Below are 57,671 nucleotides of genomic sequence, written 5' to 3' on the forward strand. Positions count from 1 at the left end.
GCCCATCCGGCCTGCATCGCACACCTGCATTGCCCGCCCCTGCAAATCGCCTTGGCTGCCGAGCTCTTGATCTCGGCCACGAACCAGTCGATGGATTCGTGGGATCAGAGCATGGCCGGCACGCTCGTCGAGGAGCAGGTGATCGCATGGCTGTGCGGCTTGTACGGCTTGGGGCCAAACGCCGACGGCGTGTTCACCAGCGGCGGCACGCTGTCGAACTACATGGGGCTGCTGCTGGCCCGCGACCATTACGCCCGGCGCGTATGGGGCTGGAATGTGCAGCAGGACGGCTTGCCGCCGGCCTATGGCCGGCTGCGCGTGCTGTGCTCGGCGGACGCGCATTTCACCGTGCGTCAGTCGGTGGCCCAGCTCGGGCTTGGCGAAAACGCTGTGGTGCCGGTCGAGGTCGACAGCAGCCACCGGATGCGCCCGGACGCGCTGGAGCGCGAGCTGGTGCGGCTGGAGCAGGAGGGACAACTGCCGTTTGCGCTGGTCGCTACGGCGGGCACGACCGATTGCGGCAGCATCGATCCGCTGCCCGAGCTGGCGGCGATTGCCCGCCGGCATGAGTTGTGGCTGCATACAGACGCCGCATACGGCGGCGCGCTGGCGCTCAGCGACCGGGAAGCGGGCCGGCTGCGCGGGCTGGCCGAGTCGGACTCGGTGACGGTTGATTTTCATAAATGGCTGTTCCAGCCGGTCAGCTGCGGCGCTTTTTTGCTGAACGACAAGCGGCGCTTTGATTATATCCGGCTTACGGCAAGCTATTTGAACCCCGAGGAGGACGAGGATCACGGCGTTCCGAATCTGGTGACCAAGTCGCTGCAAACGACGCGGCGATTTGACGCGCTCAAGCTGTATATGAGCTTGCAGCATATCGGTCGCAAGGAGTTTGGCGCGATGATCGAGGCGGGGATCGATACAGCGCGCGAGACGGCGCAGATGCTCGCCGCCGATCCGGCATTCGAGCTGCTGGCGCCGCCGCAGCTTAGCACGGTGGTCTTTCGATATGCGCCGCAGACCTGTCCCTTCGACGAGGAGCCGCAGGCGTGGGCCGACCGGCTGCAGGCGGGCATCCGTGACCGGCTGCTGACGCAGGGCATGGCGGTCATTGCCAGAACCAAAGTGAACGGCCGGGCTTGTTTGAAAATGACGCTGCTCAATCCGCGCACGACCTCCGTGCACACCACTGCCGTCCTGCAGCAGATCAAGGCGGTCGGGAGCGGGCTGGAGCAGGAATTCCGCGATGCAAAGGAGAGGATCAGATGATGAAGGATGCCAGACAAATTGCCGAGGAAGCGGCGCTGCAGAGCTTTCTGAACTGCTATATCCGCGAAACGGCAGCGGTGGAGTGGCTGCCGGCTGAAGAAGCTGCGGCGGGCGAAGCCGCAGATGGCCCGGCGGCCGGGCATGTGGCTGTGACAGGAGCGGCGGCAGGAACTGCGGCAGCAAATCTGTCGGGAGCCGGAGCAGGAACGGAGCCAGGCACAACGAGCGGCGTGACAGCGGCAGCGGAAGGAGTCGCTGCAGGTTCAGCGCCACGCACAAGCGGCTCGACAGCGGCACAAGCAGCGGGGACAGATGCTGCCGTGGGTGCAGAAGCGGGTGTTTTGGCCGGAATTGCGCCAGATACAGCGGCTAGTGCAATTGCCGGAAGTGCGGCAGGCACAGCGCCAGAGGCATCGGCACCGACAAAAGCCGCCGCCGACGCAGCGGCAAGCGCAGAAGCGGGGCATCGTTTGCACACGATCACGCATGCGGCCGATGCTGCCCGCACCGAAGCGACATGGAGCAATCATCCTGCACACGCAGCGGGCGCAAGTTCTGCTCCCGTTTGGCCGGTATCGAGCCCGGAAGGGGTTTATGCCAGCTGCCATTTGTCACGGCAGGGGATTACGTTGCTGGCCGGGGTCAAGCATCGTTCGGCAGTCGGCCGGCATTTGTTCGAATTTCCGCTGTATTATCGCGCTGCAGACGATCGGCCTTGGGTAGCGGGCGATTACGTCACGGTGACGACGCTGCTTATCAAGGAGCTGGCACTGGCTGCCGGCGGCGACGTGCGCACTGACGAGCTGCTGCTGCGCGTGATCCAGAGCTGCCGCAGCATCGAGGTGTTCGTGGCGGCCCGCAGCGGCGACGCCGACGAGCTGTACGGCCCGGAGAGTGATTTTATCGCCGCTGAGCAGTCGCTGCTGTTCGGTCATTTGATCCATCCGACGCCCAAAAGCCGTCAAGGCATTCCCGACGAGCAGCTTGCCCTGTATTCGCCGGAGCTGAAGGGCAGCTTTGCCCTGCACTATTTCCGGGCTGCCCGCGAGCTCGTCCGCGAGGATTCGACGCTGCCGGAAAGCGCGACGGAGCTGGTCAAACGCGAGCTGCGCGAGGACCCGCTCGCCGATCCCGCGTTTGTGGCCCGTTATTGCGGCGACGACGAATGGTCGCTTATTCCTGTTCATCCGTTGCAAGCCGAGAAGCTGCTGGCCGAGCCGTTCGTCCAGGCATGGATCGCCGAGGGCCGGCTGATCGATTTGGGCCCGTGCGGCAGCCCGTACGCGGCGACTTCTTCTCTGCGCACGGTATACCGCGAAGCTTCGCGGTTTATGTACAAATTTTCGCTGCAAGTCAAGGTAACCAATTCGCTGCGCGTGAACAAATTCAAGGAGCTGGAGCGCGGCGTCGAGGTGGACCGGCTGCTGGCGACGGCTGTGGGCGAGGTGTGCCGGGAGTTCCCGGCGTTTGATATCGTGCGCGATCCGGCCTATTTGACGCTTGCTGCCAAGGGGCGCGAGGAATCGGGCTTTGAGGTTGTGCTGCGGGCCAATCCGTTCCGCGGAGCTGCGGCAGAGGGCGCAACGCTCGTTGCCGGACTCGTGCAGGACGCGCTGCCGGGCAACCCGACGCGGCTTGGCGGATTGATTCGCGGGCTGGCGGCGAAGGAAGGGCGCTCCACCGACGAGGTGAGCCGGGACTGGTTCAGCCGTTATCTCGATATTTCGCTGCGCCCGATGGTGTGGCTGTATATGAAATTCGGTATCGCGCTGGAAGCGCACCAGCAAAACAGCGTCGTGACCGTGGACGCCGACGGGTATCCGCACCGTTTTTATTATCGCGACAATCAGGGCTATTATTTCTGCACCTCGACCCAAAACCTGCTGGAAGCGTTGCTTCCCGGCATCGGGCAAGGCAGCCAGACGGTGTGCGAGGACGCGGTGGCCGACGAGCGGTTCCGCTATTATTTGATCATGAATCATATGTTTGGCGTCATTAACGGCTTTGGAAGCGCCAGATTGGCTGACGAACGGAGCTTGCTCGGACAATTGCGGTCCGCGCTGGCTGATTTTGTGCCGATGAATCGCGAACCGTCGCAGTTTTTGCACACGCTGCTGCACAACCCGACGCTGCCCTGCAAGGCGAATTTGCTCACCCGGCTGCATGACATGGACGAGCTGGTCGGGGCGATGGAGGCGCAATCGGTGTATGTAGAGATCGACAATCCGCTTGTAAAGGAGGCTGACGCCCGTGGCTTTGACCCTCGGCAGCAGCTCGTCGCAGCAGCGCGCGGATGAGCGCTACGTGTTTCAAACAACGCATCCGGCGCTCGGGCAAACGATTGCGTTTCGTCCGGTGTCGCTGGAGGACGATTTTGAGCGTCTGTACGCCTGGCACCAGGAGCCGCACGTCATTCCTTATTGGAAGCTGAACATTTCCCGGGAAAAGTATCGCGAACATCTGGAGGCTTTTCTGGCCGATCAGCATCAGACGTTGTATATCGGTTGTCTCGACGGCGAGCCGATGAGCTATTTTGAGGCGTATTGGGCAAAAGACGATCTGCTCGGCCGTTACTATGAAGCGGATGCGCACGATCAGGGCGTGCATCTGCTGATCGGGCCTCCGGAGTTTCTGGGCCGCGGGCTGGCGCTGCCGTTATTGCAGGCGCTGACGCGTTTTTTGCTGCTGCACGAGCCGACGGCGCGGATTGTGGCCGAGCCCGATGTGCGCAATGCGAAGATGCGCCATATTTTCCGCAAATGCGGCTTTGACTTTGTGCAGGAAGTGGTGCTGCCGGACAAGACGGCGGCGTTGATGATCGGCCAGCGGGGCGATCTGGAAAGGGGCTGGCAGCATGGTTGAGCCGATGGGCATGACGGGCAGCGAATGTGCCGGAGAACACGGCGCAGCGCGCAATGTGGAGCCCCAGGTGGAGCATGAAGTAGAGCATGAAGTGGAGCATGAAGTAGAGCATGAAGTGGAGCACACGGGTGAGCATGATGTAGAACGTCACGTAAAGGCTGAAGTTAAACGTGCCGGACAGACTGCCGAAGCTCGTGGAGCGTTGCGGACAGGCGACAAGGCTTGGCAGCTGGACCAGTCACGTCTGGACGACGAGTGCGTTTACGACGTGCTGGGCGTCGGCATCGGGCCGTTTAATCTCGGGCTGGCTGCGTTGATGAGCCGAACGTCGGAGCTGACGGCGGTGTTTTTTGACCGCAAGCCGCAGTTTGACTGGCACGCCGGGATGCTGCTCGACGGAACGACGCTGCAGGTGCCGTTTTTCGCCGATTTGGCGACGATGGCCGATCCGACGAATCCGTTTACGTTTTTGAATTATTTGCGCGAGATGGGTCGGCTGTATGCGTTTTATTTTTTGGAGCGGTTCCATATTCCGCGCAGCGAATACAATCTTTACTGCCGCTGGGCGGCCGAAAAGCTGGCGTCGTGCCGCTTCGGCTGCGAGGTGGAGGGGGTCGCTTTGGAGGCTGCGGCTGACGGCTCGACGGTGTATGCCGCTGAAATACGCGAGCAGGCGAGCGGCCGGGTGAGCCGCGTGCGGGCCCGCCATCTGGTACTGGGCGTCGGTGGCGTGCCGCGCCTTGACGAGCGATTCGCCGGACTGCCGGCCGAGGATGTGTTTCATTCGGCGGATTTTGCGCCACGGCTGGAGCGCTGCCGCAAGGCCCGTTCGGTGACCGTTGTCGGCTCGGGGCAAAGTGCGGCGGAAATCTTTTACCAGTTGCTGAAGGAGCAGGGCGAGCGCGGGTATCGGCTTGATTGGTTTACGCGGTCGCCGGGCTTTTTTCCGATGGAGTATTCGAAGCTGGGGCTGGAGCATTTTTCCCCCGATTATACGAACTACTTCTATAGCTTGCCGCAGGCCAAAAAGGACGCGATTCGCGCCGGCCAAGACTTGCTCTATAAAGGGATCAGCGCCAAAACGATCGCTGATATTTACGAGGCGCTGTACGAAGCGAGCGTTGGCGGGGTGTCGCCGGACGTGCGGCTGCTCGCTTGCAGCGAGCTGAAGGACATTGCCGCCAAGCCTGAGGGCGGCTACCGCTTGAGCTTGCGTCACCTGGAGACGGGCTGTGCATTTACGCATGACAGCGAGGTCGTCGTGCTGGCGACCGGATATGCGCAGCCGATTCCGGCTTGCGTCCGGCCGCTGGCCCCGCTGCTGGAGCTTGACGATGCCGGCCGCTTCCTGGTGGAAGCCGACTATCGGCTGAAGCTCAAGACGGATGCCGCAGGCAGCGGGACGACTGAGCGCAGCGAGTCTGCCAGCCGTCGCGCGCGCGAAGCGGAAGCGCTGGTATCAGCGGGGACACCTGCTGCGGCTGTTGCCGGCCGTTGGCAGGGAGGGACGGGCCAAGACAGGCGAAGCGCGGCGGCCGTTGGCGAAAGCGCGGCCGGTGAAGGCGTTGCGAGCTTTACGGGCCATAGCCGGGGCGACAACCGGATTTATGTGCAAAACGGCGAGCTGCATACGCACGGCGTCGGCGCTCCCGATCTGGGGCTGGGCGCGTACCGCAACAGCGTGATCATTAACAGCATTGCCGGTAAAACGATATATCCCGTGCTGTCGCGCAACGTATTCCAGCAGTTTGGCGTCGGCGGCGATCAGCTGCCGATGAACTAAGGAGGACAAGTGGGTGCATGTGACAGGGGAGGATTGGCTGATCGGCGAAGCGTTGCGCTCGCCGGTCAGCGGACGCGTGCTGCAGCGCGTGCTGCGACAGCTGATCGAGTCGTTGATCTACGAAGGCGTTATTGCCGTCGAAGCGGCGACAACGGGAGAAGCAGCAGCGGCGTCTGCGACAACGGCGGCTTGCGGGCAAGCGCAGTTGTTTACGCTGCGCGGGCACGACGAGCGGGGAGCGGCGGTCGCGTACAGTTGCCGGGGCAGCCGGCGACTGACGTTCGGCCGCATCCGGCTCGACGACGCGCCCGTGTTGCGCACGGGCGGCGGGCGGACGGAGCCGGCAAACGATCTCGCGCAGTTTGTCCGCGAGGTGCTGGGCGATCTCGACGCCGATCCGGGCAAGCTGCGCGCGTTTACCGAGGAGCTGGAGCAGACGCTGCTCAAGGACACGTTGGTCCAGTTCGAGCGGGAGCTGGCCGGCGGCGAGCTGCGCGGCCGCCCGTATGACGAACTGGAAAGCGCACTGATGGACGGGCATCCCTATCACCCGTGCTATAAATCGCGGATCGGCTTTGATTTTGCCGATCATCTGGCTTACGGGCCGGAATTCGCTCCGGCCGTGCGTCTGGTCTGGCTGGCTGTGCATCGCAGCCGGACGTTGGTCACCGTAGACCCCGATTACGGGGGCTACGACGAGGTGCTGGCGGCGGAGCTCGGCGAGCCGCAGCTGGCCCGCTTTCGCGCCGCCGTGCGCGAAGCGGGAGCCGAGCCGGATGATTACGTATTCGTCCCGGCGCATCCGTGGCAATGGCGCAAAGCGATTGCCACGTCCTTTGTCCAGGATCAGCGTACCAAGCAGGTGCTGCTGGTCGGGCAGGGGCGCGACGATTATCGGCCGCTGCAGTCGATCCGCACGCTGGCCAACCGCTCGCAAGCGCGCAAGGCTAACGTCAAGCTGCCGCTGCAGCTGCTCAATACGTCGAGCCCGCGTCATTTGCTGCCGCATTTCGTTGTGACGGCGCCGCCGATTACCCGTTGGCTCAAGCAATTGGCGGCCAACGACCCGTATTTGAAAAAAGAAGCGCGGCTGATTTTGCTCGGCGAATACGCGGGCGTTTCCTATGCCGCTCCGGACAGCGTCGGCAAGCCGATCAGCTGCGGCGCGGCCAGCGCGGCCGCTGAAGGGGCGCTTGGCTGCATCTGGCGCGAAAGCATCCACGGCTATCTGGAGGATGGCGAAGCGGCCGTGCCGTTTAACGCGCTGTGCGCTCGCGAGCTGGACGGATCGCTGTTCATCGAGCCTTGGCTTGTTGCGATCGGCGTGGAAACGTGGTTGAAACGGCTGTTTAAAACGTGCGTCCTGCCGATCGTGCATTTACTTGCTGCGCACGGCGTGGCGCTGGAGGCGCACGCGCAAAACATGGTGCTCGTCCATCGCAGCGGCATGCCGTTTCGCGTCGCGTTGAAGGATTTTCACGAGGACGTGTTGTTTTATCGGCCGTATTTGGCTGAGCCCGAGCTATGCCCGGATTTTGCTGCCTTGCATCCGATTTACCGGAATGCGGCGCCAAATGCATTTTTCGAAACGGATAGCCCTGAGCCTGTGCGCGGGCTGACGCTCGGCGCGTTGTTCTTCATTAATCTGGGCGAGCTGGCGCTGGCGTTGGCCGACCGGATGAGCTACCCGGAGGAGCAGTTCTGGCAGCTGGCTGCCGAAATGCTGGAGCGCCACCAGAGCCGCTTCCCGGAGCTGGCCGAGCGGTTTGCGCTGTTTGACCTGTTTGTAGCGACGACGCGCGTAGAGCAATTGACCAAACGGCGTTTGTACGCGAAAACGGAGTCGCTGCTGCATGACGTTCCGAATCCGCTGCATGCGGCTCGCGCCCGGCTGTTAGGCGCGGCTGCCGGGCGATAGCGTTACGGCGGCAATTTGGAAACAAGCTCGATTGACGAGCTGATTTTTTGCGGAGGTGAAACCATGATTACCGTGAATAAAGAGCGTCTGGACAAGCTGACGTTCGAGGGGCGGCGGCGTTGGCTGGAGCAGCAGGAGCCTTACGCAAGCGCCCGCGGCGAGCGTTATGCGCTATGCCTGCGCGAGCCGCTGGACGTGGTGACGCTGCTCGGTTTTTTGCGCGGGCGCGACTGCTCCGCCCTGCTGCTGCATGGCGACAATCCGCTGGAGACGGCGCGCAAGCTGGCGTTGGACGCCGGCTGCAGTCGGCTTGTGTACGGCGGCTTCGAGCATAATGAGCCGTTGGCGGGCGAGGAGATGCCGGTTGAGCCGGTGCGCGAGGAGGAAGCGTGCATCTACCAATTCAGCTCGGGCACGACTGGCGCGGCTAAGCTGGTGCGGCGCAGCTGGCGCGATATCGATGCGGAAATCGCCGCTTATAATGAAGCGCTTGGCGACGACGGGAGCTGCTCGCCGATTGTGCTCGCTTCCGTGACGCATTCGTTCGGTTTGATCTGCGGCGTGCTGGCTGCGCTGGCCAGAGGCGTGGAGCCGACCGTCGTCACGCACAAAAATCCCAAGTTTGCGCTCGGCATCATCCGTGATACGCCCGAGCATCTCGTCTACGGCGTGCCGCTGATGCTGCATGTTGTCTCCGGCTTCAGCAGTGAGCTGGTACGCTTTCATCGTCTGCTCAGCTCAGGGGCGGTCATGCCCGGCTCGCTGTTCGAGCGGCTGTCCGCGAAAAGCGGCAAGGTGATGCAGCAGTATGGCTGCTCGGAGACCGGCTGTATCAGCTTGAGCCGTTGCTTGGGCTCGCAGGTCGATCTGGGCCGACCGTTGTCTCATCTGACGGTACGGGCCGGAGAAGCAGCCGAGCGGCCGGAAGAAATCGTCGTCACGCTTCCGGACGGACGCGAGGTGCGGACGGGCGATCTCGGTTTTGCTGCTGTCAATAGCGGTCATTTGCAGTTCATCAGCCGTCTGGACGATGTGATTAACGCCGCCGGATTGAAGGTGTACCCGCTGGAGGTAGAGGAGGAGCTGCTTGCGCTGGCCGGGGTGCGCGAAGCCGTAGTGTATCGCGGACGCCATCCGGTTATGGGCGAAATCGTCAAGGCGCAAATCGTTGCCGAAGGCGCGCTGGAGGCCGCTAAGGTGCGCGAGTGGTGCGCGGCCCGGCTCCCGGCCTATAAGGTTCCCGCCGACATTCGCTTCGTGCCGACCATCCGCAAAACAGCGAACGGGAAAATCAGCCGCCTGCTGCTGGAAACGGAGGAGGGTGTCTGATGAGACGCGAGATGTGGACCGGGCAGCTCTTGACCGTGCTGCAGGAAAAGCTGAAGCTGGCGCATATTGTCCGGCTGGAGGAATCGATGCGGCTGAATCAGGACCTGTATCTGGATTCCGTGATGGTCATGCAGCTGCTCGTATTCATAGAAGAAATGTGGCGCTTGCGCGTGCCGGAGGAGGAGCTCGACCCCAAGTCGCTGGAAACCGTCGGCAGTCTGCTTGATTTCATGGAGCAGTTGGAACCGCTGGAAGCATCTGCAGATGGGACAGGAGCACCGACGCAGCCCGCTGAGTCTGTGGAGTCAGCAGTTCCTGCGTCGACGGCAACATTAGCAACGTCGGCAACACCCGCAGCACCTGCCGCACTGGCAAATCCTGCCCCGGCTTCCGGCGAAACGCCGCTGCCCTTCGGCTGGAAGGAGCCGAAAATCAAAGTGCACTGCATCGTCAGCTGCTTGTGCGAAATCGTCAAGCGGTATAGCGATGTCGACTACCGTCCGTTTTATTTTGGCGTATGGGACATGCCGTTTAGTATCAGCGAGGAGGGCGTGATCCGCTACTATACGGACTCGGCGACGTATGACGGGTATTTGCGAGATTTTGAGACGTTGTTCGGGTTGAAGGCGCACACATGGTACGATCCTCTTGTGGATAAAAAAGGAAATGTGCAGACGCTGCTGGAGCTGCTGGACAACCGTCCCGAGTACCGCCATATCGTCGTGCAAATCGACCTGTCGCTGATGCCGGAGCGCGAAAACAAGTTTCATCAAAAGCCGTTCCCGCATTATGTCATACTTTACCCGACTGAGCGGGCCGATGCCTGGTTCATGTTCGATCCCGATTTTCGCTGGGAAGGGGTCGTGTCACGCGAGCAGGTGCTGGAAGCGATTTACGGCAACGCGTTTGGCGGGGGCTTCTATCTCGATGCGCTCCATGTCAAGGCTCCGTCGTGCGCTGAGGTGGAGCGGTTTTACCGCGCCAGCTTCGACACGGACGCCAATCCGCTCACGGCCTGCCTGCAGCGGCTAGTAACGCGCGTTGCCCAAGCCGAGATGGGCTGGACGCCTGTCCGGCTCAGCGAAGCGCTCAAGCAGCTGAATGTGCTGGCGATACGCAAATACAGCTATGACTACGCGCTGATGTTTTTCAGCGATGCGCTTGGCTACGAGCGGGAGCTGTATGAACAGTGGGCGCAGCAGATCCGCGACCTTGTGCAGTGCTATACGACAACGCAATATACGGCGCTGAAAATGGCCGCGGCCTCTTCCTTTGACGAACAGCTGCTCGGCCAAATGGCCGATACGCTGGCCAAAGCCGACGCTATCGAGTTGGCGCTCAAAAAAGAGCTGAATCGCCAGCTGGAGCTGTGGCTGATCTTGCAACAGGCAGGGGTGAGCATGCGGTGAATGTTTCCTTGTGTACGGTTTCCTTCCGTCACCAGCTCGTTTCCTTTGCCGAGCTGATCGGCTTTGCCCAGCGGCACGGATTTGACGGCATCGAGCTGTGGGGAGCCCACGCCCGTCAGCTTCAAGACGGGAATCGTGAGCAAAACGGCGAACAGCTGGACATACTCCGGCAAAGCGGCCTCGTCATTTCAATGCTCAGCGACTATATCGACATTGGCGTCCGGCCGCTGGAGACGGTGCTGGAGAAGACGGATCGTCTGCTCGACTGCGCCCGGACGCTGGACGTCGCCAAGCTGCGAATTTTCGCTGGAGGCCGGCCAAGCGTTTCGGTGTCCGCTGATGAACGAGCACTTTACATCCGCGGGTTGCGCGCCGTATGCGAGCGGGCCGAAGCCGCAGGCGCGCATATATTAGTAGAAACACATCCGAATACGCTCGCCGACGGGCTCGCTTCCACCCTGCGTCTGCTGGAGGAGGTCGATCACGAGGCGCTGGCCATCAATCTGGATTTCTTGCATGTGTGGGAGGCAGGAGACGATCCGGTCGCTGCTTATCACGAGCTTGAACACAAGGTCCGGCATTTTCATCTGAAAAATATCGCTACAGCGGCCCAATTGGACGTGTTCCAGCCGCACAATGTTTTTTCCGCTTCGGGCAGCCGCGAAGGGATGGTCCGGCTCGCTGACGGAGCGCTCGATTATCGCGCCGTGCTGGCTGCAGCCGGAAGCAGCCGCCATTTCGCTTCGCTGGAATGGTTCGGAGCCGATCCGTTCCGCGTGCTGGCCGATGAAATCGGCTGGCTGCGCAAGACGCTTTCGGCGACGGCGGCAGCAGCGGGGGCAGGGCCGCTTCCGGCTCCGGCAGGTACGCTGTAGCGAATGGTTTGGACGTTCGGCCGGGGTTGCAGGCCGGGCGACGACGGTCGCGTTACTGGCGTCCACCTGCGCTCGGCAACCTCGGCTCGCTGACGGGCGTCCAGATGCGCAACGGAAGCAGCTGCGCTCACAGGGGCGCTGCAGCCCTGTCACGGGCGCTGGTCTCGGACCCGCACACGCCAAGTCCGAGCTGCGCGGATGCGCAAGCGATTGAATTTGCAAATGCCGCTTGCTCGGCGGCTTCTCTACGCCTATCAACGCCGTTTTGTCAGCGGCTTGCTTTTCGCGAACCGGACGTAACGGTCTGTTTGTGAATCGCAGGCCGCCGACGCCGGCGTTTTTTTATTTTTCACGGGTAAAGAAAGTTGACAGGAGGAATCGGGTATCATACGATGTGGATAACACCAAAAGGTGTCGTATTCAGTCGATATCAAGGAGATGGCGACATTGAACGCGAAAGAACCGGTTCGAGATGTGTACGCGGCCGTGGCTGACCCGACTCGGCGCAAGCTGCTCCGGCTGTTGGCCGATGCCGAGGAGCTGCCGCTGTATGAGCTGCTGATGCCTTTTGATATGGGGCGCACGGCGGTGTCGAAGCATTTGGCGATTTTGAAGGAAGCCGGTCTGGTGAATGACCGCAAGGTCGGACGCGAGACGCGCTACCAGCTGAATGCCGCTCCGCTTCAGGAAATTCAGGATTGGGTGGCGTTTTACGAGAAGTTTTGGAAGCAAAAATTTATTCTGCTACAACAGCTGCTGCAGGAGGAAGAAGAATGAGTCAAGCGGTTTCTCTCGATTTTGAATTTGCAAGCCCGGTCGAACGCGTTTGGCGGGCGCTGACCGATTCCGATATGTTGGCGAAATGGGTGATGAGCAACGACTTCAAGCCGGTGGTTGGACATAAATTCCAGTTCCGTACGGAGCCGACCGGATGGTGGAACGGAATTATCGATTGTGAAGTGCTTGTGGTCGATGAGCCGCATACACTCAGCTATACATGGGTCAGCGGCAATGAAAATACGACGGTGACATGGACGCTCAAGAACGAAGGCGCGGTGACACGGCTGTTCATGGAGCAGAGCGGTTTCAGCAGCGCAACTCCGGCGCGCGCAGGAGCGGAGCACGGCTGGAAGCGGATGGTTGGCGAGCTGACCAAGCTGCTGGAGGCTTAGAATCGACGAACATCTTCATTGAAAAAAGACCTGCGCGACAAACGGTCGCGATGCGCTGCGAGCCGGCTGATTGGAAAAAGCAACCGGCGCCCGCGGCGCACTACAGGATGAACCCTGTATCCTTGCTGGCTTGTTGGCAGGATGGCGGGGTTCTTTTTATGCTTATCCACAATGATTCTTTGAGTATATCTGTGGATAACCGGAGCAGGCAATCGAAGGCTCTCCGTTCCTTCGAACAAAGCAGGCCGCGGGCCGGCATTCAAACGGCTTGAGTCTCCCGTTGGCGGGTGTTTTGTCGCGGCCGGCAAGCGAACAAGGGTAATTTTTAACAAGCAGGCATTGACATTCGCCCAAACGGCTGATACGATGTAATTCATAGTTGGTGTGTCGGAATTGATGTGAAAGATCATTTCCGCTGCGCCGCGATAAACCGACCGCGACCGGACGACCGGAGACCGCGCCTTGAGGGCGTAAGGTCTCCTTTTTGCGTTTGGCGACTATTTTGCAGGAGAAGGAAAGAGGTTGAAAGCATGAGTGCACAACGCAAGCTGCATTTAAACGCCTTTTTGATGAATACCGGACATCATGAGGCGTCCTGGAGACACCCCGACACGGAGCCGGAGCATACGACGGATATTGCTTACTATCAGAAGCTTGCGCAAATCGCCGAGCGGGCCAAGCTGGATTCGCTGTTTTTGGCTGACGGTTATGTGCTGCTCGGCAACGTCAAATATCGGGCTTCAGCCGGATTGGAGCCGTTCACGATGCTCTCGGCCCTGGCTGCCGCGACCAGCCGTATCGGCCTGATCGCTACGGTATCGACGACGTACAATGAGCCATTTCATGTGGCGCGAATGTTTGCTTCGCTCGATCATATCAGCAAGGGCCGGGCCGGCTGGAACATTGTCACCTCATCGGGTGACGCGACGGCGCAAAACTTTGGCCTCGACGCGCATCCCGAGCATACAGCGCGTTATGAGCGAGCCCGCGAATTTGTGGAGACGGTAACCGAGCTGTGGGATAGCTGGGAGGACGATGCGCTGGTGATTGATCGACCAGCCGGTATTTTCGCCGATACGGACAAGGTGCGGCCGATTCATCATAAAGGGCCGGCGTTTGCAGTGCGCGGTCCGCTGAACATTCCGCGGCCGCCGCAGGGTTATCCGTTGCTGGTGCAGGCGGGCTCTTCCGAGGACGGCAAAGAGTTTGCGGCGCAGACGGCGGAGGCGATTTTTACGGCACAGCAGACGCTGGCCGAAGCGCAGGCGTTTTATGCCGATGTCAAAGGCCGGCTGGCCCGTTACGGGCGTTCGCCGGAGCAATTGCTCATCTTGCCCGGCATCAGTCCGGTTATTGCCGATACGGAACAGGAAGCGAAGGAAAAAGAAGCGTATCTGCATGAGCTGACCATTCCCGAATATGGACTGGCGCGTTTGTCCGAGCTGCTTCGCGTCGATCTGTTCGACTATCCGCTTGACGGGCCGGTGCCGCTGGAGGCGTTGCCTGATATTTCGGCCATCAACGGCAATAAAAGCCGGTTTCAGCTCGTCGTCGATCTGGCTCGCCGCGACCGGCTGACAATCCGCGAACTGATTCTGCGTACAGCCGGCGGGCGCGGGCATTTGACATTTGCCGGGACGGCTGTGCAGGTTGCCGATTTAATTGAGACCTGGTTCACCAGCGGCGCTGCGGACGGCTTTAATATTATGCCTCCTCATTTGCCGGGCAGCCTGATTGACTTTGCCGACAAAGTGGTGCCGGAGCTGCAACGCCGCGGGCTATTCCGCACGGAGTACGACAGCTCGACGCTGCGGGGTCATCTGGGCCTGGCCCGCCCGGTTAACCGCTTCAGCCGCGCCGCTGTTGCGGAATAAAAGCGCGGTCCGGCGCACAGCTCCGGATTGGCGCTTGCAAGGGGTGAACGCGTCGTCGGGCCGGACTTGACCTTTGGAATAGTCATACGCGATGATAAAGCCAGTAGCTTCTGGCTAGAGCTGATTGGATAATGGAGGGAATGTCCTGATGAGTTTGACAACAGAATGGGTGCGTTACGGCCATGATGGCCGTTATAAAGGATATGCGGCATGGCCGGCGAGCTTTGTTGAGCCGCAGCCGTCTATTCTGATCCTGCAGGAAATTTGGGGCGTAGACCGCCACATTCAGGATGTGGCGCGGCGGTTTGCTTCGGCCGGGTATGTGGCGTTTGCTCCGGATTACTTTTCGGTCGACGGCGAGCGTGAGGAAGCGCTGACGGAGGAGCGCGTCGAAGAAGCGAAATCGTTCCTGAACGAGCTTCCTCCTGCGGTCTGGCGTGACGTCGATGGTCGCGCACGCGCGCTGGCTTCGGGTCATTACGCGCCAGAGCAGCGCGAGCGGATCGAAGCGACGTTGGGTCGCATCTTCGCCACCGGCGCGCGCTTAGGCGAATTTGCGGTGCAAACGCTGGAAACGGCGGGATTTTTGCGCGATACGTTTGAGCCCTCCTGCGGCCGCAAGACGGCGGCGGTCGGCTTCTGCTTTGGCGGCTCGCTGGCGATTGCTCTGGCCGCTCAAGACTCAGCCCTCAGCGGCGCGGTTACGTTCTACGGCGCAGCTCCGCAGGGCATACAACTCGAAGCGATTCAATGCCCGGTTTTTGGTATTTACGGCGAAGCGGACCGGCGCGTCACTGAAACTGTACCCGTTTTGGAAGCAGGGCTGCTGGCAGCGGGCAAATCGTTCCGTTACCATATCTACCCGGATGCGCAGCATGCCTTCTTCAACGATACGCGTCCGACCTACAACGCAGAAGCTGCCCGTGAAGCCTACGCGCGGACGTTGAACTTCCTATGGGCCGCGCTCCATTGACGGAGGCTTCGGCAGCCGCATGCGCATGCGCGACGCCGTGGAAGCGGAACTTGTGGATTTTGTGGGCAGGCTCGCTGCTGTGCAGTGCCAGCTATACGATGTGCGTCCCTTTTTTGCCCTTGTTTCTGTACGATCTGGGTGTACAGGGCGATGCGGTCCACGTCTGGTCGGGCGCGGTATTGTCCGCTGCGTTTCTTGTTGGCGCTGTGATGGGGCCTTTCTGGGGCGTGCTCGCCGACCGCTTCGGCAAACGGCGGATGGTGATCCGCGCCGGCATCGGCTTATCTGTCGTCTATGCGCTGTTTGCCGTTGTGCACGGTCCGTGGCAGCTGCTTGCTGTCCGCTTGCTCCAAGGCTTCGTCGCCGGCTTTATCCCGGCGTCGATGGCGCTGGTCGCCAGTTTCACGCCGGAGAAGCGTATGGGCTGGAGCCTCGGCATGATGCAAGCCGGTACGATGTCGGGCGGCATCCTCGGTCCGCTGCTCGGCGGGCTGCTTGCCGAGGGCTTCGGCATGCGGCTGTCGTTTGCTGCCGCCGCCGTGCTGCTCGTACTGGCGACGACAGCCGTCGCGGCGTTTGTCCGTGAGGCGCCGCCGCGCGCCGAGCCGACAGCGGATGCCCACCGGCCCGCCCGAAGCGCTGAAACTGAAAGCGCCGTTGCATCGCCGCTCAAGCCGCGCTTTGTGTTCAGCCGGGCGATCTTGGCGATGCTGGCGCTGTTGTTTATGTATCAGCTGTGCGTCAACACGCTGCAGCCGATTGTGCCGCTGCATATCGCCGAGATGAAGCATGGCTCAACCGGCGCGGTGCTGACCTCCGGCTTTGTCCTGTCGCTGGTCGGCATCGCCGGGATGATCGCTTCCCCTCTGTGGGGCCGCCTCGGCTCCAGCCTGCCCAGCGGACGTATTTTGCAGCTGTGCCTGCTTGGAGCAGGGCTGATCGTCATGCTTCAGTCGTGGACGGCCGCTGTCTGGCAGTTTACGCTCGTGCAGTTTGTCTACGGCTTTTGCATGGCCGGAATCGCTCCCACGGTAAATACGCTGATGGTCCGTCACACAGATCGCGCGGTCCGCGGCCGCATGTTCGGTCTGACCTCCAGTGCCAATCAGCTTGGCGGCATGGCCGGACCGTTGCTTGGCGGCTCGCTGGGGCTGTGGCTCGGCAACCGCTGGGTGTTCATGGCCGTCGGCTTCGCGCTCCTCGCTGCTGGAGCGGCGACCAGCCTGCTGCTGCAGCGCCAGTTGGCAGAAAAGGCATTGACTTCTGGCCCGGGTTCTAGTACGTTGGAAGCATGAATGCTTCATCCGAAAGGGTTAGGTCAATGACACAGGACGTAGAGCGAGATCAGGCATTGGAGCAATCGCATACGGACCGCATCCGCGAGTTTCTGCTTGCGATGGGTCATTCGCTGCAGCAGTACCAGCACAGCTTCGCATGCAGCGCCGAGCTGCCCCGGCACGAATTCAACGTGCTTTTTGTGCTGCATCAGAAAGGACCGCTCGTCTGCAAGGAAATCGCCCACGAAGTGCCGGCGATCAGCCTCAGCACGCTGACCCGGCTGCTTGACAGTCTTGAGCATAAGGGCCTGATCGAACGGAGCCTCGATCCGAATGACCGGCGCAGCTTCATTATTGCACCGACCGAGGACGCGCGCGAGCTGATGGAGGGATTCCCGCAGCACGTCGATTGCTTCGTGCAACGCGTGGCGCGGGCGCTGACGCCCGCAGAGCAGGAGCTGTTCACCTCGCTGCTGACGAAGATCAAATCGCAGCTTTAGGAGCGCGCCGATCGGCGACAATCACGCTATTTATACGGCATTCGGGCCTTGCGGTCCGGATGCCTTTTTGCTGATCTTTTTTCGACAGACAGGTACAATTTTGCATTAGGAATAGGTTCATTTGCTTATTGTCCTTTGGGAAAAAGGTAGCATATAATAGACTCACTGTCGAAATTATCTTACGCGTGAAAGGCGGATTCATGCACATGACCAAAACTCGTACTCCAAGACGCGCCATGTCGATCCAGTTTAAAATTATTATCCCTATTCTTTTGGTCACGACGCTGCTGATGTCGGCGATTGCTTTTTTCGTGTATAGCTTTGTAGAAGATAGCATGCACCAGAAGGGGCTTGCTACGGTGGAAGCGGCGCGTATTGGACTGGAAAGCGCCATCACGGCCCGCAAGACGGCGGAAGACGTGATGGAACGGGAGATGCTTGCGCAAGCGAAGCTTGTTTCCTATGTGATGGATACGCAGAAGCTGACGTTTCCGCTGATTACCGACCTGGCCAAGCGTTCGGGTATCGATGACATCTGGATTACCGACGGCACCGGCAAGGTAACGCTGACGAATGCCGGCGAGAAGGTCGATTTCAGCTTCGGCGCCGATAAAGCAGGCCAGGCTTACGAATTTATGAAGCTGCTGGACGGCTCGGCCCAAGCGGTCGCGCAGCCGGCGCAACAACGTACGATTGATCCCAAGGTGTATAAATATGTCGGCGTGACGGGCTGGAACAGCAAGCGCATCGTTCAGGTGGGCCGTGACGGCGAGCGTCTGACGCAGCTCGAGGAGCAAATCGGGGCGAAGCAGCTTTTGCAGCAGCTGTATACAAAGCTGGATAGCGAAGTCCTGTATTCGGCTGTTGTGGACAAGGACGGAAAGACGCTGTTTTCGAACGACGACGCGTTTACGTCTGCAGGCTCGCTCAAGGACTTTATCGCTGCGGGCATGCAGCAGGCCGATATTGCTTCTGAAGTCGGCACCTATAATCAGACCAAGGTACGCTATTATGTGACCAAGCTATCCAGCGGTCAAGGGCTCGTGCTGGGCTTGTCGCAAAATCTCTTGTCCAGCATTCTCGAGCTGATGCTGGCGGCTGTTATTGCCGCTGCGGTGCTGCTTGGCGTCATCGTCTTTTTCATTGTGCACATCCAGTTCAAGCGCTTAAAGGAGCTGGAGCGGACGATGGTTACAATCAGTGAAGGGCGCGGCGATCTGACGCGTCGTTTGCCGGTCAAGACGCGCGATGAAATCGGCACGGTGGCCGGAGCGTTCAACAGCTTCATGAACACGGTGCAATCGATTGTAGCCGATGTCAAAACAGCGTCGCAGACGAGCTTCCAGCATACGCTGGACATTCATCAGGCTGCGCTGGCGACAACGGCTGTATCCAACGAAATCAACCACGCGATTCACGAAATTGCCGACGCTTCCTCGAAGCAGGCCTCCGGCGTGGAAGAAGGCATGCGGACGATTCACGGCATGGCCGATTCCATTCGCGAGACGAACGATCAGGCTATCGAGCTGGAGCAGCTCAACCAGACCATCAACAGCCGTCAGCAGAACGGCGCGGAAGCGGTGCAGTCGCTTCAGGAAGGGATGCAGCGGTACAGCGATTTGGCACAAGGCGTCTCCGGCAACCTGAACGAGCTGATCGAAGGCATCGGCGGCATTCTGGAAATGTCCGATCTGATTCAGGGACTGTCGCGGCAAACCGGTTTGCTGGCGTTGAACGCGTCAATTGAAGCGGCGCGGGCCGGCGAGCACGGTCGCGGATTTTCCGTCGTTGCCTCGGAGGTGCGCAAGCTGTCGGAGCAGTCGAATGAGGCGTCCGAGCGCATTCGCGCCATTCTCGGCACGGTCATGACTTCGACCGAAACGACGAAAAGCGTGATGAGCGATGCCCAGGAAGCGCTGGAGCGACAGTTCCACACTGTCGGCCATACATCGCAGGCGTTCAGTGATATTGCCGAGTCATTGTCGACGATGAACAAGCTGATTGCCACCATGCGCGGCATGACGCAAAATCTCGATACGCAAAAGGATCATTTGACCCGTTTCATCGAAGAAGCCTCTGCGCTGACCGAAGAGACGGCGGCGGGCTCGCAGGAAGTGCTCGCGAGCGTGGAGACCCAACTGCAAATGTTCGAGCAGGTTTCGAGCCAAACAACCGAGCTGAAAACACTCATGGACAATTTGAAAAACGGCGTCGACCGTTTTGTCGTCTAGCCGGTTTGCTGCATGCAAGCCGCAGGCGGCCGGCGGCAGCATATAGCAATGTCACAGCGGGCTGTCGGCCCGGCAGGAGCGGCCTGCCGGCGGCAGCTTTTTTTGCTGTAAAGTCGTCCCCTACCCATCTTTGGCCGCTTGCAGCAGCGCTCGCCCTGCCAGCGTCGCGTCAGGGGAACTTGCCCGTTAATGCCGCCGCAGGCAGGGATTTGGCCGCGCGCGACGAAACGGATACATAAGAACGATAGAGATGAGGAATGACGCATGTCGTGGTTTAACCACTTGAAAATTAACAATAAGCTGATCGTGATGATTTTGCTGCCGATGCTGGGCCTGATCTATTTGACGGTCAATTCCGCAGTCGATAAAAGCCAGCATTTGGCGCAAATGGACCGCTTGCAGACGCTCGTGTACTTCACGGTCGATATCAACGGCGTCGTCCATGAGTTTCAAAAGGAGCGCGGACTGGTGTCCAGCTATTTCGGCACGCGCACGGCGTCGCTGCAATCGCGGATGCTGGATCAGCGGGGACTCACCGATACCGCGGTTGCCAGGCTCAAGACAAGCTTGCAGACGTTCCCGGCGGATCAATACGGCGCCAGCTTCGCCAGCGAGCTCGCCGCCACGGTGAAGGAGTTGGGCAAGCTGGAATCGCAGCGCGCGTTGATTGACGGAGGGCAGACCGATACGCCGACGGCGATGGCGTATTACCGTGGCGTCACGACGCAATTTTTTCATCTGATGACGGTGGTGAATCAGCTGAGCGATGACCCGCAGGTTTCGGGAGCGCTTTCGGCGTACATTCATTTTTCGCGCAGCAAATCGGGAGTCAGCCAAGAGCGCGCGCTGCTGGGCGACGTATTCGGCAAAAGCAGCCTTGAATCGGCGGATATCGAGCAGACGAAGGTGCTGGACAGCGAGCAAAAGCTGTATTACAACGTGTTTGCTTCGTATGCGCAGCCGGCGGACATCGAGTTTTATCAAAAAACGGTGCGCGGCGAGTCCGTAACGGAAGCCGACCGGATGCTGCAAACGGTGCTGAGCGGCAAGGACGGACAGAAAATCGAGATCGATCCCGAGGTCTGGTATACGCTCGTGACGGACAAGATCGATTTGCTCAAGCAGGTCGAAGACCACTATTCGCAAAATTTGTTGGCGCAAATTGACGGCATCAAGCATCAAGCGCTTGTATCGCTGATCAGCGTTGTGCTGTTTAATCTGCTGGTGCTGGTGCTGTCGCTAGGCGTCATTTTCTGGACATCGCGGCTGATGCTGCGTCAGCTTCGCCTGCTCAAGCAGTCGACGCAGCTGATTCTGGAAGGGGAGACCCATGCGCAAGCCGATGTCGTCAGCCGCGACGAATTCGGCGATTTGGCCGAGGCATTCAACCAGATGGTGGCCAGCTTCCGCGATGTCATTATTCAAGCCGACCGGATTTCGCAGGGCGAATACGAGCTGACGATTGTGCCGCGCTCCGAGCGCGACCGATTGAGCTTTGCGCTGGCGGGGATGCTAACCTCGCTCAAGGACACGAAGGCGGAGAACGAGCGGCAAAATTGGCTCAAAACGCAGCTTGCCCGTCTAACCGGCCTGTCGCAAGGCGTGGGCAGCGTGCAGCAGCTCGTCTCGATGCTGATCTCGGAAATCTCCGGGCTGCTTGGCGTCGGACAAGGAGCGATTTACGTCAAAGAGGACCGCCGGCTCGTCGAGCAGCGGGATGCGGAATTCGTGCTGCTCGGCACATACGCGTATTCGCGCCGCAAGCATTTGAATAACCGCTTCCAGCTCGGCGAAGGGCTGATCGGCCAATGCGCGCTGGAGAAAAAGCCGATTCAACTGACGAACGCACCGGCTAATTACATTCAGATCACTTCCGGTCTCGGCGAAGGTGAGCCGCTGACGATTGTGGCGTTGCCGATTTTGTTTGAAGATGAAACGCTGGCTGTCATCGAGCTCGCTTCGTTCCAGCCGTTCACGGAGATTCAGATGGATTTGCTCGAGCAGCTGTCGGCGACGATGGGCGTCGTGATTAACAGCGTGCGCGGTCGCCAGCGTACCGAGGAGCTGCTGCGCGAATCGCAGGAGCTGGCCGAAGAGCTGCAAACCCAGCAGGAGGAGCTGCGCACGGCCAACGAGGAGCTGGAGGAGCAGACGAACATGCTGCGGACCTCCGAGGAAAAGCTGACCATCCAAAGTGAAGAGCTGCAAGCGATCAACGAGGAGCTGGAGGAAAAAACAAAATATCTGGAGCTGCAAAAAAGCGATATCGAGCAGCAAAATGGCCAGATTGCCCGTTCGAAGCAGGAGCTGGAGCTTAAAGCGCAGGAGCTGGAGCTGGCCAGCCGCTACAAGTCGGAATTTCTGGCCAATATGTCGCATGAGCTGCGCACGCCGCTGAACAGCCTGCTGATTCTCGCCAAATCGCTCGCCGGCAACGACGAGGGCAATTTGACCGAGGACCAGGTCGAAGCGGCCGGCGTCATCTACAGCGGCGGTCTGGACCTGCTGACGCTGATCAACGATATTCTCGATCTGTCCAAGGTCGAGGCGGGCAAGCTGAGCATTCATCGCGAGCCGGCGCGGCTGGAATCGATTCTGCGCAACCTGCAGATTCAATTTGCTCCTGTGGCCAAGGAACGGAAGCTGCAGCTGAATCTGACCTGCGACCCGGGCGTGCCGGAGACGATTGTGACCGACGCGTTGCGCGTGGAGCAAATTCTCAAAAATTTGCTGTCCAACGCCTTTAAATTCACGCCGAAAGGCTCGGTGTCGGTGCGCTTTTATGTCCCGGGCCGGGACGTGCAGCTGAGCCATCCTGCTTTACATCCGGGTGAGGTTCTTGCCATGGCCGTCACCGATACGGGCATCGGCATTCCGCCGGAGAAGCAGCGCGCGATCTTCGAGGCGTTCCAGCAGGCCGACGGCTCCACCAGCCGCAAGTATGGCGGCACGGGCCTGGGCCTGACGATTTCCCGCGAGCTGGCGAAGCTGCTCGGCGGCGAAATCACCCTCGCCAGCACGCAGGGCGAGGGCAGCACCTTCACGCTCTACTTGTCGAGCGTAGAGGCCGGAGCGGCCGGCGAAGCCGATTTCGCCGCTCCGGCTGCGGCTGCAGCGGCAGCGGCGCGGGAAACCGCCGCCGCCTCTGGCGCAGCCGCAGCCGTGCCGGGGGCGCCGGCGTTGCCGTCGGCGCCCGCTGGGCCGGCTCAGGCGGCTTCAGCCGCCGCGCCGGCCGCGGAAGCGGCGGAGGAAGCGCCGCCGCAGGGGCAGTTGCGGTCGTTCATTCCGGACGACCGCGAGGGACTGTCGCCGCAGGACGGCGACAAGGTCATCCTGATCATCGAGGATGACGCCCGCTTCGCGAAGGTGCTGATGGATCTGTCGCGCAAGAAGGGCTTCAAGTGCCTGGCGGCCGGCGACGGCTTTACGGCGCTGCAATTGGCCAAGCGCTACGTGCCGGGCGCGATTCTGCTTGATCTCGGGCTGCCGGACATGAGCGGGCTCAAGGTGCTCGATCATTTGAAATTCGACGGCGAAACCCGCCACATTCCGGTGCATATTATTTCCGGGCGCGACGACGGCGCGGCTTCCTCGCTCAAGAAGGGCGCGGTTGGCTTCCTGCCCAAGCCGGTGACCGAAGACGAGCTGGAAGTCGTCTATACGCGGATCGAGCACGTGCTGAACGAGCGGATCAAGCAGGTGCTGGTCGTGGAAGACGATGCGCGCAACCAGAAAGCGATCGTCGAGCTGCTCAAGCATAAGAAAATCGAAATTCACGGCGCCTACACCGCCGGAGAAGGGCTGGAGCTGCTCAAGCTCCACGACTACGATTGCGTCATTCTTGACTTGACCTTGCCGGATATGACCGGCTTCGATATGCTCCAGCGCATGGTCGACGAAAGCGGCAAGCCGGTCCCGCCGATTATTATCAATACAGGCATGGAGCTGAGCGAAGCGGAGTATAAACAATTGAACCGCTTTACCGACAGCATCGTGATCAAGGGCGTCAACTCGCCGGAGCGGCTGCTGGACGAGGTCACCTTGTTCCTGCACAGCGTGCAGAAGCTGCTGCCGCCGGAGCAGGTCGACATGATCCGCATGGTGCACGATTCCGACGAAACGCTGAAGGGTCGCAAAATTTTGCTCGTCGACGACGATTTGCGCAATACGTTCGCGTTGTCCAAGGTGCTGCGCCAGCACGGTCTGGAGGTCGTGATGGCCGACAACGGCCAGCTCGCTCTGGAAAAGCTGGACAAAGAAGCAGGCATCGAGCTGGTGATCATGGATATCATGATGCCGGTGATGGACGGCTATGAGGCGATGCGGCACATTCGGCGCAATCCGCGCTTTGACAAGCTGCCGATCATTGCCCTGACGGCCAAGGCGATGGCTGGCGACCGGGAAAAAAGCATAGAAGGAGGCGCCAACGATTACATGACCAAGCCGGTCGATACCGACAAGCTGCTGTCATTAATTCGCGTGTGGCTGTTCAGATAACCGATGACAGGCAAACAAACCGAAACGATTGAAGTCGATTTGCTGCTGGAGGCGCTCTATCGCAAATACGGATACGACTTCCGGCATTATGCCCGTTCGTCGCTGCTGCGCCGACTGCATAACAGCCGGGAAAAGGCAGGCGCAGCCAATCTCGCCGAGCTGATTCCGCGCGTGCTGCACGACGAAGCGTTCGTGAACCGGATGCTGCTCGATATGTCCGTGACGGTGACGGAAATGTTCCGCGATCCGGAGTTTTTTCAGGAGCTGCGCAGGAAGGTGATTCCGCTGCTGAAGACGTATCCGTTTGTGAAGATTTGGCATGCCGGCTGCGCAACGGGCGAAGAGGTATATTCGATGGCGATCATGCTCAAGGAGGAAGGCTTCTACAACCGTGTGCAGATTTACGCCACTGACATCAATCAGGAGTCTCTGCAAAAGGCCGAGGCCGGCATCTATTCGCTGGAGCATATGCGCACCTATGCGGGCAACTATATCAAAAGCGGCGGCAAAGCCGCCTTTTCCGACTATTATTTTGCGAAATATCAAATGGCGAAGATGAACGAGGATTTGAAAAAGAACATCGTCTTCTCCGCGCACAATCTGGTCACGGATCACGCCTTCGGCGATATGCACCTCATCTTGTGCCGCAATGTGCTGATCTATTTTGACCGTCATCTGCAGGATCAAGTGCTGCAGCTGTTCGACAGCAGTCTGGTGCATCGCGGCTTTTTGTGCCTCGGCAGCAAAGAGTCCATTGAATTTTCCGATACCCGCGATCATTATGAGCCAATTTCCGCCAAATGGCGGATTTTCCGTAAGCAGCTGCAGCTGCAAGGTTGAAAAGGAGCGAATCGAGCCGCATGGGAACGTATGAAGCCGTGGTGATCGGCGTATCGGCCGGAGGCCTGCGGGCGCTGGGGACGCTGCTTGGCGCGCTGCCCGCGGCGTATCCGCTGCCGGTCGCCGTTGTTCAGCATATGCATGCAGGAAGCGACGGCTTTCTGGCCGAATATTTAAACGAGCGCTGCGCGTTGACGGTGAAGGAAGCCGTTGACAAGGAAGCGCTGCTCCCCGGTCGGGCGTATCTGGCTCCCGCCGGCTATCATTTGCTGATTGAAGAAGACCGCTCGTTCGGGCTTTCCGTCGATGCGCGGGTCAACTATTCGCGCCCGTCGATTGACGTGCTGTTCGAAAGCGCGGCCCGCGTCTATGAGCAGCGCTGCATTGGCGTCGTGCTGACTGGCGCGAATCGCGACGGCAGCGCAGGACTGCAAGCGATCAAGCGCTGTGGGGGACTGGGTATTGTACAGGAACCGGCGAGCGCGGAGTTCGATACGATGCCGCGCGCAGCCATTGCGGCGGGGCCGGTCGATCATATTTTGCCGCTGGCAGAGATCGGGGCTTTGTTGCGGGCGCTGGTGGAAGGAACGGGCCGAACAGGCGACTAAGGAGGAATATGGGGTGAGCGGCGTAAACCCGAAGGATTGGCAGCGAACGAAAATTTTGGTTGTCGACGACCGCAAGGAAAATCTGTTTGCAATGGAGCAGATTTTAAAGTCGCTCGATTGCGATATTTATATGGCCCATTCGGGCAACGATGCGTTATCGTATACGCTTCGGCATGATTTTGCGTTGATTTTGCTGGATGTGAATATGCCGGAAATGGACGGCTTTGAGCTGGCCGAGCTGCTGCGCGATATGGAGGAAACGAAGCAAATTCCGATCATTTTCGTCACGGCGATCAATAAAGAGGACAAAAGCGTCTTCAAGGGCTATGAAAGCGGCGCAGTCGATTATTTGTTCAAGCCTGTCGATGTGGACATTTTGCTGAGCAAGGTGAAGGTCTTTCTGGAGCTGAATGCCAAAAAGCGCGAGCTGGAAGCCATGCAGGCCGAGCTGCGCCGCAGCAATGACAGCTTGCAGCAGTTTGCGAGCGTGGCTTCGCACGATTTGAAAAACCCGCTTAATGTCATTGCCGGCTTGAGCGAGCTTGTGCTGGCGAGGCACAGCGAAGGGATGAGCGAGAAGGGCAAGGAATGTATGCAGCATATCGTCGGCGCAACCGGGCGGATGAACCGGATCATCACGGATCTGTTGACCTATGCCCAGTTAAACGCTCAACCGGCGCATTTCATCGAGGTTGATTTGAATGCTGTTGTGCGGGAGGTCACCGCCGATTTAGCGGGGCGGATTGCCATGAACGGCGGACAGGTGCAGCTGCTGGGCGAGCTGCCGATTGTGCAGGCCGACCGCACCCTGGTTTACCAGCTGTTTCAGAACCTGATCGGCAACGCCGTCAAATACCGCCACAAGGAGCGCGAGCCGCTGGTGCGCATTGCGTATAGCGGCGGTTCGGCCGGCGGCTCCTGCGTCATTGCGATTGCCGACAACGGCATCGGCATGAAGCAAGAGGACATTCCGACGATTTTCAGCCCGTTCAAGCGGCTGGATGCGGCGCGCGGCTACGAGGGTACGGGGCTGGGGCTGGCTACGGTGCAGCGGATCATCGATCTGCATCGCGGCTCCATATCCGTGGAGAGCGAGCCGAATGTCGGCACAACTGTGCGTGTGACGCTGCCGATGCTGCAGGCCTAGCCGTGCGCACGATACATGGAGCGCGGTGTCGGCCGTACCACGGTCCGCAAGCTTGCGGAGCTGACGGCGCGTCTGGCGTATGAGCGCTGCCCGTGGCCTGCGCGGGGATCACTTCTCGGGTTCTCCATCCAGCAATCCGCCGAGCCGGTCGAGATGGGCGTTCCAGCTCGCGCGTTTTTCGACGATAACGGCTTCATGGCTTTGCCGCATCGTCGTCAGCAGCTTCGTGAAGTCCTGCGCGGCGACCGGCTGCTGCCGTCTCATCTGCCGCGAAACGCCCTCCAGCTCGCGCAGCAGCTTTTGCTGGGTGCCGATCGTTTGCCGCAAGCGGCCTATTTGCATCGTGACGATGTCCAGCAGACTGTAGCGGTCGCCGGTCAGGACGCTCTTGATCTCCTCCAGCGACAGGCCCAGCTCCTTGAGCGACATAATCTGCTGCAGCCGCGGCAGGTCCGCTTCCGTATACTGCCGATGCCCGGAATCCGTATATCCGCTCGGCGAAAATAAGCCGATCTGGTCGTAATAGCGCAGCGTGCGGATCGTCAGGCCCGCCAGCCTGGCGATTTCTCCAACCTTCCATGTCGATTTCATACGTATCTCCTGTTTTCACGCCGGTCTCGCTTGGCCGGCTAGGCTAGATGAATGGTCACATCCGGTTCGTTGCCAGATGCGGCTTTATCGGTGCGTTTCTGTCAGGCTCGCGAGCATCTCGCGGGCTTGTTCCGGGTCGTCGATCAACCTCTGGCGGTAAGTCAGCATCCAGTTGAGCGTGCCCAGCATGTGATCATATTCTGCTTTCTTGCGTTCGATTTCGCCGATTTTGCGGCGAATCCACGCAATGATTTCCTCATTGCTGCGCGTCTGCTCGTCATGATCCTTCAGCACGTCCTTCAGTTCGGTCAAGCTGCAGCCGATGCCTTGAAACTTCTTGATAAGCTTCAGCCGTTCGTGAGCTTCGGTCGTATAGCTGCGATAGTTGTTGTTGTCCCGCTGCACGTGCCGGCTGTTCAGCAAGCCCTCCTTCTCATAATAACGGATCGTATGTACGGACAAACCCGCTCGTTGAGCCAACTCCTGAATTTTCATCGGAACTCCCCCTTGTAACGACTTGCCTTAGAGTTAACTCTACAGTTTATACTGCAAGTGTTCAAGTTTCAACGATTATGAAGGAGGAATCAGGATGCGCGTTTTTGTAACCGGAGCAACAGGTTATGTCGGAACTGCGGTTGTGATGGATTTGATCGCAGCCGGCCATCAAGTGCTGGGCTTGGCCCGAACGAAGGAGGGGGCTGCCAGGCTGGTGGAGGCGGGCGCCGAGGCACACTGCGGCACGCTTGACGATCTCGATAGCTTGCGCGGCGGAGCGGCGGCTGCCGATGGCGTCATTCATCTGGCGTTCAAGCATGATTTTACCGACTTCAGCGGCTCGCTCGCTGCCGATTTGCGCGCTGTCGAGGCGCTGGGCGCAGCAATGATCGGGTCGGGCAAGCCGTTGATCGTTACCGCGCACTTTAACGGGAAAGCTTCGGACGACGCTGCGCTTGCCTTGGCCGATCGGGGGGTGCGCAGCGCCATTGTAGAGCTTCCGCCGTCCGTACACAGCGAGTGCGACCGGCACGGCATGGTGCCACAGCTGATCGCCATTGCCCGCGCAAAGGGCGTCTCGGCCTACGTCGGCGACGGCAGCAATCGCTGGCCGGCCATCCATCTGCTGGACGCAGCCCGGCTGTTCCGGCTGGCGCTCGAAGCGGCTCCGGCCGGCTCGCGGCTGCAAGGCGTCGGCGACAAAGGCGTGCCGTTTCGCGACATTGCCGGCCTCATCGGCCGCAAGCTGAATTTGCCGGTCGTCAGCCTAGCCCGCGAAGATGCGCAGGAGCATTTTGGCTTTCTCGGCCTGTTGGCCGGAGCCGATATCCCGAAATCCGGCGAGGTTGTCCAGCGGCTATTGAACTGGCAGCCGGAGCTTCCGGGGCTGATTGCCGAGTTGGAGCAAGACCATTACTTCAGGCCATGAGGAGATCCAAGGCAGGCGGCCAGCCGCAGCGAAGGGAAGACAATCAGATTGTCTGGCAGATCGGAAGCTTAACGTGCTTTCGGTCTTTTTTTTCGGCAAAAATCCGCTTAGGGTCAAATAGGGAGCGCAAGCGCCGTGTGTCGGGCATTTGAGGGCTGAGCCTTGAAAACGGCTGAATTTGCCAGCAAATCGGGCTCCCTATGTCTTGCGCTAAACCTAACGTTCACGTAAACTACATATTAGAGATTGCAAAAACATGAAGAAGGGAGGCAGTTCGATGACTCCGGTTCTATACACCGTAGAAGACGTGACGGCAAAGCTGCAAATCACTTCGCGCACGCTCCACTACTATGAGGAAATTGGCCTTATTCCGCCTGCGGCGCGCACGGCCGGCGGACATCGGATGTACGATCAGGCTGCGCTGGAGCGGCTGGAGCACATTTTACGGATCAAAACGGCTTTGGGCGCTTCGCTGCAAGACATTTCGGCGATCCTGGCCGCTGAAGAGAATCTGGAGCAGCTGCGGGCACAATACCGGGGAGAAGACGTGTCCGGAGCGGATAAGCAGCGCATTTTGCAGCAGGGAGCGGAGCTGCTGACCTCGCTGGTCGTGTCGATTGACGAGAAAATGGAACGGCTATCCAAGCTGCGCGCAAGCTTTCGCGACCGGCTCGACAACGTGAACCGCCGCCGGCAGGAGCAGGAACAACAACAGGAGCAGCAGCGTCAGACTCAGGAGCAGCTTCGTGAAGACTAACCCGACTTGCCAGTATACGGCCTTCCTGCCCGGCAAATGCCAAGCTGCAGGTTATGCCGCCGCGGGACCTTGCGTTCGCGGATGATTCACAGATCGGACAGAAAGAAGGAGAACACAAGATGAATGAGAATGACAATAGAAAATGGTGGATTTTATCGGTTACAAGTCTCGGCTCGCTGTTGTCGGCGCTGAACTTCAGCACGCTGATTATTGCGTTGCCCGATTTGATTCAGGGCTTGCATGCGACAGTGCTGCAGGCGATGTGGGTCATGCTGTCTTACATGGTCGCGCAGACGGTCGTCGTTTTAATGGCCGGCAGCTTGGCTGACCGCTTCGGCCGCAATCGGCTTTACATTTGGGGCATGATCCTGTTTACGCTTATTTCACTGGCGGCGGGCTTTTCTTCAAACGCCACCGTTCTGATCATCGCCCGCGTGCTCCAGGGCATTGGCGGCGCGATGGTGATGGCCAACAGCACGGCGATTGTCGCCGACGCCTTCCCTGCCAAAGAGCTTGGCCGCGCGCTTGGCGTCAACATCATGGTCGTGGCGGTCGGACAAATTATCGGTCCGGTGCTGGGCGGCTGGCTGACGACGGCGTTTGGCTGGGAATGGACCTTCTGGTTTAACGTGCCGTTTGGCATCGTGGCTGTCCTCTGGGGCATTTGGGCGATGGGTTTCTCCGACGGCAAGGGCGTGCAGCATGTCAAAACCAAGCAAACCGACGGCTGGGGCCTCTTGACCTACGTCGTGAGCGTGACCGGCCTGCTGCTAGCGCTGACCTGGGGGCCCATTCAGAGCTGGGCTTCGCCGATTGTCTGGGTATCCGGCATCTTGTTCCTGATCGCGTTCCCGATTTTTCTTTCCATTGAGAAAAAGCATCCCGCGGCCATTCTCCATCTGCCGCTGTTTGTTAACCGGACGTTTTCGCTCGGCATGGTCTCGGCAACGCTCAACGGCGTGGCGCGGATGGCTGTCATGTTCATGCTCATCTTTTATTTCCAGGGCGCATTGTATTACGATGCGCTGGAAGCCGGCATTCTGACGATTCCGCTGGCGGTCGGGATGCTTGTGGTTTCGCCCTTGGCCGGCTGGTTAGGCGACCGCTGGGGCGAGCGCATGCCGGCGACGCTGGGGCTGTTGATCAGCATGCTCGGCTTGATCGGGCTGGCGCTGGACACGGGTTTGCATACGCCGTATTGGCAGCTGGCGTTATGGATGAGTCTGATCAGCATCGGCTCGGGCCTGTTCAACTCGCCGAATACGAGCAGCGTCATGAACGCGGCCGGACCCAAATACCGCGGCGAAGCGTCCGGCATCCGCTCGTTGACGATCAATATGGGCATGATGCTGAGCATTGCCTTCTCGATGCCGATTATTACGAACACGATTCCGCATGAAGCGATGCTGGCGATTTTCTCCGGCACCAAGGTTGGCATGGACGGCGGAGGCGGGGCGCTCGACGGTTTTATTCACGGTCTGCATCTCGTATTCTGGCTGATGGCGGCGCTGATGCTGATTGCTACGCTCCTGTCATACTTCCGCACGAGCAGCAGCACGTCTGCGAGCAGCTCCGGCGCGTCGTCTGCCGTCAAGCCGTAATCGCTGGCTGCATTGCTCCCCGCAAGCTAATCCGGTTATCTGCGATTCAAGTAAGCAAGCCTTCTCTCCGGCCTCTCGTCGGCGAGCGGGCTTTTTTGTTATAGAGGATTCGCTAGGCTGCTGTTGTCCGGCTTGTTGGCCTTGATCGTGTCATCCTGGTTGGATTTTATTGGAGCGCGATTAGGGCTTTGGTATGACATCGGGCGGGCTTGCCGGGCGACTGTTGTTGTTATGGTTGGGGAATTCAACGGCCGAGCTGTAATTCGACGCCAAGCATTCCTCAAGCAAATAAGTAAAATTAACCAGTTAAAACCAGATCGTTGGTAGGTTGTGGAAACGCTAACAATATGATTTTTCCAAATATTACATTGAGAATAAGTACTTTTGAACTAATTTATGTCTGGATTTTTCCTCCACCTTGCCCTACAATAAGAAGTAACGATTCCTGAGCTTGCACAGATGACTCACAGTTTTGGAAAGCAGGAGGAGCTGCCGGATGAAAGACAGATATTTTTCCACCGTCGAAACGACGGACCGCTTCGGTACCAAAAACCGCGAATTTCTAATTTATAGCGACAAAGGCAAGAAACCGACCATCGGCGACTTTGTCGATGCATTCATGCAAACCGGGCTTGATGTGGAGATCAAGGATTTCGTTAGCATGATGTTTAAGCCGAAAGACCCGACCACGACGCCGATCATTTCGCTGCGCGTCATTCGCACGATTCGCGACTACTCGTATTCGTCCTATACGCGAACCTCGATGTGATGCGCCACAACGCATCCATCGTCCTGATTAACCTTCGAACGCCATGCCGGCGCTTGAAGGTTTTTTTCTTTGTCGGCTTGGCCGGGGCTCACCTTGGAAGCTCAGCGCGCATAGGATACTGTACCCGTAACATCCGGGGCGATGATTTCCGCGGGAGGTGAAGGCATTGGTCAGCTTGTATAGCGTCATTGTCGACTGGATTCCGGGCTTGCCGCGCATCCCATACCGCCGCGGAGTGGGACAATGGGAAGGCGTTGTCATGCACCAAACGGCGAATCCGAACGATACGGCGCGCAGCGAACGGGCCTATGAAGCAACGACATTCGAGAATGCGTTCGTTCACGAATTTATCGATCCGAATGAGATTATTCAAGTCGCCGATCCGAATTACATCGCTTACGGAGCGGGAGCCAAAGCGAATCCGCGGTTCATTCATCTGGAGCTGTGCTCGGCGCAAACGAGCGAGCAGTTCAACCGTTCCTTTGATCGCTGGTGCCAGCGCGCCGCATATTTTTTGACTCAGCGCAGCCTGCCGGTCATCGCCGCCAAATCCGACGGTAGCGGGACGCTGTGGTCGCACGATCAGGTCTCGCGGTATTTGGGCGGAACCAATCACGAGGACCCAATTGCGTATTTGGCCCAGTGGGGCAAGACGTGGACGGACGTGCTCGCTGCCGTCGGGCGGCATCATGAAGCGATTACGGGAGGAGATGAGATCATGTTAAGCGCGAAGGACGCCAACACGATCATCGCATTTTTGGCTGCGGCCTACAACGCCACCGCTTCCAAGGAAGCCAAAGACGAGTTCCACCGTCTGGCCAATGAGCTGCGCAAGGCGTCGGGGCAGCAGCCGGAATAATTTTGCGGGAATGAGAGGCGCTGTACATGCGGAAGGACGCGTTGACACTGCTGGTTCTGATTTTGTTCATCTTGCTGACTCTAGTGCTGCTGCTGTGGCTGTAGACAGCGCAAACAGCCGGACGCTTGCATCAAGCGCCGGCTGTTCGTCATTTACGGGACCGTCGCGGGCCCCATTTGCGCGTATCGCTGCGGCTTCCATGTTAGAAGCCTTTGTATTGCGGTTCTTCGGCTTCGAGCTGCTGGACGCGGGAAGCGACCTGATCGACGACCTGCTGCGTCGTTTTGGCGGCATTCTCAAACAGCTGCTTCGCTTCCTGATTTTGCGTGCTCAGCGCGAACGTTTCGAGGTTGGCTTGCGCGCTTTTGAGCGAGGCGAGCGTCGTTTTGACTTGTGCGGCTACGGTCAAGGTGTTCACCTCCTTTACAGCGGGATGCGCTGCTTAATATACCCGTTTCTCCGAAATCCATTATTTCAAAATAGTGCCAATCCTCTCGCATTCATAGCCCCCGGCAAAATGGCGAATAATGACCTTTGTTGAAGCAAAGGAGGATAACCGGACATGGACTGGATCCATATTGTCATTCGTGCCTTGACGGCGCTCGTTACGCTGTTTATTTTTACGCGGATACTCGGTAAAAAGCAGATTTCTCAGCTGACGTTTTTCGAATACATTACGGGCATCGTAATCGGGGATGTGGCCGGAACTACTTCGACCGATATCGAGCAGCATTTTTTTCACGGGATTCTGGCGATGACGGTTTGGTTTATCGTTCCGCTTTTGCTGGAGATGCTGACGCTCAAAAGCAAGACGCTGCGCCACTGGTTCGAAGGCAAAGGCAGAGTGCTGATCAAGGACGGCAAGGTGCTGGAAGATAATTTGAAAAAAGAGCGCTACACCGCCGACGAGCTGCTGGAGCAGTTGCGGACGAAAAGCGTGTTTCGCCTCGCCGACGTCGAATTTGCGATGCTGGAAGCAAGCGGCGAGCTGAGCGTGCTGCTCAAAAGCGACAAGCAGCCATTTACTCCGGCTCATCTGGGCGTCAAGACGGTCGCGGAGAAGCCATCGCAAACCGTCATTATGGACGGCGTTATTCAGGACGAGCCGCTGGCGACCGCGGGACGAAGCCGCGGCTGGCTGCACACGGAGCTGGACAAGCTGGGCATTCCGGTAGAGAACGTGTTTTTGGCCCAAGTCGATATGTTCGGTGATTTGACCGTCGATACGTATGATGACAAGCTGAAAATTCCCCAGCCGTCACAGCGGCCGCTGCTGCTGGCCACATTGAAAAAATGCCAGGCCGATCTGGAGCTGTTTGCGCTGGCCACGACGCACGAGCGGGCCAAGGCGATGTACAGCGAAAGCTCGCGGCAGATGCAGAGGGTGCTGAGCGATGTCGAAGTATTGTTGAAGGCATAAATTCAAGCGCAAGGGGGAGCGGCCCTCATGGCCAATAATAAGAAGAAAAATATGACAATGACCCAGCAGGAATACCAGCAGCTGGCCAAGCGCATCGAGCCCAAGCGGCCGGTGTTGAAAAATTGTTTGCGCGCCTTTCTTGTCGGCGGCATCATCTGCGTGATCGGTCAAGCGCTGATGGAGTTGTTTATTCACAAGTTCGGGTTTACGGAAAAAACAGCCGGCAATCCGACTGTGGCGGTGCTGATTTTTATTTCCGTCGTTTTGACGAGCTTCGGCGTGTACGACAAAATCGCCCAGTGGGCCGGGGCCGGCTCGGCTGTGCCGGTCACGGGCTTTGCCAACTCGCTGTGCTCGGCAGCCATTGAGCACCGCGCCGAGGGCGTTGTGCTGGGCATTGGCGGCAACATGTTCAAGCTGGCCGGCTCGGTGATCGTCTTTGGGATCGTGACGGCGTTTATTGTCGGGATTATCCATCTATTGCTTGGAGTGGGGAGGTGAGGACGATGCTCAAGGGTCATCAGAGCTGGACATTTGCCAGCAAGCCTGTCATTGCGGCAACGGCGACGGTCGTCGGTCCCGACGAGGGGCTGGGACCGCTCGGCGACGAATTCGACATCGTCCACGGCGACGCGACGGTCGGGCAAAAAACGTGGGAGAAGGCGGAAAAGGCGCTGCTGGAGGAAGCGGCGCAGCGCGTGCTGGACAAGGCCGGGCTGACCGGCGGCCAGGTGCAATTCTACATCGGCGGCGATTTGATGAACCAGATTATCTCCAATACGTTTGCTGCGCGCACGCTCAATATGCCGTATATCGGCATTTTCGGAGCGTGTTCAACGTCGATGGAAGGGCTGGCGCTGGCTGCGCAGCTAATGGACGCCGGCGCGGCGAATCACGTTATGTGCGGCACATGCAGCCATAACAGCACCGCCGAGAAGCAGTTCCGCTATCCGACGGAATACGGCTCGCAGAAGCCGCCGACGGCGCAGTATACGGTGACGGGCGCCGGTGCGGCTCTGCTGGCGCGCGAGGGTACGGGGCCGGTGGTTACAGCCGCGACGATCGGCCGGATCGTCGATATGGGCATCAAGGACCCGTTCAATATGGGCGCGGCGATGGCGCCCGCTGCGGTCGATACGATCACGGCGCACTGCCGTGATCTGGAGATTGAGCCGGGCCACTACGATTTGATCGTGACCGGCGATTTGGGAGCGGTGGGCTATGCGATTGCCAATGAGCTATTCGCGAAGCACCGCTTTCCGATTGAGCAGACCGTCTACGACGACTGCGGTCTGATGATTTATGACCGTGAGAAGCAGGCGGTGCAGTCCGGCGGCAGCGGCTGCGGCTGCTCGGCGACCGTGACGTACGGTCATCTGCTCAAGCGGATGCAGCGCGGCGAGCTGCGCCGCATCCTTGTTGTGGCGACGGGCGCGCTGCTGTCGCCGCTGTCGTTCCAGCAGGGCGAAAGCATTCCGTGCATCGCCCATGCCGTTGCGATTGAAGCGGGAGGTGAAGCGTCATGATGCAATTTGTGTGGGCCTTTGTGATCGGCGGGGCCATTTGCGTGCTCGGCCAGCTGCTGATCGATGTGGGCAAGCTGACCCCGGCGCATACGATGAGCACGCTGGTTGTGCTGGGGGCTATTGCCGATGGCGTTGGCATTTACGACCCGTTCATCAAATTTGCCGGAGCAGGCGCCACTGTGCCGATTACGAGCTTTGGCAACGCGCTTGTGCACGGCGCGCTGGAGGAGCTGCAGCAGGACGGCTATATCGGGATTATTACCGGCATCTTCGAGGTGACGAGCGCCGGTATTTCATCGGCGATTATTTTCTCGTTTCTCGCCGCGATTATCGTGCGGCCTAAGGGCTGACTCTCTGGCTGCGCATGCTGCCGGACGCGTCCCTATGCTTACAAGCCGCTACCGTCAGCTTTTGTGCAAAGCGTTATTTCGATTTGATTACCCCGCGCGGCGGGGTTTTTTTGCGTTGTACAGCGTTTGCTCTGCAGGCATCTGCTTGCAAATCCGAACTCATTGGTTATTATTTACAAACAAATTCAGCAATTTTGCAAGTATACGGACAATTCGCTTTCCTGTTACACTAGAAGCATGTTATGTCCGTTGGCAGCGGCGTTGGTTTGTCGCTCTTGTCTCACCCGCCCACTGAGGCGCATGTGCCGACGCCTTGGTGCTTGCCTGCATGGCGGCTGATTTTGGCAAGCGCTTTCGCGCCGCCGCACCGGCTGATTACGACCCATTTTTCCCGGAGCTTGTCGGGATAGCCCTTGAAGGAGGATTCGGAACATGGAAACCGTCGCTCAACAGCATCTTCATGTATTGAACCGTTTGAAAAGCAATCTTGAAACCTGCATTCTCGGCAAAAGCGAAGAGATTTCCCTGCTCTTAACCGCACTGCTGGCCGGAGGCCACGTGCTGCTGGAGGATGTCCCCGGCACCGGCAAAACCGTGCTGATCAAAGCGCTCGCCCGCTCGGTGGAGGCTCAATACCGGCGCATTCAGTGCAACCCCGATTTATTGCCTACCGATATTACGGGCGTGTCCATATACCACCCCAAGGAAGAAAAGTTTCTGTTCCGCTCCGGTCCGATCATGACGAATATTTTGCTTGTGGACGAAATCAACCGCGCCACGACCAAGACGCAATCGGCGCTGCTGGAAGCGATGGAGGAGCGACAAATTACCGTTGACGGCGATTTGTACGAGCTACCGCCTTTGTTCCTCATGCTCGCGACGCAAAACCCGATCGACTTCGAAGGCACGTATTCGCTGCCTGAAGCACAGCTGGATCGCTTTATGCTCAAGCTAAGCCTCGGCTATCCGAGCGAAACCGCGGAGCAGCGGATGGTCGCGACGCAAAGCAGGAGCCATCCGATTGAGGCGCTGGAAACCGTCACCGATACAGCGACGCTGCTGGAGCTGCAAAATCGCGTGCGCGAGGTGCATATCGACGAAGCGGTCGCTGCGTATCTGGTCGCGCTGGCCCGCAGCACCCGCGAGCACAAAGCCGTCTATCTGGGAGCCAGCCCGCGCGCTACGCTTGCGCTTGTGGCTGCTTCCAAGGCTTATGCATTCCTGAACGGCCGCGATTACGTTATTCCCGACGACATTAAGTATTTGGCGCCTTACGTGATGGGGCACCGGATTTTACTAAATGCGGAGGCGCGTATGGACGGAGCGACCGTCGCTTCGGTGCTCCAGACGATTTTTGAGCAGGTGCGCGTTCCGGTCAGAATGGAGAAGTGAGGCGCATGAACCATCCGCTGATGAGACGCTTGGGCTTGCAGCGCCGTCGTTATCCGGCCGCTTTGTGGTGTCTGGCCATCTGTCTGGCCGCCAGTCTGCTGTTCGTCGTTTTTCAAGGTGGCAAGCTGGCCGCCATGCTGTTTGGGAGCGTGACCGTGTTGTCGGTGTATCTGGTACTTGGCAACTGGAGTGGAATCAAACGGACGGTCGGCGAGCGGAAGCTGGGCGGCGGCGACGAGACGGCGGAAACCCAACTGGACGCAGGTCAGCCGCTGGAGGTGTCTATTCGGCTACAGATTCCGGGAATCTGGCCCATTCCCTACGTCGTTGTGCGCGACCGGCTGATGCGGCAGAACGGCGAGGAGATCGGCTTTGAGGGCTCGCTGGTGCCTGACTGGAAGCGCCGCGGCGAGTGGACCTACAGCACCCCGCCGCTGCGTCGCGGCTTCTATCGCTTTGGCGCGACGGAATGCGTCACCGAGGACATTTTCGGCTTTTTCCAGCATAAAGGACGTTTGCAGCTTGAGCAGCAGGTGGTGGTGTATCCGCAGACGGCGGTTATCAAGGAATGGCTGCAATTTCATCAAATGATCAAGGGACTGCAGCATCATTCGACCACGACGCGCGCTCAGCGCGAAACGACGCAGATCAATGGCGTGCGCGAATATATTTACGGCGACCGCATCTCGCGGATTCACTGGAACGCTACGGCCAAAACCGGCACGTGGAAATCCAAGGAGTTCGAGCGCGAGTCGCTGCCCAAAACCATTGTGCTGCTTGACCGCACAGCCGCCGCGTACCGCGACGAGGCCGAGTTTGAGCTGGCCGTGTCGACGGCGGCTTCGCTGCTGCGCTACGGCAGCAGCCGCCAGCTGGCGATCGGGCTGCTGTCCGTAGGCCGGGAGCCCTCCTTATTCGAGCCGAAAATCGGCCACAAGCATTTGAAGGAAACGATGGGCCATTTGGTCGGGGTCGAAGCCGACGGCTATCGTTCGCTGCTGCAAGTGATCAAGGACCGGGCCCGCGATATTCCGGCCGGCAGTTTTTTCGTGCTGATTTCGCCGCAAAAAGGGGCCGCTGTGCTGCAGGCGATGAATTACCTGAATCAGCATCAAGCCAATCCGTGCCACTTCTGGATTCGCTCTGCAGGCGGAGAAGCGCCGCGCGAGGACTGGCTGAAGGCTGTACGCGCCCGCGGCTACCTGGGCTACGAGATCGATGATCTGGCCGAGCTTTCCGGCATCTTGGGAGGAGCGAAGCGTTATGCCTAACCGTAAAGCGTTGTTTTGGCAGCGGCTGCTGCTGACTGAATGGCCGCAGCGGCTTGTGGCGATTTTGTCCGGTTTGTTCTTGTACCAGTATGTGTCGTGGATTGAGTCGGAGAACGGACTGTGGCTGCCGCAAACGATCTCTGCCGTCAGTATGACGCTGCTGATCGGGGTGCTTTCCTTTCTGATCCCGCGGCTGCGGCTGGTTTGGCGCTGCGTCCTGCAGCTGGCGCTCGTTGTCGTTTTTGTCGCACTTCAGGTTGGCTATCATTATATCGGCATGCCGTGGCGCTCGTTTTTGTCGCTGGAAGCGGTTGGCTTGTGGCTGGAAGCCAATGTGGGACAGCTGGCGCCGTTCATCTGGTTTGCGCTTGGTGCGTGGGCGATCTATCTGGCGATGATCTGGGTGGCCCGCTCGAAGCTGCGGCTTTATATGGTGCTGCTGGCCAGCGTGCTGTTTTTTGCCATCCGCGATTCGTTCAGCCAGATTGTGCTGTGGCAGGAAGTATCGATTGTGCTTGTATGCGGGCTGCTGCTGCTGGTGCTGCGCCATTTGGCCGAGCTGAAAAGCCGCGCCCCGCTGTTGTGGGAGACGCTGGCGGAGTATCCGACGACGATCGGCGTGCCGGTCGTGCTGATTCTGGCGCTGACGTTTACAATCGGGGCCATTGCGCCGTCGGTCGATCCGCTGATGATGGACCCGTATACGGCCTGGCGCATCAGCCAGGGGGAATCCGTACCGGCGCTTGGCAAAGGGTTTATCGTCTCGCAGCCCAGCGGCGACGCTTCGTCGGGCTACAGCCGTGACGACAGCTCGCTTGGCGGCTCGTTCCGCTTTGACTACAGCACGGTGATGACGGTGGATACGAGCAAGCGCACGTATTTTCGCGGCGAAACGCGGTCGGTCTATACCGGCTCCGGATGGGAAAGCGGCGAAGCCGAGAAGCGGCAGCGGCCATTCGGCGTGGGCAGCGAAGCGCTTGCCGCTGATCCGGCCATCGATACGAGCCTGCTGAAAACGCAGGAAGTGACGCAGACGATTACGATGGAGCAGGAAGCGCCGTTTCCTGTTCTGTTCGCCGGCTTTCAGATCAGCAAGGTCGAATCTCTGGACAATGGCGAGACGTCGGCCTCCGAGCTGCGCTGGTTTCCGCAGCAGTCCGAGCTGCGGGTAGCGGGCAAGCATTATCCCAAGACGTATCAAGTTGTCGTAAAGGAACCGATTATCGACGAAGCGGGGCTGCGCGCCGCCCGGGCATCCTACGACGGCGACTCCAAATGGGACGCATATTTGCAGCTGCCGGTTACGTTGCCTCCCCGCGTGCGCGATCTTGCCGCCGATGTGACGAAAAATGCAGCCAATCCTTACGATAAAGCCAAAAGCATCGAGCTGTATTTAAGCACGACATTTCCGTACACGAACACGCCGGATATGTCGCAAGCGGCCAGCAAGGATTTCGTTGATCGCTTTCTGTTCGAGGTCAAGCAAGGCTATTGCGATTACTACTCCAGCGCGATGGTCGTGATGGCCCGCGCGGCCGGACTTCCGGCGCGTTGGGTCAAGGGCTACTCGTCGGGACAATCGCCGATTCCCGAGGAAGTGCAGCGGCTTGGCAACATAACGCAGCAAACGTCGATTGACGCCGATGCGGCCGGGGAATATACGGTGCGCAACGCCGACGCCCATTCATGGGCCGAGATTTATTTCGAAGGCTATGGATGGATTCCGTTCGAGCCGACCTCCGGCTTTGCGCTGCCGTCGGTGTATCCCGACGATCAGCCCAAGCCGCTGGAGGAGCTAACGCTGCCGCAGGCTGCTGCTGCGGAAGCCGCCGATGCCGGCGTGCCGCTTCGCGTCTGGATCTGGGCGGGCAGCGTGGCGCTGGTTGCGCTCGCTGCAGGCGCTCTCTTGTATGTCCGCCGCGCCGCGCTGCGGCGAATGTGGCGCAAGCTCCGGCTTCGCCGCGCCCGCGCGGCGAGCTTCGATCACAAAATTGTGATCGAATTCGAACGCCTGCTGCGGCTTGGCCGCCGCAAGGGCTTCATCCGCCACGAGCATGAAACGATGCGCGAAGCTGCCGCTCGCTGGGCGCAGCAAAGCAAATGGATGAAGAAGGATCTGGAGATTGCTTTGAACCTGTTCGAACGGGCCAAATATTCGCCCGCTGCGGCGACGGAGCAGGATTTTGCCCAAGCAACGCAGACGATTGCCCGCTTGAAGGAGCAGATGAAATAATTCGCAGGCCACTCGCGTCGATGATGCGGGTGGCTTTGATTTGAGCAGCGGCTTGCCGTACAATAGGCGGGTATACGGCTTGCGCAAGAGCGGTCCTGACCAGCAAAAAGCGAAGCAGAACCGTCATTCAGGGAGGAATGAAGATGGCTTTTATCGATTGTCACTTTTATTCGGAAACGCTCGGCATCTCCACGGCGATGCACGTGCTGCTTCCTCAGAGGTCTACCACCCAGATCGGCATGACCGGACGCGTGCTGGGTACAGGCAAGCATCCCGTCCTTTATTTGCTGCATGGCTTGTCCGACGATCATACGATCTGGATGCGTCGCACCTCGATCGAGCGTTACGCGGCGGAGCTGGGGCTGGCAGTTGTCATGCCTGCGGTCGGGCGCAGCTTCTATACCGATATGGCGCACGGCTACCGCTATTGGACGTTTGTCAGCGAGGAGCTGCCGCAGCTGGCGCGCGAATTTTTCCCGCTGTCGGCGGAGCGCGAGCTGAATTTTGCCGCCGGCTTGTCGATGGGCGGCTATGGCGCGATGAAGCTGGGGCTGTCGCATCCGGAGCGGTTTGCGGCAGTGGCCAGCTTGTCCGGAGCGCTGGATGTGCGCCGATTTATTGACAATCCGGAGAATATGGCGGATTTCCGGCTTATTTTCGGCGATGGTGCGGATGTGGCTGCCAGCGACAACAACCTGCTGCGTCTGGCCGACAAGCTGGCCGAAAGCGGAAAGCCGGCGCCCAAGCTGTATCAGGCGTGCGGCACGGAGGATTTCCTGTATGCCGACAACGTGCGCTTTCGCGATTATATACGCGGGCTGCCGTTTGATTTGACCTATGAAGAGGGGCCGGGCATTCACGACTGGGCGTATTGGGACCTGAAAATCCAGTCCGTGCTCGACTGGCTGCCGCTGCCGGGGCGATAAACGGGCCGCTATTTCCTTTTGCAAGCGCGGGGGCACTATGGTATAGTTTGTCGTATATATGAAGGAACATTCTGGAGGGAAACCGTTTGCTGCGTAAGCTCGTACCAAAACAATCCGTGCGCACGATCTACGATATCCAGATCGATCAGCTGTGGAGCTTCGGAGTCAGGGGCATCATCACTGATCTGGACAACACGCTCGTTGGCGCCAGAGATCCGCATGCGACGCCCGAGCTGATCGAATGGCTCGCACAAGTCCGGAAGCTGGGCTTCAAGGTCGTGATCGTATCGAACAATCGCCGGGGCCGGGTATCGGCATTTGCCGAGCCGCTCGGTATTCCTTTTATTTACGGGGCCAAAAAGCCGACGAATGTCGCCTTCCATAAAGCGATGCGCCTGCTCGGCACGAACGCCCGGCAGACGGCTGTCATCGGCGACCAGATGCTGACCGATGTGCTCGGCGGCAACCGGATGGGGCTGTACACCATTCTCGTGCAGCCGATTTCCGTGCGCGACGAGGGCTTTTTTACAAAGGTCAATCGGCGGATCGAGAAGCTGGCGCTGTCGATGATGAAGAAATCATAGCTGTAGACACAAGCAGGGAGGATTCATGAGCGAAGAAGAAGTCATGCACTGCGCCGGCTGCGGCGTCGAGCTGCAAATGGAGGAGCCGGGCCAGCTGGGCTACGTGCCGGTGGAGGCGTTCCAGAAGGAGCCCGTCATCTGCCAGCGCTGCTACCGGATTAAGCATTATAATGAAGCGTCGAGTATGACGCTCGATCAGGACGATTTTTTGAAGCTGCTCGGCAAGGTCGGGCAAAAGAAGGCGCTGGTCGTCAATATCGTCGACATTTTTGATTTCGAGGGCAGTATGATCAGCGGTTTGGCGCGTTTTGTCGGCACGAACCCGATTCTGTTGGTCGTCAACAAAATCGATTTGCTGCCCAAGACCGTCAATCCGAACAAAATCGTCAACTGGGTGCAGCGGCAGGTCAAGGAGCACGGCTTGCGCGTCATCGAGATCGTATTGTGCAGCGTACGAAAAAACATCGGCTTCGATCGCGTCATCGAAGCGGTGCAGCGGCACCGTCAGGGCCGGGACGTCTATGTCGTCGGCGCGACGAACGTCGGCAAATCGACGTTGATCAACCGTTTGATCGCCGATTACAGCGATTTGGAAGCGGAGCTGACCACATCGCAATATCCTGGCACGACGCTCGATCTGGTGAAAATTCCGCTTGATGACGGCCGCTTTATTATCGATACGCCGGGCATTGTGTACAAGCACCGGATGACGGAAATCGTCACGAAGCGCGATTTGGCCAAGATCATGCCGGACCGGACGCTCAAGCCGATGGTGTTTCAGCTCAACGACGCCCAGACGCTGTTTTTCGGCGCGCTGGCGCGCTTTGATTTTATCAAGGGCGATCACCAGTCATTTACGTGCTATTTGTCGAGCGCGATTCAGATTCACCGGACGAAGCTGGAGCGCGCCGACGATTTGTACCGCGATCACCGCGGTGAGCTGTTGACACCGCCGCGCCTTGAGGATCTGGACGAGCTGCCGCCGCTTGTCAAGCATCCGATCCGGGTGTCCAAGGGCCGCAAGCTCGACGTGCTGATCTCTGGCTTGGGCTGGATCAAAGTGAACAGCGAGTCGGGAGCCGATCTGGCCGTATACGCGCCCAAAGGCGTCAAGGTCATATCGCGCGAATCGCTGATCTAGGGGGATAACATGACAGGGCTGGACAGTCATACGATATTATACGGCGTATTTGGCGATCCCGTACGCCATTCCCGCTCGCCGCTGATGCTGAACCGGGCGTTCGCAGAAGCGGGCGTCAACGGGGCTTATGCGGCGTTTCACGTCAAGCCGGAGGGGCTGAGCGAGGCCGTGGCCGGCATCCGGGCGCTTGGCTTTCGCGGCGTGAACGTGACGATCCCGCACAAGGTGGAGGTCATGGCGCACCTTGACGAGATCGACGAAGGCGCGCGCGTGATCGGCGCGGTCAATACGATCGTCAACGACGGCGGCAAGCTGACCGGCTACAACACGGACGGCATCGGTTATGCGCGGTCGTTGAAGGAAGAGACCGGCCTGAGCCTGCGCGGCTGCCGCGTGCTGCTGCTCGGCGCCGGCGGCGCGGCCCGCGGCGTGGCTTACGCGCTGGCTAAGGAAGGGGCGGCGAGCGTGTGCATTGCCAACCGTACGACGTCGCGCGCCGACGAGCTGGCCGCCGCGATTGCCGCGTTTGCGCCGGCCCGCGGCGTGGCGCTGGATGAAATCGCCGGGCTGGCGGACGACGTCGACCTGGTCGTCAACACGACCTCGGCGGGCATGCATCCGCATGTCGACGAGCTGCCGGCGGATACAAGCTGGGTCGACGGACGCCATATCGCCAGCGATTTGATCTACAATCCGCGCACGACGCGGTTTTTGCGCGAAGCGCAGGAGCGCGGCGCCCGCATTCACGGCGGGCTGGGCATGTTTATTTATCAAGGCGCGTACGCCTTCGAATATTGGACCGGCTTGCCGGCTCCCGTTGCGGCGATGCGTCAGGTCGTCGAGCAATCGTTAACGCCATAATCCAAAGAGTAGCCGGCCGCTTGCGAAACACGCGGAGCTTGGCACATGCAGAATAGAGGGACTTTTTCATGTTATCAGGCAAGCAAAAGCGTTATTTGCGTTCACTCGCTCATCACATTGATCCGATTTTTCAAGTCGGCAAGGGCGGAGTTAACGATCATTTGATCCGTCATATTGAAGAAGCGCTGGAGGTACGGGAGCTGATCAAGGTAACCGTGCTCAATAACAGCGGCGAGGATCGCCAAGAGGTTGGCGAAGAGCTGTCGCAGCGCTCCGGCGCGGAGCTGGTGCAGGTGATCGGCAAAATTATCGTGTTGTACAAGGCGTCGAAGGACAAGCCGCGCATCGAGCTGCCGTAAGACGGCGGGGCTGGACGGACTTATTTTAAAAGCAAGCAGGTGAGACGTATGCAGGTCGGCATTATGGGGGGAACCTTCGATCCGATTCATACGGGCCATTTGATCGCGGCCGAGCGCGCGCGCGTCGGCGCCGGGCTGGATCAGGTGTGGCTGATGCCGGCCAATGTGCCGCCGCACAAGCCGGATGCGCCCAAGGCAAGCGCCGGGCAGCGCTGGGAGATGGTGTGCCGGGCAGCGGCGGACAACCCGTTTTTTCGTCCGCTGGATGTCGAAATCCGCAAGGGCGGCGTATCGTATAGTATTGAAACGATTGAGCTGCTTTGCCGCGAGCATCCGGGCGTTCAGTTCGCCTATATTATCGGGGCGGATATGGTGCGCTTTTTGCCCAAATGGTTTCGGATCGATGAAATTGTCCGGCATATTCGCTTCGTTGGTCTGGCTCGCCCCGGCTATCCGATCGATCTGGCCGAGCTGCCGCAGAATATTCGCGAGCGGGTCACGCTGGTGGAGATGCCCTTGGTTGAGCTATCGTCGTCGGCGATTCGCGCAGAAAAGCTGCGCGGCGGATCGATTCGCTACTGGGTGCCCGATGCCGTATACGAGTATATCGAGGTGAATCAGCTGTATGGAACGTGAGCAATTGATGGAAACCGTCCGTGCACAAATGCCGGAAAAACGCTGGCAGCATACGCTGGGCGTGATGGAAACAGCCGTGGTGCTGGCCAAGCGGTTTGGCGCAGATCCGGTGAAGGCCGATTTGGCGGCAATTGTCCACGACTATTGCAAATATTGGCCGGTGAAGGAGCAGGAGCGGATCGTCCGTGAGAACGGGCTGCCGCAGGATTTGCTCGATTACGGGCCGGAGCTGCTGCATTCGCATGCCGGTGCATTTATCGCCAGAACGCAGCTGGGCATCGACGATGAGGAAGTGCTGGATGCAGTACGCTACCACACGTCGGGCCGCGAGCGGATGACACTGCTGGATAAGGTCGTTTGCTTGGCCGATTATATCGAGCCGGGTCGTGATTTTCCCGCAGTGCATAATATTCGTCAAATCGCTGAACATAGTCTTGAGCGGGCGCTGGCTGCGAGCTTTGACTCGACGCTGTCGTTCCTGCTGGACAAAGGAAAATTGATTTATCCCTTAACGCTTTTAACCCGCAACGGTTTATTGCGTGAAATTCATAACGAACAATCAGGAGGATGATACGATGAGCATGACCCCGGACGATTTAATGGCTCTAGTGGTAGAGGCTGCGGAGGATAAAAAGGCGATGAACGTCGTGACACTGAACCTGCAGGGCATTTCGCTGGTTGCGGACTATTTTGTCATCTGTCACGGCAATTCGGAAACACAGGTGCAGGCTATTGCCACGGAAGCCAGGAAAAAAGCGCAGGAGCACGGCGTGCGGATTCGCGGCTTCGAAGGCATCGATACCGCCAGATGGGTGCTGCTGGATCTGGGAGACGTCGTGCTGCACGTATTCCATCGTGACGATCGCGAGTATTACAATATTGAACGGCTGTGGTCGGACGCCAAGGTTGTGGAGCGCGTATGAGCATGCAGGCGGGATCGCTGATCAGTCTGATTATTGCCCGTGAGGTGCCGCCGAACGGTTACTTTTTGACCGACGGCTTTCAGGATGTGCTGCTGCCTTACGGGGAAGCGTCCGGCGCTTTGGCGGTGGGCCAACGGGTCGAGGTGTTTATGCTGCACGACACGGAGGGCCGGCTGATGGCGACGATGAAGCGCCCGCTGCTGCTGCTTGGCGAGGTAGGCTTGCTGGAAGTGGTCGATGCGCATCCGCGTTTCGGCTATTTTTTGGATATGGGGCTGGGGCGAAATTTGCTGCTGCCCTACAAGCACGTGCCCGAGCTGAAGGAGCTGCGCCCGCAGGTAGGTGATCGCGTCTACGCGACGCTGGCGCATGACCGTCAGGGGCGGCTGATTGCCAAGCTGGCCGGTGAGGACGATTTGGCTCCGCTGTGCGTGCGCGCGCCGTCGAGCTGGAAAAACCAGTGGGTCGATGCCCGGGTATACAAGCCGCTGCAGATGGGCTCGTTTGTCGTGTGCGATGCCGGTGTTCTCGGCTACGGCGTCATCGGCTTGATTGCGTCGGGCGAGCGTACCCGGCTGCTGCGGGTCGGCGAGCAGGTCAAGGTGCGGGTCGTGTTCGTGCGGGAAGAAGACGGGCGCGTTAATTTATCGATGCGTTTGCCCAAGGAATTGGGGCGCGACGAGGATTCCGAGAAGCTGCTGGCGTTTCTGAAATCGCGCCCGAATCAGGCGATGCCGTATTCGGACCAGACGGCGGCCGATTTGATCAGCGAGCGCTTCGGCATGAGCAAATCAGCGTTCAAACGGGCGCTGGGCAAGCTGATGAAGGAAGGGCTTGTGTATCAAAAGGAAAGCTGGACGTATCTGAAGCAGGAAGAAGGCGCTCAAGAGCATGAGCTATGAGCGTTTTGCCTATACATACGATCGGTTGATGGAGGGCATGCCCTACGGCGAGTGGCTGAGCTTTCTGCGCGAAAGCTTTCGGCGCTTTGACGCGAAGCCGACGACGATTGCCGATCTGGGCTGCGGCACGGGGGCTCTGGCCATCCCGCTGGCGCTGGAGGGCTACCGTATGACCGGCATTGATCTGTCGGCGGATATGCTGGCGGTTGCCCGGCAAAAAGCCGAGCTGCACAGCGCTTTGGCGCGCCCTGGCGCGATTCGCTGGCTGCAGCAGGACCTGCGCGAATGGGAGCTGGACGAGCCGGTCGACGCCGCGATTTCCTTTTGCGATTGCTTGAACTATTTGCTGGAGGAAGACGATGTTCGCGCTGCCTTTCGGCAAACCTACGCGGGCCTTGCGCCCGGCGGATTGTTCGTGTTTGACGTGCATACGCCGCAGCAGTTGTTTGCTTATGCGGAGTCGCAGCCGTTCTTTTTGAATGAGCCGGATGTATCGTACATTTGGACGAGTGAACTGGATGAGCGGCGCGTGCAGATCGAGCATGACCTGACGATTTTTATGCGGGATGGCGACACGGACGCGTTCCGGCGGATCGACGAGCTGCATGTGCAGCGGGCTTATGCGCTGGAATGGCTGGAAGCGGAGCTGATTGCAGCCGGCTTTGGCGAGGTGCGGATCGGTGCGGATTTTCGCTGGCAGGCGCCAACGGGCGCGACGGAACGGGCTTTTTTTGCTGCGTGTAAGGGGTAAGATGCCGGTTGGCTTTTTGAAAAATAACGCAAGGCCGTTTCTCGTGGCGTACGGGAGGCGGTCTTTTGATTTATTCAGTTAAATTTTTTGGCTTCTGATCCATGAGAAGTACTTCACAAATCCGAAAATAATCACGCATGTAAACAATAACCACAAGAGTGCGAATGGAGTAAACATGCCAATTTGATTCAATCCCTCTTTTTGTATCAAAATGAAGACGAATAACCCTATGTCCACAAAGGACAAGAAGAGGAGCGGAATGATCCATACGATGCGAAGCTTGACATTCATGTAGTTCTCCTTTCGGTAAACCTTGTTAAAAGCCGCTTACATCACTTCACGTTGTGGCGTGCCTGTTACCTGGCATGTTCATAATAATATAAATTAAAAATATTTCAATAGAAGCAGTCGAGCGCCCGCTCAGACAACTGGCGGAGTCAAACATCTATAATTTATAATAAGGTCAATATTCTGAATTATTCATGCCTGCCCAACGATCGCTATCATAATGTTTTTCATTTGCGTGAGGACCATACGCTGATTCCGCTCATTGACGATATTGAGGTCCATGTGATGGAATTGCCCAAGCTGGAGAAATGCGAAGTGCCGGTCAGCGGCGGATTAGTTAATTGGTTGTTATTTTTACAAGGCGTAGACATGGAGAAGTGGGAGGTGCTGACGGTGAATGAGCCGATGCTGAAAAAAGCGATGACGACGCTGGAATTTCTGAGTCAGGATGCACAGACGCGTATGGAATATGAAGCCCGGTTAAAGTTCCTTCGCGACGAAGCGTCGAGGGCCGAGGGAGCCAAAGCGGAAGGCCGAGCAGAAGGTCGAGCAGAAGGTCGAGCAGAAGGTCGAGCCGAGGGAGCGCTGCAAGAAAAGCGGCAAACAGCCCGCAGGCTGCTTGCGCGAGGGTACGACGTATTGGCTGTCGTTGAAATGACGGAGTTGTCTGAAGACGAGGTCAGGAGCTTGATGAAGGAGCATTAGCCCGCAGTGTGTACAAAAATTCAAGAGCTGCTCGGCAGGGAACTTGGGCCGAACAGCTCTTTTTCAATCAGATCGCGATTGTTGCTTTAAGCCCGATTCAGGCTTTTGCGTCCTTGTACGTTTCGCGATAAATGGTGTCGACAAGCTGCAGAACACGCTGTCCTTGCTGGCCAAACTTCAGTTTAGTGGGCTTGCCCTTGATCAACAGCTCGCCGGGACGGCCGCGTTGTTCGCCGAAGCCTGCGTCGAATAATCGTGCCGCGCCGACGCCAGGAGGCGGGAAGATCAGCTTCATCATGGCTCGCACGATAACCGGCAGACCGGAGCTATTGCCCTTGCGCAGCGTGTTGTTGCCGCCGGGATCGGCACTGACGACGGTGATGCCTTCGGCGGCCAGCTGCGGAGCGATTGCTTCGGTCCATAGCGAGAGGGCCAGCTTGGTTGTGGCGTAGGGGCCAAACAGCTTTTTGAATGAAGTTGGCTGGGCAAGCGTAGCGGGATCAAATGCTTTGACCATCACAACGACGTTAGAGGACGTGTTGACGACCGTACGCCGAGCACCCGCGAGCAGCAGCGGCTTGAGCTCTTGCAAGATGATGTACGGCACGACCGTTTGCAGCTCGTAATGCAGCTCGCGTCCCTGCTTGGAATATAGCAGCTGGGGAAAGCTGCCGCCTGCATTGTTAAACAGCGCGTCGAGCTTTGTTTCTTTGTGTTTGATTTCTGCGAGCGCCGCGCGCAGCGATGAGAAGTCGGCCAAATCGGCTTTGTAGACGCGCAATTGTCCCTCCAACGCTTTAGCTCGCAGCAGCGGATCGTCCGCGGGAAGATCGGAACGTACAAGCGCAGCAACCTGCCAGCCCTCCTGCAACAGCTTTCTGGCAAGCTCCAGTCCGATTCCGCTGCTGGCCCCGGTGATCAGGGCAGCAGGCGCGCTGGAATGATTGTTATTCATGGGATAACCTCCTTGAGATGGTGCGACGATAGGAAAGTAAGAGAATGGAGTTAGTGTACAACTTGGAGTCGACTCCAAGTCAAGCGCTGAAAAAAACTTGCTTTAGGGCTCGCTTCAGGTTGTATACTGGAGGGAGCAAGCGACAAGATGGGAGCGATGACGCGTGGCGGACAGCGGGGTGTGGACGATTAAAGAAGCGGCCGAGCAGGCCGGGTTAACGGAGGATACGATTCGTTATTATGAAAAAATCGGTTTGCTGCCGCGTGCCGAGCGCCGGGCCAACCAGCACCGCCGTTATCGCGACGCCGACGTGCAGGTGATGAAAACAATCAACTGCCTGAAAAAAACAGGCATGTCGCTGGAGGATATGAAGCCTTTTTTGCAGCTGACGCTGGAGGACGATCTTGTCGAGCATGCGGAGCTGCGGGAGCTGCTGGTCGGCCACAAGCAAAAAATCGAAAGCCAGATTGCTGCGCTCCAGCAGATTGTGGATTTGATTGACAGCAAGCTGGAGCCGGGAGCAAGTCCTTTGGGCAGCGGCGAATGCGCGCTGGTGGATGAGAAAAGGATGCCGGCGCCGCGCGCTCGCAGCTGATTTTTGCAGCCAGCGACTTGACAGGCAGGTATCCTTTTACATATAATCATACCTAATTGGATGGCCATAACGCTTTGACGAGGAATAGTAACGAAAGAGCAGCATCTTGCAGAGAGCCGGTGAATCAGGTGCAAGCCGGTAGATGCGCGCGTGAACTCGCCTCTGAGCCAGAAGGTGAAGACGTCGGTTTGTTGGCGTCCAGCCGGATCGTTTCGCCCGCGTTAAGGGCAAGAGTGAACACAGGCAAAGTATGCCGCGTGTTAACTAGGGTGGTACCACGGGAATTCAAACCTCTCGTCCCTAGCGATTGTGCTAGAGACGGGAGGTTTTTTAGCGTTCAGGGTCAAGTTCTAAGGAGGAATCAGCGTTTATGTCGCAAGAACACAAAGAAACCAGAGAATATCAAGGCTACAACCCGCTCGTCATCGAGCCAAAATGGCAATCTTATTGGGATGAGCGCAAGACGTTCAAGGTATTGGAAAATTCGGATAAGCCGAAATTTTACGCGTTGGACATGTTCCCGTATCCGTCAGGCAGCGGCCTGCACGTCGGTCATCCGGAAGGATATACGGCGACGGATATCGTTTCCCGCTTCAAGCGGATGAGAGGCTACAATGTGTTGCACCCGATGGGGTGGGACGCCTTCGGTTTGCCGGCCGAGCAGCATGCGTTGGATACCGGGCAGCACCCGCGCGATATTACGGTGAAGAACATCAACAACTTCCGCCGTCAGATCAAGTCGCTCGGTTTTTCGTACGACTGGGACCGCGAGGTCAGCACGACCGATCCCGAGTACTACAAGTGGACGCAGTGGATTTTTATTCAATTGTATAAAAAAGGTCTCGCCTACGTGGATGAGGTGCCGGTTAACTGGTGTCCGGCGCTGGGTACGGTGCTGGCGAATGAAGAAGTCATCGACGGCTTGAGCGAGCGGGGCAACCATCCGGTCATCCGCAAGCCGATGCGCCAATGGATATTGAAAATCACCGAATATGCCGAGCGTTTGCTCGAGGATTTGGAAGAGCTGGACTGGTCGGAGAGCATCAAGGATATGCAGCGCAACTGGATCGGCAAGTCGAAGGGCGCCGAGGTGGAGTTTGAGCTGGACGGCCATCCCGGCCGCAGCTTGACCGTCTTTACGACGCGTCCGGACACGCTGTTTGGCGCAACGTATTGCGTGCTCGCACCCGAGCATGAACTGGTAGCAGTCATTGCGACGGCGGAGCAAGCGGCAGCGGTGAAGGACTATCAAGAGAAAGCGGCGCGCAAAAGCGATCTGGAGCGCACCGATTTGGCGAAGGAGAAAACAGGTGTATTTACCGGCGCATATGCGATCAATCCGGTCAACGGCGCCAAGGTGCCGGTCTGGATTGCCGACTACGTGCTCGGCGGGTACGGTACGGGCGCGATTATGGCCGTTCCGGGCCATGACCAGCGCGACTGGGAGTTCGCCAAGCAGTTTGACCTGCCGATCATTGAAGTTGTGCAGGGCGGCACTGTTGAGCAGGAAGCGTATGCCGGAGACGGCACACACGTTAACTCGGGTCCGCTGAATGGCTTGAACAATGAGCAGGCGATCGGCACGATGATCGAGTGGCTGGAGCAAAACGGCAAAGGCCGCGGCAAGGTTACGTACCGGTTGCGCGATTGGCTGTTCAGCCGCCAGCGCTATTGGGGCGAGCCGATTCCGATTTTGCACCTCGAAGACGGCACGATGAAGACGGTGCCGGAGGATCAGTTGCCGTTGCTCCTGCCGGATGTCGAGGAAATCAAACCGTCCGGTACGGGCGAGTCGCCGCTGGCCAACGTCACTGACTGGGTCAACACGATTGACCCTGAGACCGGCATGAAGGCGCGCCGCGAAACGAATACGATGCCGCAGTGGGCCGGAAGCTGCTGGTATTATCTGCGGTTTATCGATCCGCGCAACGACAAGGAGCTGTGCGCCAAGGACAAGCAGATGGAGTGGCTGCCGGTCGATCTGTATATCGGCGGAGCCGAGCATGCCGTGCTTCATTTGTTGTATGCCCGTTTTTGGCATAAAGTGCTGTACGATCTGGGCATCGTCGCTACGAAGGAACCATTCCACAAGCTTGTCAATCAAGGGATGATTCTCGGCGAGAACATGGAAAAGATGAGCAAATCGCGCGGCAACGTCGTCAACCCGGACGATATCGTTGGCGAGTTTGGCGCAGATACGCTGCGCATGTATGAAATGTTCATGGGGCCGCTGGAAGCGACCAAGCCGTGGAACACGACGGGCGTCGAGGGGATTTACCGCTTCCTCGGCCGCGTATGGCGGCTGTTCTTTGACGAATCCGGCAAGCTGCATGACAAGATTACGACCGATGAGTCGCTGACCAGCGACAGCTTCAAGCGGACATGGCACCGTTCGATCAAAAAAATAACCGAGGACTATGAAGCCCTGCGGTTTAATACGGCGATTAGCCAAATGATGATTTTTGTTAACGAAGCTTACAAAACCGAACATTTGCCGGTAGCGGCTATGAAAAATTTTGCCCAAATGCTTTCGCCGATCGCACCGCATCTGGCCGAAGAGCTGTGGGCCAAGCTCGGCGGTACGGAATCCGTTACCTATGTGCCGTGGCCGCAGTTTGATGAAGCATGGACGGTGGATAACGAGGTTGAAATCGTCGTCCAGGTGAACGGTAAAATTGCCGACCGCGTCACGATCGCTCGCGAGACCGATGAAGCGGCGATGCAGGAGCTTGCGCTTGAGCTGGACAAAGTGAAGGAAGCGACGGCGGGTAAAACCGTTCGCAAAGTGATTGTTGTCAAAGGCAAGCTCGTCAATATTGTGGTTGGCTAATTGAATCGTAGCAGGTAGCATTTGCAAAGCATGCAGAGGACTTTTGAGAAGGTTATGGTTTGGTTGTGAATAACAGCCCGGCCTTCTCAAGGTCCTCTTCGTATTTGGCGTGGGTAGCGTGAATCAGCCGGGCGAACATGCCGGACAGCTCCTCTTCCATGATGAGCAAGCCTTGTGCCGTAATGCCGCCGGGAACGGATACCCGTTTTTGCAGCTGAACGGGATTAAAGCCTCCGGTGGTCAGCAGTTTGCCGGTGCCCAGCGTCATTTCTGCGGCGAGCGTCGTCGCTTCTTCGGCGGAAATGCCGGTTTCGGCTACAGCCGCATCAATAAACGATTGAATGAAATACGCGAGAAAAGCCGGGCCGCAGCTGGACAAATCCGAGCTGATGCGGGTGTGGCTTTCGGCGATCCGGATGGGCGAGCTGATATGCGTCAATATATTTTCCAGCAGCTCTTTATCCTCAGGCTGCATGCGGTCTCCGTGGATGCAAAGTGTAGCTCCGCTCAATACGTAGTTGGTGATGCTGGGAATGATTTTGCTGATTTTGGCCGGCAGCAGCCCTTCCAGATGCTTCAGCAAAATCGGACTGGTAATGGATACGACGATATGTTCGGGCAGAACATAGGGCTTGATTTCATCGATCACTTTTTTGAATTCCGACGGCTTGACACACAAAAAAATCAGATCGCTTTCCACAGCGACTTGTTGGTTGGAACGGGCGACCTGAAGTCCCGGATAGGTTTCGGCCAGACGTTCTACTTTGCTGATCGTGCGGTTCGCAGCTATCATTTGCTCCGGATTGAAAGCGCCGGAGTGAATGAAGGCCTCGATCAAAACACTGCCCATACTGCCAGTACCGATGAATCCTGCTTTCATCACATGATCCCTCCCGGAAAAAGTTCAGTCACCTGGCCCGAAGTCAATCGGTATTGGTATACTTTTCCATGCTTATGCGCAAAGCTTTGACACTATGCGCGCTGAAGGGAGCGAATTTGTGGAATTATTGAAAAGAAAAGGCGGTATCGCTGCTTGCGCTTTGATGTTGGCGGGAGTGTTGGCGTATGTGATCTGGTCGTTTATTTTTGCCGGGAAAGCCGCAATGCCCGCTTGGGAGACGTTAAATGAGCCGATGAAGCAGTTGGTGGCTCCTGAGGTAGAGGGGAAGGGGCTTTCTCAAGGTGAGCGTGGTGAACAACAGGGCCCGCAGAGGGCAGAAGCTCCGGTGGCCAGCAGCGGTCAGACGGCGGAAGACGGTATTTTGCGTGGAAGCAGCGGAGAGAGAGGAGTGGCAGGTGGCGGCGGAACAGCAGGAGCCGGAGAAGCTGTGGGAGCTGGTGGAGCGTCGGGAGGCGGAGGAACGGCTGGAGCCGGAGAAGCTGTGGGAGCCGATGAAGCGTCGGGAGGAGGAGCAACGGCAGGTAGCGGTGGAGCGGCAAGAGCTGGAGAAGCTTCGGGAGCTGGTGGCGCAGCAGGGCAGCGCGGCGGGGGCTTGCCGTCGGTTAACGGGAATGGACAGTCGAAAGCAGGGCCACAGGAACTGCGGGTAGAGCTGAATACGGCGACGGTTGAGCAGTTGGACACCTTGCCCGGAATCGGTGCGAGCAAGGCGCAGGCCATTGCAGCGTACCGCAAATCAGCCGGCCCTTTTCGATCCGTTGATGATCTGCTTCATGTCAAGGGCATCGGTGAAAAGCTGTTGGCCAAGATTCGGCCGTATGTATATGTCGCACCGCATTAGGTTCCTTTTATTTTTGACGTAAATATGAGAGAATGGAAGGGAAAACGACCCTGGGAGGAATAGGAAACGATGTCTACTGAGCGAAAATTGTCTGTTGAAACGCTGGCTGTCCACGCCGGGCAGGAGATTGACCCTACAACTTTGTCACGTGCCGTTCCATTGTATCAAACGACCTCGTACGGCTTCCGCGATGCCGATCATGCTGCAAACTTGTTTGCGCTCAAGGAATTTGGCAACATTTACACACGTTTGATGAACCCGACAACGGATGTTTTCGAAAAGCGTATCGCAGCCCTGGAAGGTGCGCCTGCTGCTTTAGCTACAGCTTCCGGACAAGCCGCCATCACGTATTCGATTCTCAATATCGCCGGAGCGGGCGATGAAATCGTCGCTGCCTCCAGTCTTTACGGCGGAACCTATAACCTGTTTTCGACCACGCTGCCCAAGCTTGGCATTGATGTCAAATTTGTTGATCCGAGCGATCCCGAGAATTTCCGCACAGCGATTACCGATAAAACAAAGGCGCTTTACGCCGAGACCATCGGCAATCCGCGCGGCGACGTGCTGGATATTGCCGCTGTGGCTGCCATCGCTCACGAGAACGGCATTCCGCTGATTGTCGACAATACCTTCCCGAGTCCGTATCTGCTGCGTCCGATTGAACATGGTGCTGACATTGTCGTCCATTCGGCAACGAAGTTTATCGGCGGGCATGGCACCTCGATCGGCGGCGTAATCGTCGACGGCGGTAAGTTCGATTGGAAATCGAGTGGCAAATTCCCTGGCCTGACGGAACCGGATCCAAGCTACCACGGCGTTGTCTATACAGATGCGGTCGGTCCGATCGCCTATATCATCAAAGCGCGCGTGCAGTTGCTTCGCGATATGGGCGCGGCCATTTCTCCATTCAACTCGTTTATGCTGCTGCAGGGCTTGGAGACGCTTCATTTGCGCATGGAGCGCCACAGTGCCAACGCGCTGCAGGTCGCGAAGTATTTGGAAGCGCATGAAGCCGTGGAATGGGTGAGCTATGCGGGCTTGCCGAGCCATCCGTCTTATGAGCTGGCGCAAAAATATTTGCCTAAGGGCCAAGGCGCGATTCTGACATTTGGCATCAAGGGCGGCGTGGAAGCCGGACGCAAGGTGATTGACGCGGTGCAACTGTTCTCGCATTTGGCCAACGTCGGTGATTCGAAATCGCTGATCATCCATCCGGCCAGCACGACGCATCAGCAGCTTTCGGAAAGCGAGCAGCTGTCAGCTGGCGTCACGCCGGGAATGATCCGGCTGTCAATCGGCACGGAAGGCATTGACGATATTATCTACGATCTGGAGCAAGCGATACAAGCCAGTCAGAAATAAGGAGCGTTACTCGGGATGAGCAATCGCAAGGATTGGGACACGTATTTTATGGATATTGCCTATATGGCTTCGACTCGTTCCCAATGCAGCCGCCGGCATGTCGGCGCGGTGCTCGTGCAGGGGAAGAAGCTGCTGGGCACCGCCTACAACGGAGCGCCGATGGGCGTGCCCGATTGTACGGAGGCGGGCTGTATGCTGGTCGAGGAATACGAGCTGAAAATGGTCGAAGGCAAGGAAGAGGTCGTGCGCAAGCAGCGCTGCATCCGCACGATCCATGCGGAGCAAAATCTGCTGCTTTTCACCGACCGCGAGGACCGCGAAGGCTCAACGGTATACGTGACTGATCAGCCCTGCTGGACCTGCGCGAACATGCTGGCCAACAGTGGCATTGTGGAAATTGTATTTCATCGCGCTTATCCGAAAGATAGCGATAAGGTGATCGGATTGATGGCGTCACGGGGTATCATCTTCCGGCAAATGGCGGCTTACGAGCCGCCGCCGGGAGTGTTGACCGAGGTGGTCAACTAGCCTGCAGCGGACTGACACCGCTTTGCCGAAGACGCCGCGTTTGGATTTACACAGCTTGATACAAAGAGGAAGAACCTCTTTTGACCGTCGACTCAGGGTCGGCCGGCAAAAGAGGTTTTTTGCGTTGCCGCTGTTATGCGGCAGGTAGGCCTGCGTTCGGGAGGGTTCGGTGATGAAGCGGCTGGAGAGAGGGAGATGAGGAGAGGGAACTGGAGAGTGTGACTGGAGAGAACAACTGTAAGCAACAGCGGCTGGAAGCCACGATTGACCGCTGGCCGCAGGTTTTCATCAGACTGTTGAGGAGGGGGAACAAATCATGCGAAGGCCAGTTGTTCTATGGGGTTGTTTGTGGATAACCGGATATATGCTCGCGTTGTACGCGGAGCTGCCCTGGTTATCCTTAACGGCAACGCTGCTGCTGCTATTGGCAGCAGCGTTGGTTGCGGCGCTGCGTCTGCCTGGCGCGCGCCTCTTGTGCGCGCTGCTGGTCGTTGGCGCAGCGGCGGGCTATTACCATTGGCGCGATGCGCGCAATGGTACAGAGCTGCTTGCGCCCGCGGGGCAGGCGCAAGCGCTGGACGGCAGCGCCGTGTCGGTGCGCGGCCGTGTGGCCAGCCCTGTCGTCGTCGATGGCGACAGGGCCAGCTTTGTCGTGGAAGCGGACGAGCTGCGCTTCCACGACAACGACGACGCTTTCCCGCTGCCGATGGGCGGGGAAAGCGTGCAGGTCTCGCTGCGCCTGCTCCGCCCGGAGCAGCGAGACGAAGCCGCCGGCTGGCGGCGGGGCGACGCCCTGACGCTGCAGGGCGAGCTGCGGGCCCCTGCGC

General features: G+C 58.6%; 53 protein-coding genes, 2 pseudogenes and 1 other annotated feature (2 of these 56 running past the window's edge). Of the genes and pseudogenes, 50 read left to right on the forward strand and 5 right to left on the reverse strand.

The genetic code is table 11. From position 1 onward, the window contains the following. From B5M42_RS06020 to B5M42_RS06115, 20 genes and pseudogenes are all read left to right on the forward strand, one after another. On the forward strand, nucleotides 1-1,269 hold the 3' portion of the coding sequence (locus B5M42_RS06020; RefSeq protein ID WP_134752005.1) for a pyridoxal phosphate-dependent decarboxylase family protein. The gene continues 267 nt to the left of window position 1, outside the view; only the last 1,269 of its 1,536 coding nucleotides appear in the window; its start codon lies beyond the left edge, outside the window; its stop codon occupies nucleotides 1,267-1,269. After that, complete coding sequence (locus B5M42_RS06025; RefSeq protein ID WP_230632723.1) at nucleotides 1,266-3,566, forward strand: IucA/IucC family protein; 2,301 nt, start codon at nucleotides 1,266-1,268, stop codon at nucleotides 3,564-3,566. Before B5M42_RS06020 ends, B5M42_RS06025 begins: the two co-directional genes overlap by 4 nt. Then, the gene (locus tag B5M42_RS06030) at nucleotides 3,520-4,131 is read left to right on the forward strand and encodes a GNAT family N-acetyltransferase (RefSeq protein ID WP_134752006.1); all 612 of its coding nucleotides are present in this window, start codon (nucleotides 3,520-3,522) and stop codon (nucleotides 4,129-4,131) included. Before B5M42_RS06025 ends, B5M42_RS06030 begins: the two co-directional genes overlap by 47 nt. Continuing rightward, entirely contained in the window at nucleotides 4,124-5,914 is a 1,791-nt protein-coding gene (locus B5M42_RS06035; protein ID WP_230632725.1) for a lysine N(6)-hydroxylase/L-ornithine N(5)-oxygenase family protein, read from the forward strand. The genes B5M42_RS06030 and B5M42_RS06035 overlap by 8 nt, the downstream gene beginning before the upstream one ends. A gap of 13 nt (nucleotides 5,915-5,927) precedes the next feature. Further along, nucleotides 5,928-7,832: an IucA/IucC family protein gene (locus B5M42_RS06040; protein ID WP_134752008.1), complete on the forward strand. Its 1,905-nt coding sequence runs from the start codon at nucleotides 5,928-5,930 to the stop codon at nucleotides 7,830-7,832. 63 nt (nucleotides 7,833-7,895) lie between these two features. Then, a complete protein-coding gene (locus B5M42_RS06045; RefSeq protein ID WP_134752010.1) occupies nucleotides 7,896-9,161 on the forward strand; it encodes an AMP-binding protein in 1,266 nt (421 codons plus the stop codon). After that, nucleotides 9,161-9,421, forward strand: a pseudogene (asbD, locus tag B5M42_RS06050) (petrobactin biosynthesis protein AsbD); the annotation flags it as partial. The gene B5M42_RS06045 and the pseudogene asbD, both read left to right, overlap by 1 nt. A gap of 177 nt (nucleotides 9,422-9,598) precedes the next feature. Then, entirely contained in the window at nucleotides 9,599-10,570 is a 972-nt protein-coding gene (locus tag B5M42_RS06055) for a DUF6005 family protein (RefSeq protein ID WP_230632760.1), read from the forward strand. Next, a complete protein-coding gene (locus B5M42_RS06060; protein WP_134752014.1) occupies nucleotides 10,567-11,445 on the forward strand; it encodes a sugar phosphate isomerase/epimerase family protein in 879 nt (292 codons plus the stop codon). Before B5M42_RS06055 ends, B5M42_RS06060 begins: the two co-directional genes overlap by 4 nt. Before the next feature lie 447 nt (nucleotides 11,446-11,892). Continuing rightward, entirely contained in the window at nucleotides 11,893-12,222 is a 330-nt protein-coding gene (locus tag B5M42_RS06065; protein WP_134752016.1) for an ArsR/SmtB family transcription factor, read from the forward strand. Continuing rightward, on the forward strand, nucleotides 12,219-12,617 hold the full coding sequence (locus B5M42_RS06070; RefSeq protein WP_134752018.1) for an SRPBCC family protein: 399 nt from the start codon (nucleotides 12,219-12,221) through the stop codon (nucleotides 12,615-12,617). The genes B5M42_RS06065 and B5M42_RS06070 overlap by 4 nt, the downstream gene beginning before the upstream one ends. A gap of 530 nt (nucleotides 12,618-13,147) precedes the next feature. Continuing rightward, entirely contained in the window at nucleotides 13,148-14,491 is a 1,344-nt protein-coding gene (locus tag B5M42_RS06075) for an LLM class flavin-dependent oxidoreductase (protein WP_134752020.1), read from the forward strand. Nucleotides 14,492-14,639: 148 nt separating this feature from the next. Continuing rightward, nucleotides 14,640-15,464, forward strand: coding sequence for a dienelactone hydrolase family protein (locus B5M42_RS06080; protein ID WP_134752022.1), 825 nt, complete (start codon nucleotides 14,640-14,642; stop codon nucleotides 15,462-15,464). 50 nt (nucleotides 15,465-15,514) lie between these two features. Then, the gene (locus B5M42_RS06085) at nucleotides 15,515-16,759 is read left to right on the forward strand and encodes an MFS transporter (RefSeq protein ID WP_230632727.1); all 1,245 of its coding nucleotides are present in this window, start codon (nucleotides 15,515-15,517) and stop codon (nucleotides 16,757-16,759) included. A 26-nt stretch (nucleotides 16,760-16,785) separates the two neighbouring features. Beyond that, complete coding sequence (locus B5M42_RS06090) at nucleotides 16,786-17,241, forward strand: MarR family winged helix-turn-helix transcriptional regulator (RefSeq protein WP_167689805.1); 456 nt, start codon at nucleotides 16,786-16,788, stop codon at nucleotides 17,239-17,241. Nucleotides 17,242-17,447: 206 nt separating this feature from the next. Further along, a complete protein-coding gene (locus B5M42_RS06095) occupies nucleotides 17,448-19,472 on the forward strand; it encodes a methyl-accepting chemotaxis protein (RefSeq protein WP_167689807.1) in 2,025 nt (674 codons plus the stop codon). A gap of 264 nt (nucleotides 19,473-19,736) precedes the next feature. Continuing rightward, nucleotides 19,737-23,969 (forward strand): response regulator, encoded by a 4,233-nt coding sequence (locus tag B5M42_RS06100; protein ID WP_134752030.1) that lies wholly within the window; start codon nucleotides 19,737-19,739, stop codon nucleotides 23,967-23,969. Between the two features lie 3 nt (nucleotides 23,970-23,972). After that, nucleotides 23,973-24,809, forward strand: coding sequence for a CheR family methyltransferase (locus B5M42_RS06105; RefSeq protein WP_134752032.1), 837 nt, complete (start codon nucleotides 23,973-23,975; stop codon nucleotides 24,807-24,809). A 20-nt stretch (nucleotides 24,810-24,829) separates the two neighbouring features. After that, a complete protein-coding gene (locus B5M42_RS06110) occupies nucleotides 24,830-25,417 on the forward strand; it encodes a chemotaxis protein CheB (RefSeq protein ID WP_134752034.1) in 588 nt (195 codons plus the stop codon). A gap of 13 nt (nucleotides 25,418-25,430) precedes the next feature. Next, nucleotides 25,431-26,564, forward strand: a complete 1,134-nt coding sequence (locus tag B5M42_RS06115; RefSeq protein WP_230632729.1) for an ATP-binding protein — start codon at nucleotides 25,431-25,433, stop codon at nucleotides 26,562-26,564. Between the two features lie 108 nt (nucleotides 26,565-26,672). On the opposite strand, the gene B5M42_RS06120 is transcribed toward B5M42_RS06115, so the two are convergent. Both B5M42_RS06120 and B5M42_RS06125 read right to left on the reverse strand, forming a co-directional pair. Beyond that, entirely contained in the window at nucleotides 26,673-27,155 is a 483-nt protein-coding gene (locus B5M42_RS06120) for a MerR family transcriptional regulator (protein WP_134752036.1), read from the reverse strand. An 84-nt stretch (nucleotides 27,156-27,239) separates the two neighbouring features. Next, complete coding sequence (locus B5M42_RS06125; protein WP_134752038.1) at nucleotides 27,240-27,650, reverse strand: MerR family transcriptional regulator; 411 nt, start codon at nucleotides 27,648-27,650, stop codon at nucleotides 27,240-27,242. Between the two features lie 94 nt (nucleotides 27,651-27,744). Between B5M42_RS06125 and B5M42_RS06130 the strand changes: the two genes are divergently transcribed. The 5 genes from B5M42_RS06130 (at nucleotide 27,745) to B5M42_RS06150 (ending at nucleotide 32,564) form a co-directional block, all read left to right on the forward strand. Further along, nucleotides 27,745-28,578, forward strand: coding sequence for an SDR family oxidoreductase (locus B5M42_RS06130; RefSeq protein WP_134752040.1), 834 nt, complete (start codon nucleotides 27,745-27,747; stop codon nucleotides 28,576-28,578). A 277-nt stretch (nucleotides 28,579-28,855) separates the two neighbouring features. Beyond that, on the forward strand, nucleotides 28,856-29,335 hold the full coding sequence (locus tag B5M42_RS06135; RefSeq protein WP_134752042.1) for a MerR family transcriptional regulator: 480 nt from the start codon (nucleotides 28,856-28,858) through the stop codon (nucleotides 29,333-29,335). Between the two features lie 119 nt (nucleotides 29,336-29,454). Next, nucleotides 29,455-30,936: an MFS transporter gene (locus B5M42_RS06140; protein ID WP_167689810.1), complete on the forward strand. Its 1,482-nt coding sequence runs from the start codon at nucleotides 29,455-29,457 to the stop codon at nucleotides 30,934-30,936. A gap of 496 nt (nucleotides 30,937-31,432) precedes the next feature. Beyond that, nucleotides 31,433-31,705, forward strand: a complete 273-nt coding sequence (locus B5M42_RS06145) for a hypothetical protein (protein ID WP_134752046.1) — start codon at nucleotides 31,433-31,435, stop codon at nucleotides 31,703-31,705. 166 nt (nucleotides 31,706-31,871) lie between these two features. Further along, nucleotides 31,872-32,564: a peptidoglycan recognition protein family protein gene (locus tag B5M42_RS06150; protein WP_134752048.1), complete on the forward strand. Its 693-nt coding sequence runs from the start codon at nucleotides 31,872-31,874 to the stop codon at nucleotides 32,562-32,564. 202 nt (nucleotides 32,565-32,766) lie between these two features. Here B5M42_RS06150 and B5M42_RS06155 read toward each other — a convergent pair whose 3' ends face one another. Next, nucleotides 32,767-32,973 (reverse strand): DUF1657 domain-containing protein, encoded by a 207-nt coding sequence (locus B5M42_RS06155; protein WP_134752050.1) that lies wholly within the window; start codon nucleotides 32,971-32,973, stop codon nucleotides 32,767-32,769. Between the two features lie 153 nt (nucleotides 32,974-33,126). Between B5M42_RS06155 and B5M42_RS06160 the strand changes: the two genes are divergently transcribed. From B5M42_RS06160 to B5M42_RS06245, 18 genes and pseudogenes are all read left to right on the forward strand, one after another. Next, nucleotides 33,127-33,984 (forward strand): DUF421 domain-containing protein, encoded by an 858-nt coding sequence (locus B5M42_RS06160; RefSeq protein WP_134752052.1) that lies wholly within the window; start codon nucleotides 33,127-33,129, stop codon nucleotides 33,982-33,984. Between the two features lie 27 nt (nucleotides 33,985-34,011). Then, the gene (gene spoVAC / locus B5M42_RS06165; protein WP_134752054.1) at nucleotides 34,012-34,485 is read left to right on the forward strand and encodes a stage V sporulation protein AC; all 474 of its coding nucleotides are present in this window, start codon (nucleotides 34,012-34,014) and stop codon (nucleotides 34,483-34,485) included. A gap of 5 nt (nucleotides 34,486-34,490) precedes the next feature. Continuing rightward, the gene (gene spoVAD, locus B5M42_RS06170) at nucleotides 34,491-35,510 is read left to right on the forward strand and encodes a stage V sporulation protein AD (protein WP_134752056.1); all 1,020 of its coding nucleotides are present in this window, start codon (nucleotides 34,491-34,493) and stop codon (nucleotides 35,508-35,510) included. Then, nucleotides 35,510-35,860 (forward strand): stage V sporulation protein AE, encoded by a 351-nt coding sequence (gene spoVAE, locus B5M42_RS06175; RefSeq protein WP_134752191.1) that lies wholly within the window; start codon nucleotides 35,510-35,512, stop codon nucleotides 35,858-35,860. Before spoVAD ends, spoVAE begins: the two co-directional genes overlap by 1 nt. 432 nt (nucleotides 35,861-36,292) lie before the next feature. Continuing rightward, nucleotides 36,293-37,252, forward strand: a complete 960-nt coding sequence (locus B5M42_RS06180; RefSeq protein ID WP_134752058.1) for an AAA family ATPase — start codon at nucleotides 36,293-36,295, stop codon at nucleotides 37,250-37,252. A 5-nt stretch (nucleotides 37,253-37,257) separates the two neighbouring features. Continuing rightward, nucleotides 37,258-38,523: a DUF58 domain-containing protein gene (locus B5M42_RS06185; RefSeq protein WP_134752060.1), complete on the forward strand. Its 1,266-nt coding sequence runs from the start codon at nucleotides 37,258-37,260 to the stop codon at nucleotides 38,521-38,523. Then, the gene (locus B5M42_RS06190) at nucleotides 38,516-40,756 is read left to right on the forward strand and encodes a DUF4129 domain-containing transglutaminase family protein (RefSeq protein ID WP_167689812.1); all 2,241 of its coding nucleotides are present in this window, start codon (nucleotides 38,516-38,518) and stop codon (nucleotides 40,754-40,756) included. The genes B5M42_RS06185 and B5M42_RS06190 overlap by 8 nt, the downstream gene beginning before the upstream one ends. Nucleotides 40,757-40,899: 143 nt before the next feature. Further along, nucleotides 40,900-41,682, forward strand: coding sequence for an alpha/beta hydrolase (locus B5M42_RS06195; RefSeq protein WP_134752063.1), 783 nt, complete (start codon nucleotides 40,900-40,902; stop codon nucleotides 41,680-41,682). 86 nt (nucleotides 41,683-41,768) lie between these two features. After that, nucleotides 41,769-42,266, forward strand: a complete 498-nt coding sequence (locus B5M42_RS06200; RefSeq protein ID WP_134752065.1) for a YqeG family HAD IIIA-type phosphatase — start codon at nucleotides 41,769-41,771, stop codon at nucleotides 42,264-42,266. 25 nt (nucleotides 42,267-42,291) lie between these two features. Further along, a complete protein-coding gene (gene yqeH / locus B5M42_RS06205) occupies nucleotides 42,292-43,407 on the forward strand; it encodes a ribosome biogenesis GTPase YqeH (protein WP_134752067.1) in 1,116 nt (371 codons plus the stop codon). Nucleotides 43,408-43,416: 9 nt separating this feature from the next. Beyond that, on the forward strand, nucleotides 43,417-44,268 hold the full coding sequence (gene aroE / locus B5M42_RS06210) for a shikimate dehydrogenase (protein ID WP_134752069.1): 852 nt from the start codon (nucleotides 43,417-43,419) through the stop codon (nucleotides 44,266-44,268). 68 nt (nucleotides 44,269-44,336) lie between these two features. After that, nucleotides 44,337-44,627, forward strand: a complete 291-nt coding sequence (gene yhbY, locus B5M42_RS06215; RefSeq protein ID WP_134752071.1) for a ribosome assembly RNA-binding protein YhbY — start codon at nucleotides 44,337-44,339, stop codon at nucleotides 44,625-44,627. Nucleotides 44,628-44,675: 48 nt separating this feature from the next. Then, nucleotides 44,676-45,263, forward strand: a complete 588-nt coding sequence (nadD, locus tag B5M42_RS06220; protein ID WP_134752073.1) for a nicotinate-nucleotide adenylyltransferase — start codon at nucleotides 44,676-44,678, stop codon at nucleotides 45,261-45,263. Next, complete coding sequence (yqeK, locus tag B5M42_RS06225) at nucleotides 45,253-45,834, forward strand: bis(5'-nucleosyl)-tetraphosphatase (symmetrical) YqeK (RefSeq protein ID WP_134752075.1); 582 nt, start codon at nucleotides 45,253-45,255, stop codon at nucleotides 45,832-45,834. The genes nadD and yqeK overlap by 11 nt, the downstream gene beginning before the upstream one ends. Nucleotides 45,835-45,838: 4 nt before the next feature. After that, entirely contained in the window at nucleotides 45,839-46,186 is a 348-nt protein-coding gene (gene rsfS, locus B5M42_RS06230; RefSeq protein WP_134752077.1) for a ribosome silencing factor, read from the forward strand. After that, nucleotides 46,183-47,088 carry a CvfB family protein gene (locus B5M42_RS06235; RefSeq protein ID WP_134752079.1) on the forward strand — a complete coding sequence of 302 codons (906 nt, stop codon included), beginning with the start codon at nucleotides 46,183-46,185 and terminating at the stop codon, nucleotides 47,086-47,088. Before rsfS ends, B5M42_RS06235 begins: the two co-directional genes overlap by 4 nt. Continuing rightward, a complete protein-coding gene (locus B5M42_RS06240) occupies nucleotides 47,078-47,839 on the forward strand; it encodes a class I SAM-dependent DNA methyltransferase (RefSeq protein WP_134752082.1) in 762 nt (253 codons plus the stop codon). The genes B5M42_RS06235 and B5M42_RS06240 overlap by 11 nt, the downstream gene beginning before the upstream one ends. A gap of 462 nt (nucleotides 47,840-48,301) precedes the next feature. Further along, nucleotides 48,302-48,832 (forward strand): annotated as a pseudogene (locus tag B5M42_RS06245) (Rpn family recombination-promoting nuclease/putative transposase); the annotation flags it as partial. Between the two features lie 97 nt (nucleotides 48,833-48,929). Here B5M42_RS06245 and B5M42_RS06250 read toward each other — a convergent pair. Then, nucleotides 48,930-49,787 carry an SDR family NAD(P)-dependent oxidoreductase gene (locus tag B5M42_RS06250; RefSeq protein WP_134752086.1) on the reverse strand — a complete coding sequence of 286 codons (858 nt, stop codon included), beginning with the start codon at nucleotides 49,785-49,787 and terminating at the stop codon, nucleotides 48,930-48,932. A gap of 163 nt (nucleotides 49,788-49,950) precedes the next feature. Here B5M42_RS06250 and B5M42_RS06255 point away from each other — a divergent pair, with 163 nt between their 5' ends. Together B5M42_RS06255 and leuS are read left to right on the forward strand one after the other, a co-directional pair. After that, the gene (locus B5M42_RS06255; protein WP_134752088.1) at nucleotides 49,951-50,382 is read left to right on the forward strand and encodes a MerR family transcriptional regulator; all 432 of its coding nucleotides are present in this window, start codon (nucleotides 49,951-49,953) and stop codon (nucleotides 50,380-50,382) included. Nucleotides 50,383-50,447: 65 nt separating this feature from the next. Beyond that, nucleotides 50,448-50,687 (forward strand) — a binding site (T-box leader). A 65-nt stretch (nucleotides 50,688-50,752) separates the two neighbouring features. Continuing rightward, entirely contained in the window at nucleotides 50,753-53,212 is a 2,460-nt protein-coding gene (leuS, locus tag B5M42_RS06260; protein WP_134752090.1) for a leucine--tRNA ligase, read from the forward strand. Between the two features lie 52 nt (nucleotides 53,213-53,264). Here leuS and comER read toward each other — a convergent pair whose 3' ends face one another. Next, a complete protein-coding gene (comER, locus tag B5M42_RS06265) occupies nucleotides 53,265-54,092 on the reverse strand; it encodes a late competence protein ComER (protein ID WP_134752092.1) in 828 nt (275 codons plus the stop codon). A gap of 386 nt (nucleotides 54,093-54,478) precedes the next feature. Between comER and B5M42_RS06270 the strand changes: the two genes are divergently transcribed. The 5 genes from B5M42_RS06270 to B5M42_RS06285 form a co-directional block, all read left to right on the forward strand. Further along, on the forward strand, nucleotides 54,479-54,763 hold the full coding sequence (locus B5M42_RS06270) for a hypothetical protein (RefSeq protein ID WP_230632731.1): 285 nt from the start codon (nucleotides 54,479-54,481) through the stop codon (nucleotides 54,761-54,763). Further along, entirely contained in the window at nucleotides 54,706-54,954 is a 249-nt protein-coding gene (locus B5M42_RS25700; RefSeq protein WP_407946115.1) for a ComEA family DNA-binding protein, read from the forward strand. The genes B5M42_RS06270 and B5M42_RS25700 overlap by 58 nt, the downstream gene beginning before the upstream one ends. A 69-nt stretch (nucleotides 54,955-55,023) precedes the next feature. Beyond that, nucleotides 55,024-56,316 (forward strand): homocysteine synthase, encoded by a 1,293-nt coding sequence (locus B5M42_RS06275; protein WP_134752094.1) that lies wholly within the window; start codon nucleotides 55,024-55,026, stop codon nucleotides 56,314-56,316. Nucleotides 56,317-56,331: 15 nt separating this feature from the next. Next, entirely contained in the window at nucleotides 56,332-56,844 is a 513-nt protein-coding gene (locus tag B5M42_RS06280) for a deoxycytidylate deaminase (RefSeq protein WP_134752096.1), read from the forward strand. 316 nt (nucleotides 56,845-57,160) lie between these two features. Beyond that, nucleotides 57,161-57,671, forward strand: partial view of a DNA internalization-related competence protein ComEC/Rec2 gene (locus tag B5M42_RS06285; RefSeq protein ID WP_134752098.1) — the start only. It continues 2,021 nt past the right edge of the window; only the first 511 of its 2,532 coding nucleotides appear in the window; the start codon lies at nucleotides 57,161-57,163; the stop codon falls past the right edge of the window.

Origin of the sequence: Paenibacillus athensensis, assembly GCF_004514475.2 — a bacterium.
Lineage (GTDB): Bacteria > Bacillota > Bacilli > Paenibacillales > NBRC-103111 > Paenibacillus_AL > Paenibacillus_AL athensensis.

Coding starts and splice junctions, on each gene's coding strand:
- B5M42_RS06280 (WP_134752096.1), top strand. CDS start 56,332: ATGAGCAATCGCAAGGATTGGGACACGTATTTTATGGATATTGCCTAT.
- B5M42_RS06140 (WP_167689810.1), top strand. CDS start 29,455: ATGAATGAGAATGACAATAGAAAATGGTGGATTTTATCGGTTACAAGT.
- B5M42_RS06275 (WP_134752094.1), top strand. CDS start 55,024: ATGTCTACTGAGCGAAAATTGTCTGTTGAAACGCTGGCTGTCCACGCC.
- B5M42_RS06250 (WP_134752086.1), bottom strand. CDS start 49,787: ATGAATAACAATCATTCCAGCGCGCCTGCTGCCCTGATCACCGGGGCC.
- B5M42_RS06195 (WP_134752063.1), top strand. CDS start 40,900: ATGGCTTTTATCGATTGTCACTTTTATTCGGAAACGCTCGGCATCTCC.
- B5M42_RS06100 (WP_134752030.1), top strand. CDS start 19,737: ATGTCGTGGTTTAACCACTTGAAAATTAACAATAAGCTGATCGTGATG.
- yqeK (WP_134752075.1), top strand. CDS start 45,253: ATGGAACGTGAGCAATTGATGGAAACCGTCCGTGCACAAATGCCGGAA.
- B5M42_RS06025 (WP_230632723.1), top strand. CDS start 1,266: ATGATGAAGGATGCCAGACAAATTGCCGAGGAAGCGGCGCTGCAGAGC.
- yqeH (WP_134752067.1), top strand. CDS start 42,292: ATGAGCGAAGAAGAAGTCATGCACTGCGCCGGCTGCGGCGTCGAGCTG.
- yhbY (WP_134752071.1), top strand. CDS start 44,337: ATGTTATCAGGCAAGCAAAAGCGTTATTTGCGTTCACTCGCTCATCAC.
- B5M42_RS06090 (WP_167689805.1), top strand. CDS start 16,786: ATGACACAGGACGTAGAGCGAGATCAGGCATTGGAGCAATCGCATACG.
- B5M42_RS06110 (WP_134752034.1), top strand. CDS start 24,830: ATGGGAACGTATGAAGCCGTGGTGATCGGCGTATCGGCCGGAGGCCTG.
- B5M42_RS06235 (WP_134752079.1), top strand. CDS start 46,183: ATGAGCATGCAGGCGGGATCGCTGATCAGTCTGATTATTGCCCGTGAG.
- B5M42_RS06240 (WP_134752082.1), top strand. CDS start 47,078: ATGAGCTATGAGCGTTTTGCCTATACATACGATCGGTTGATGGAGGGC.
- B5M42_RS06095 (WP_167689807.1), top strand. CDS start 17,448: ATGACCAAAACTCGTACTCCAAGACGCGCCATGTCGATCCAGTTTAAA.
- B5M42_RS06035 (WP_230632725.1), top strand. CDS start 4,124: ATGGTTGAGCCGATGGGCATGACGGGCAGCGAATGTGCCGGAGAACAC.
- rsfS (WP_134752077.1), top strand. CDS start 45,839: ATGAGCATGACCCCGGACGATTTAATGGCTCTAGTGGTAGAGGCTGCG.
- comER (WP_134752092.1), bottom strand. CDS start 54,092: ATGAAAGCAGGATTCATCGGTACTGGCAGTATGGGCAGTGTTTTGATC.
- B5M42_RS06135 (WP_134752042.1), top strand. CDS start 28,856: ATGACTCCGGTTCTATACACCGTAGAAGACGTGACGGCAAAGCTGCAA.
- spoVAD (WP_134752056.1), top strand. CDS start 34,491: ATGCTCAAGGGTCATCAGAGCTGGACATTTGCCAGCAAGCCTGTCATT.
- spoVAC (WP_134752054.1), top strand. CDS start 34,012: ATGGCCAATAATAAGAAGAAAAATATGACAATGACCCAGCAGGAATAC.
- B5M42_RS06080 (WP_134752022.1), top strand. CDS start 14,640: ATGAGTTTGACAACAGAATGGGTGCGTTACGGCCATGATGGCCGTTAT.
- B5M42_RS06180 (WP_134752058.1), top strand. CDS start 36,293: ATGGAAACCGTCGCTCAACAGCATCTTCATGTATTGAACCGTTTGAAA.
- nadD (WP_134752073.1), top strand. CDS start 44,676: ATGCAGGTCGGCATTATGGGGGGAACCTTCGATCCGATTCATACGGGC.
- B5M42_RS06185 (WP_134752060.1), top strand. CDS start 37,258: ATGAACCATCCGCTGATGAGACGCTTGGGCTTGCAGCGCCGTCGTTAT.
- B5M42_RS06120 (WP_134752036.1), bottom strand. CDS start 27,155: ATGAAATCGACATGGAAGGTTGGAGAAATCGCCAGGCTGGCGGGCCTG.
- B5M42_RS06045 (WP_134752010.1), top strand. CDS start 7,896: ATGATTACCGTGAATAAAGAGCGTCTGGACAAGCTGACGTTCGAGGGG.
- spoVAE (WP_134752191.1), top strand. CDS start 35,510: ATGCAATTTGTGTGGGCCTTTGTGATCGGCGGGGCCATTTGCGTGCTC.
- B5M42_RS06070 (WP_134752018.1), top strand. CDS start 12,219: ATGAGTCAAGCGGTTTCTCTCGATTTTGAATTTGCAAGCCCGGTCGAA.
- B5M42_RS06105 (WP_134752032.1), top strand. CDS start 23,973: ATGACAGGCAAACAAACCGAAACGATTGAAGTCGATTTGCTGCTGGAG.
- leuS (WP_134752090.1), top strand. CDS start 50,753: ATGTCGCAAGAACACAAAGAAACCAGAGAATATCAAGGCTACAACCCG.
- B5M42_RS06145 (WP_134752046.1), top strand. CDS start 31,433: ATGAAAGACAGATATTTTTCCACCGTCGAAACGACGGACCGCTTCGGT.
- B5M42_RS06075 (WP_134752020.1), top strand. CDS start 13,148: ATGAGTGCACAACGCAAGCTGCATTTAAACGCCTTTTTGATGAATACC.
- B5M42_RS06130 (WP_134752040.1), top strand. CDS start 27,745: ATGCGCGTTTTTGTAACCGGAGCAACAGGTTATGTCGGAACTGCGGTT.
- B5M42_RS06125 (WP_134752038.1), bottom strand. CDS start 27,650: ATGAAAATTCAGGAGTTGGCTCAACGAGCGGGTTTGTCCGTACATACG.
- B5M42_RS06190 (WP_167689812.1), top strand. CDS start 38,516: ATGCCTAACCGTAAAGCGTTGTTTTGGCAGCGGCTGCTGCTGACTGAA.
- aroE (WP_134752069.1), top strand. CDS start 43,417: ATGACAGGGCTGGACAGTCATACGATATTATACGGCGTATTTGGCGAT.
- B5M42_RS06160 (WP_134752052.1), top strand. CDS start 33,127: ATGGACTGGATCCATATTGTCATTCGTGCCTTGACGGCGCTCGTTACG.